The 56,121-nt window shown below is 48.2% G+C and carries 58 protein-coding genes and 1 tRNA gene (1 of these 59 only partly in view); 27 read left to right on the top strand and 32 right to left on the bottom strand.

What is annotated here, in order from left to right; translation table 11 throughout:
• Positions 1 to 1,839, top strand: partial view of a hybrid sensor histidine kinase/response regulator gene (locus C4S60_RS15705; RefSeq protein ID WP_103881306.1) — the 3' portion only. Its footprint begins 1,590 nt before the window's first position; 1,839 of the gene's 3,429 nt are visible here — the last part of the coding sequence; its start codon lies beyond the left edge, outside the window; it ends in the stop codon at positions 1,837 to 1,839.
• Positions 1,840 to 2,316: 477 nt separating this feature from the next.
• Positions 2,317 to 2,655, top strand: a complete 339-nt coding sequence (locus C4S60_RS15700; RefSeq protein WP_103881305.1) for a DUF3316 domain-containing protein — start codon at positions 2,317 to 2,319, stop codon at positions 2,653 to 2,655.
• A 67-nt stretch (positions 2,656 to 2,722) separates the two neighbouring features.
• On the opposite strand, the gene C4S60_RS15695 is transcribed toward C4S60_RS15700, so the two are convergent.
• The 7 genes from C4S60_RS15695 to aspA all read right to left on the bottom strand — a co-directional run bounded on the left by C4S60_RS15695 (position 2,723) and on the right by aspA (position 11,237).
• On the bottom strand, positions 2,723 to 4,426 hold the full coding sequence (locus C4S60_RS15695) for a sodium:solute symporter family protein (RefSeq protein ID WP_103881304.1): 1,704 nt from the start codon (positions 4,424 to 4,426) through the stop codon (positions 2,723 to 2,725).
• A gap of 12 nt (positions 4,427 to 4,438) precedes the next feature.
• On the bottom strand, positions 4,439 to 4,705 hold the full coding sequence (locus C4S60_RS15690) for a DUF4212 domain-containing protein (protein ID WP_103881303.1): 267 nt from the start codon (positions 4,703 to 4,705) through the stop codon (positions 4,439 to 4,441).
• Between the two features lie 203 nt (positions 4,706 to 4,908).
• Positions 4,909 to 5,532 (bottom strand): MarC family protein, encoded by a 624-nt coding sequence (locus C4S60_RS15685; RefSeq protein WP_103881302.1) that lies wholly within the window; start codon positions 5,530 to 5,532, stop codon positions 4,909 to 4,911.
• Between the two features lie 121 nt (positions 5,533 to 5,653).
• The gene (locus C4S60_RS15680) at positions 5,654 to 6,289 is read right to left on the bottom strand and encodes a response regulator transcription factor (RefSeq protein ID WP_103881301.1); all 636 of its coding nucleotides are present in this window, start codon (positions 6,287 to 6,289) and stop codon (positions 5,654 to 5,656) included.
• A gap of 100 nt (positions 6,290 to 6,389) precedes the next feature.
• Positions 6,390 to 8,186, bottom strand: a complete 1,797-nt coding sequence (locus tag C4S60_RS15675) for a protein-disulfide reductase DsbD (RefSeq protein ID WP_103881300.1) — start codon at positions 8,184 to 8,186, stop codon at positions 6,390 to 6,392.
• 139 nt (positions 8,187 to 8,325) lie between these two features.
• Positions 8,326 to 9,636 (bottom strand): anaerobic C4-dicarboxylate transporter, encoded by a 1,311-nt coding sequence (locus C4S60_RS15670; RefSeq protein WP_103881299.1) that lies wholly within the window; start codon positions 9,634 to 9,636, stop codon positions 8,326 to 8,328.
• A gap of 149 nt (positions 9,637 to 9,785) precedes the next feature.
• Entirely contained in the window at positions 9,786 to 11,237 is a 1,452-nt protein-coding gene (aspA, locus tag C4S60_RS15665; protein WP_103881298.1) for an aspartate ammonia-lyase, read from the bottom strand.
• 352 nt (positions 11,238 to 11,589) lie between these two features.
• Between aspA and C4S60_RS15660 the strand changes: the two genes are divergently transcribed.
• From C4S60_RS15660 to mutM, 3 genes are read left to right on the top strand one after another with little or no spacing between them, the layout of a single operon-like run.
• A complete protein-coding gene (locus C4S60_RS15660; RefSeq protein ID WP_103881297.1) occupies positions 11,590 to 12,093 on the top strand; it encodes an FxsA family protein in 504 nt (167 codons plus the stop codon).
• A gap of 5 nt (positions 12,094 to 12,098) precedes the next feature.
• Positions 12,099 to 12,596, top strand: a complete 498-nt coding sequence (locus tag C4S60_RS15655; protein ID WP_103881296.1) for a hypothetical protein — start codon at positions 12,099 to 12,101, stop codon at positions 12,594 to 12,596.
• 10 nt (positions 12,597 to 12,606) lie between these two features.
• A complete protein-coding gene (gene mutM, locus C4S60_RS15650; RefSeq protein ID WP_103881295.1) occupies positions 12,607 to 13,416 on the top strand; it encodes a bifunctional DNA-formamidopyrimidine glycosylase/DNA-(apurinic or apyrimidinic site) lyase in 810 nt (269 codons plus the stop codon).
• Between the two features lie 44 nt (positions 13,417 to 13,460).
• On the opposite strand, the gene lpxM is transcribed toward mutM, so the two are convergent.
• From lpxM to coaBC, 4 genes are all read right to left on the bottom strand, one after another.
• Complete coding sequence (lpxM, locus tag C4S60_RS15645) at positions 13,461 to 14,417, bottom strand: lauroyl-Kdo(2)-lipid IV(A) myristoyltransferase (protein ID WP_103881294.1); 957 nt, start codon at positions 14,415 to 14,417, stop codon at positions 13,461 to 13,463.
• 15 nt (positions 14,418 to 14,432) lie between these two features.
• Positions 14,433 to 15,374 carry an LpxL/LpxP family Kdo(2)-lipid IV(A) lauroyl/palmitoleoyl acyltransferase gene (lpxL, locus tag C4S60_RS15640; protein WP_103881293.1) on the bottom strand — a complete coding sequence of 314 codons (942 nt, stop codon included), beginning with the start codon at positions 15,372 to 15,374 and terminating at the stop codon, positions 14,433 to 14,435.
• A gap of 7 nt (positions 15,375 to 15,381) precedes the next feature.
• Complete coding sequence (slmA, locus tag C4S60_RS15635; protein WP_103881292.1) at positions 15,382 to 15,972, bottom strand: nucleoid occlusion factor SlmA; 591 nt, start codon at positions 15,970 to 15,972, stop codon at positions 15,382 to 15,384.
• A 218-nt stretch (positions 15,973 to 16,190) separates the two neighbouring features.
• Positions 16,191 to 17,399, bottom strand: coding sequence for a bifunctional phosphopantothenoylcysteine decarboxylase/phosphopantothenate--cysteine ligase CoaBC (coaBC, locus tag C4S60_RS15630; protein WP_103881291.1), 1,209 nt, complete (start codon positions 17,397 to 17,399; stop codon positions 16,191 to 16,193).
• 209 nt (positions 17,400 to 17,608) lie between these two features.
• Here coaBC and radC point away from each other — a divergent pair, with 209 nt between their 5' ends.
• The 3 genes from radC (at position 17,609) to rpmG (ending at position 19,000) form a co-directional block, all read left to right on the top strand.
• The gene (gene radC / locus C4S60_RS15625) at positions 17,609 to 18,283 is read left to right on the top strand and encodes a RadC family protein (protein WP_103881290.1); all 675 of its coding nucleotides are present in this window, start codon (positions 17,609 to 17,611) and stop codon (positions 18,281 to 18,283) included.
• 299 nt (positions 18,284 to 18,582) lie between these two features.
• Positions 18,583 to 18,819, top strand: coding sequence for a 50S ribosomal protein L28 (rpmB, locus tag C4S60_RS15620; protein ID WP_004728407.1), 237 nt, complete (start codon positions 18,583 to 18,585; stop codon positions 18,817 to 18,819).
• Positions 18,820 to 18,832: 13 nt separating this feature from the next.
• A complete protein-coding gene (gene rpmG, locus C4S60_RS15615) occupies positions 18,833 to 19,000 on the top strand; it encodes a 50S ribosomal protein L33 (protein ID WP_002535344.1) in 168 nt (55 codons plus the stop codon).
• Positions 19,001 to 19,113: 113 nt separating this feature from the next.
• Here the strand turns inward: rpmG and trmL are convergent, their stop codons facing one another.
• From trmL to C4S60_RS15595, 4 genes are all read right to left on the bottom strand, one after another.
• The gene (gene trmL, locus C4S60_RS15610; RefSeq protein WP_103881289.1) at positions 19,114 to 19,590 is read right to left on the bottom strand and encodes a tRNA (uridine(34)/cytosine(34)/5-carboxymethylaminomethyluridine(34)-2'-O)-methyltransferase TrmL; all 477 of its coding nucleotides are present in this window, start codon (positions 19,588 to 19,590) and stop codon (positions 19,114 to 19,116) included.
• A 127-nt stretch (positions 19,591 to 19,717) separates the two neighbouring features.
• Positions 19,718 to 20,842, bottom strand: a complete 1,125-nt coding sequence (locus C4S60_RS15605; protein ID WP_103881288.1) for a M14 family metallopeptidase — start codon at positions 20,840 to 20,842, stop codon at positions 19,718 to 19,720.
• Positions 20,843 to 20,921: 79 nt separating this feature from the next.
• A complete protein-coding gene (cpxA, locus tag C4S60_RS15600) occupies positions 20,922 to 22,310 on the bottom strand; it encodes an envelope stress sensor histidine kinase CpxA (RefSeq protein ID WP_103881287.1) in 1,389 nt (462 codons plus the stop codon).
• A gap of 2 nt (positions 22,311 to 22,312) precedes the next feature.
• Positions 22,313 to 22,996, bottom strand: a complete 684-nt coding sequence (locus tag C4S60_RS15595) for a response regulator (RefSeq protein WP_103881286.1) — start codon at positions 22,994 to 22,996, stop codon at positions 22,313 to 22,315.
• A gap of 171 nt (positions 22,997 to 23,167) precedes the next feature.
• On the opposite strand from C4S60_RS15595, the gene C4S60_RS15590 reads away from it, so the two are divergent.
• The 3 genes from C4S60_RS15590 (at position 23,168) to pfkA (ending at position 26,099) form a co-directional block, all read left to right on the top strand.
• Positions 23,168 to 23,689: a CpxP family protein gene (locus tag C4S60_RS15590; protein ID WP_103881285.1), complete on the top strand. Its 522-nt coding sequence runs from the start codon at positions 23,168 to 23,170 to the stop codon at positions 23,687 to 23,689.
• Positions 23,690 to 23,942: 253 nt separating this feature from the next.
• Entirely contained in the window at positions 23,943 to 24,854 is a 912-nt protein-coding gene (gene fieF, locus C4S60_RS15585) for a CDF family cation-efflux transporter FieF (RefSeq protein ID WP_103881284.1), read from the top strand.
• 282 nt (positions 24,855 to 25,136) lie between these two features.
• A complete protein-coding gene (pfkA, locus tag C4S60_RS15580) occupies positions 25,137 to 26,099 on the top strand; it encodes a 6-phosphofructokinase (RefSeq protein ID WP_103881283.1) in 963 nt (320 codons plus the stop codon).
• 123 nt (positions 26,100 to 26,222) lie between these two features.
• Here the strand turns inward: pfkA and tpiA are convergent, their stop codons facing one another.
• A complete protein-coding gene (tpiA, locus tag C4S60_RS15575; protein WP_006075481.1) occupies positions 26,223 to 26,996 on the bottom strand; it encodes a triose-phosphate isomerase in 774 nt (257 codons plus the stop codon).
• Positions 26,997 to 27,249: 253 nt separating this feature from the next.
• Here tpiA and C4S60_RS15570 point away from each other — a divergent pair, with 253 nt between their 5' ends.
• Entirely contained in the window at positions 27,250 to 27,597 is a 348-nt protein-coding gene (locus tag C4S60_RS15570) for a 5-carboxymethyl-2-hydroxymuconate Delta-isomerase (RefSeq protein WP_103881282.1), read from the top strand.
• 14 nt (positions 27,598 to 27,611) lie between these two features.
• Entirely contained in the window at positions 27,612 to 28,037 is a 426-nt protein-coding gene (locus C4S60_RS15565) for a DUF805 domain-containing protein (RefSeq protein ID WP_103881281.1), read from the top strand.
• A 46-nt stretch (positions 28,038 to 28,083) separates the two neighbouring features.
• Here the strand turns inward: C4S60_RS15565 and C4S60_RS15560 are convergent, their stop codons facing one another.
• The 3 genes from C4S60_RS15560 to glpX all read right to left on the bottom strand — a co-directional run bounded on the left by C4S60_RS15560 (position 28,084) and on the right by glpX (position 30,299).
• The gene (locus tag C4S60_RS15560; protein ID WP_103881280.1) at positions 28,084 to 28,413 is read right to left on the bottom strand and encodes a DUF3135 domain-containing protein; all 330 of its coding nucleotides are present in this window, start codon (positions 28,411 to 28,413) and stop codon (positions 28,084 to 28,086) included.
• Positions 28,414 to 28,527: 114 nt separating this feature from the next.
• Positions 28,528 to 29,145 carry a helix-turn-helix transcriptional regulator gene (locus C4S60_RS15555; protein ID WP_103881279.1) on the bottom strand — a complete coding sequence of 206 codons (618 nt, stop codon included), beginning with the start codon at positions 29,143 to 29,145 and terminating at the stop codon, positions 28,528 to 28,530.
• A 146-nt stretch (positions 29,146 to 29,291) separates the two neighbouring features.
• Positions 29,292 to 30,299: a class II fructose-bisphosphatase gene (gene glpX / locus C4S60_RS15550; RefSeq protein WP_103881278.1), complete on the bottom strand. Its 1,008-nt coding sequence runs from the start codon at positions 30,297 to 30,299 to the stop codon at positions 29,292 to 29,294.
• 321 nt (positions 30,300 to 30,620) lie between these two features.
• Here glpX and zapB point away from each other — a divergent pair, with 321 nt between their 5' ends.
• The 3 genes from zapB (at position 30,621) to C4S60_RS15535 (ending at position 32,855) form a co-directional block, all read left to right on the top strand.
• Positions 30,621 to 30,863, top strand: coding sequence for a cell division protein ZapB (gene zapB, locus C4S60_RS15545; protein WP_103881277.1), 243 nt, complete (start codon positions 30,621 to 30,623; stop codon positions 30,861 to 30,863).
• Between the two features lie 196 nt (positions 30,864 to 31,059).
• The gene (locus C4S60_RS15540) at positions 31,060 to 31,701 is read left to right on the top strand and encodes a TetR/AcrR family transcriptional regulator (RefSeq protein WP_103881276.1); all 642 of its coding nucleotides are present in this window, start codon (positions 31,060 to 31,062) and stop codon (positions 31,699 to 31,701) included.
• Between the two features lie 170 nt (positions 31,702 to 31,871).
• Positions 31,872 to 32,855, top strand: a complete 984-nt coding sequence (locus C4S60_RS15535) for an acetyltransferase (protein ID WP_103881351.1) — start codon at positions 31,872 to 31,874, stop codon at positions 32,853 to 32,855.
• Positions 32,856 to 32,888: 33 nt separating this feature from the next.
• On the opposite strand, the gene C4S60_RS15530 is transcribed toward C4S60_RS15535, so the two are convergent.
• Positions 32,889 to 34,031, bottom strand: a complete 1,143-nt coding sequence (locus C4S60_RS15530) for a murein hydrolase activator EnvC family protein (RefSeq protein ID WP_425275139.1) — start codon at positions 34,029 to 34,031, stop codon at positions 32,889 to 32,891.
• 159 nt (positions 34,032 to 34,190) lie between these two features.
• Positions 34,191 to 35,723, bottom strand: a complete 1,533-nt coding sequence (gene gpmM / locus C4S60_RS15525; RefSeq protein WP_103881275.1) for a 2,3-bisphosphoglycerate-independent phosphoglycerate mutase — start codon at positions 35,721 to 35,723, stop codon at positions 34,191 to 34,193.
• Positions 35,724 to 36,106: 383 nt separating this feature from the next.
• Between gpmM and C4S60_RS15520 the strand changes: the two genes are divergently transcribed.
• The 4 genes from C4S60_RS15520 to cysE all read left to right on the top strand — a co-directional run bounded on the left by C4S60_RS15520 (position 36,107) and on the right by cysE (position 39,256).
• Positions 36,107 to 36,541: a rhodanese-like domain-containing protein gene (locus C4S60_RS15520; RefSeq protein ID WP_103881274.1), complete on the top strand. Its 435-nt coding sequence runs from the start codon at positions 36,107 to 36,109 to the stop codon at positions 36,539 to 36,541.
• Between the two features lie 158 nt (positions 36,542 to 36,699).
• Positions 36,700 to 37,167 carry a protein-export chaperone SecB gene (secB, locus tag C4S60_RS15515; RefSeq protein WP_103881273.1) on the top strand — a complete coding sequence of 156 codons (468 nt, stop codon included), beginning with the start codon at positions 36,700 to 36,702 and terminating at the stop codon, positions 37,165 to 37,167.
• Positions 37,168 to 37,373: 206 nt separating this feature from the next.
• Positions 37,374 to 38,396, top strand: a complete 1,023-nt coding sequence (gene gpsA, locus C4S60_RS15510; protein WP_103881272.1) for an NAD(P)H-dependent glycerol-3-phosphate dehydrogenase — start codon at positions 37,374 to 37,376, stop codon at positions 38,394 to 38,396.
• A 38-nt stretch (positions 38,397 to 38,434) separates the two neighbouring features.
• Positions 38,435 to 39,256: a serine O-acetyltransferase gene (cysE, locus tag C4S60_RS15505; RefSeq protein ID WP_103881271.1), complete on the top strand. Its 822-nt coding sequence runs from the start codon at positions 38,435 to 38,437 to the stop codon at positions 39,254 to 39,256.
• 62 nt (positions 39,257 to 39,318) lie between these two features.
• Here the strand turns inward: cysE and C4S60_RS15500 are convergent, their stop codons facing one another.
• Complete coding sequence (locus C4S60_RS15500; protein ID WP_103881270.1) at positions 39,319 to 40,665, bottom strand: MATE family efflux transporter; 1,347 nt, start codon at positions 40,663 to 40,665, stop codon at positions 39,319 to 39,321.
• 232 nt (positions 40,666 to 40,897) lie between these two features.
• Between C4S60_RS15500 and C4S60_RS15495 the strand changes: the two genes are divergently transcribed.
• From C4S60_RS15495 to C4S60_RS15485, 3 genes are all read left to right on the top strand, one after another.
• The gene (locus C4S60_RS15495; protein WP_031493033.1) at positions 40,898 to 41,188 is read left to right on the top strand and encodes a co-chaperone GroES; all 291 of its coding nucleotides are present in this window, start codon (positions 40,898 to 40,900) and stop codon (positions 41,186 to 41,188) included.
• A gap of 68 nt (positions 41,189 to 41,256) precedes the next feature.
• Complete coding sequence (groL, locus tag C4S60_RS15490) at positions 41,257 to 42,894, top strand: chaperonin GroEL (RefSeq protein ID WP_103881269.1); 1,638 nt, start codon at positions 41,257 to 41,259, stop codon at positions 42,892 to 42,894.
• Positions 42,895 to 43,086: 192 nt separating this feature from the next.
• The gene (locus C4S60_RS15485; RefSeq protein WP_103881268.1) at positions 43,087 to 43,650 is read left to right on the top strand and encodes a VC2662 family protein; all 564 of its coding nucleotides are present in this window, start codon (positions 43,087 to 43,089) and stop codon (positions 43,648 to 43,650) included.
• A 44-nt stretch (positions 43,651 to 43,694) separates the two neighbouring features.
• Here C4S60_RS15485 and C4S60_RS15480 read toward each other — a convergent pair whose 3' ends face one another.
• Positions 43,695 to 44,153 (bottom strand): MgtC/SapB family protein, encoded by a 459-nt coding sequence (locus C4S60_RS15480; protein WP_103881349.1) that lies wholly within the window; start codon positions 44,151 to 44,153, stop codon positions 43,695 to 43,697.
• 101 nt (positions 44,154 to 44,254) lie between these two features.
• Positions 44,255 to 45,277: an EF-P beta-lysylation protein EpmB gene (gene epmB, locus C4S60_RS15475; RefSeq protein ID WP_103881267.1), complete on the bottom strand. Its 1,023-nt coding sequence runs from the start codon at positions 45,275 to 45,277 to the stop codon at positions 44,255 to 44,257.
• 34 nt (positions 45,278 to 45,311) lie between these two features.
• Here epmB and efp point away from each other — a divergent pair, with 34 nt between their 5' ends.
• Positions 45,312 to 45,878: an elongation factor P gene (gene efp / locus C4S60_RS15470; RefSeq protein WP_103881266.1), complete on the top strand. Its 567-nt coding sequence runs from the start codon at positions 45,312 to 45,314 to the stop codon at positions 45,876 to 45,878.
• A gap of 70 nt (positions 45,879 to 45,948) precedes the next feature.
• On the opposite strand, the gene frdD is transcribed toward efp, so the two are convergent.
• The 4 genes from frdD to frdA are packed head-to-tail and all read right to left on the bottom strand — an operon-like array spanning position 45,949 to position 49,270.
• Entirely contained in the window at positions 45,949 to 46,311 is a 363-nt protein-coding gene (frdD, locus tag C4S60_RS15465; RefSeq protein ID WP_103881265.1) for a fumarate reductase subunit FrdD, read from the bottom strand.
• A 10-nt stretch (positions 46,312 to 46,321) separates the two neighbouring features.
• Positions 46,322 to 46,705: a fumarate reductase subunit FrdC gene (gene frdC, locus C4S60_RS15460; RefSeq protein ID WP_042478867.1), complete on the bottom strand. Its 384-nt coding sequence runs from the start codon at positions 46,703 to 46,705 to the stop codon at positions 46,322 to 46,324.
• A 1-nt stretch (position 46,706) separates the two neighbouring features.
• The gene (locus tag C4S60_RS15455; RefSeq protein WP_103881264.1) at positions 46,707 to 47,447 is read right to left on the bottom strand and encodes a succinate dehydrogenase/fumarate reductase iron-sulfur subunit; all 741 of its coding nucleotides are present in this window, start codon (positions 47,445 to 47,447) and stop codon (positions 46,707 to 46,709) included.
• Positions 47,447 to 49,270, bottom strand: a complete 1,824-nt coding sequence (gene frdA, locus C4S60_RS15450) for a fumarate reductase (quinol) flavoprotein subunit (RefSeq protein ID WP_103881263.1) — start codon at positions 49,268 to 49,270, stop codon at positions 47,447 to 47,449. The genes C4S60_RS15455 and frdA overlap by 1 nt, the downstream gene beginning before the upstream one ends.
• A 250-nt stretch (positions 49,271 to 49,520) precedes the next feature.
• On the opposite strand from frdA, the gene epmA reads away from it, so the two are divergent.
• Positions 49,521 to 50,495 carry an elongation factor P--(R)-beta-lysine ligase gene (gene epmA, locus C4S60_RS15445; RefSeq protein ID WP_425275141.1) on the top strand — a complete coding sequence of 325 codons (975 nt, stop codon included), beginning with the start codon at positions 49,521 to 49,523 and terminating at the stop codon, positions 50,493 to 50,495.
• On the opposite strand, the gene C4S60_RS15440 is transcribed toward epmA, so the two are convergent.
• From C4S60_RS15440 to rsgA, 4 genes are all read right to left on the bottom strand, one after another.
• The gene (locus tag C4S60_RS15440; protein WP_103881262.1) at positions 50,492 to 51,388 is read right to left on the bottom strand and encodes a DMT family transporter; all 897 of its coding nucleotides are present in this window, start codon (positions 51,386 to 51,388) and stop codon (positions 50,492 to 50,494) included. The two genes, epmA and C4S60_RS15440, sit on opposite strands and share 4 nt — an antisense overlap.
• Before the next feature lie 108 nt (positions 51,389 to 51,496).
• Positions 51,497 to 52,912, bottom strand: a complete 1,416-nt coding sequence (locus tag C4S60_RS15435) for an SLC13 family permease (protein WP_103881261.1) — start codon at positions 52,910 to 52,912, stop codon at positions 51,497 to 51,499.
• Positions 52,913 to 53,134: 222 nt separating this feature from the next.
• The gene (gene asd, locus C4S60_RS15430; protein WP_103881260.1) at positions 53,135 to 54,022 is read right to left on the bottom strand and encodes an archaetidylserine decarboxylase; all 888 of its coding nucleotides are present in this window, start codon (positions 54,020 to 54,022) and stop codon (positions 53,135 to 53,137) included.
• 130 nt (positions 54,023 to 54,152) lie between these two features.
• Entirely contained in the window at positions 54,153 to 55,208 is a 1,056-nt protein-coding gene (gene rsgA, locus C4S60_RS15425) for a small ribosomal subunit biogenesis GTPase RsgA (RefSeq protein ID WP_103881259.1), read from the bottom strand.
• 99 nt (positions 55,209 to 55,307) lie between these two features.
• On the opposite strand from rsgA, the gene orn reads away from it, so the two are divergent.
• Both orn and C4S60_RS15415 read left to right on the top strand, forming a co-directional pair.
• Positions 55,308 to 55,853 (top strand): oligoribonuclease, encoded by a 546-nt coding sequence (gene orn / locus C4S60_RS15420; RefSeq protein ID WP_103881258.1) that lies wholly within the window; start codon positions 55,308 to 55,310, stop codon positions 55,851 to 55,853.
• Positions 55,854 to 56,028: 175 nt separating this feature from the next.
• Positions 56,029 to 56,104: transfer RNA gene (locus tag C4S60_RS15415), tRNA-Gly, on the top strand.
• Positions 56,105 to 56,121: the final 17 nt, after the last annotated feature.

Below are 56,121 nucleotides of genomic sequence, written 5' to 3'. Positions count from 1 at the left end.
CAGAGCCGGGTGACGGTTGCGGAACTGGAAATGTTGGCGTCTCGCTTTGTTGGGCGGACTCGAGTAAGAAGTGCTTTTCGTCAATACTGGAAACAGCAGGAGCGCCAGCTGCTGCCTAATCAGCAGGCCTCTGCCGAACTGATTAGGCATACGGAACGGGTTCTCGCCGGGGTGTTTGGTGCGTCCTCTGCCAAGCTGGTACTGACCTCGGCATTGCAAGGTCGAAACATGCAGCTGGAAGAGGTGGCGACCATTGTCGACGAAGCGTCGGAGCTGTACCACTTCAGTCGGGGCTTGTTGCAAGGTGCAATTGAACATATTGGCCAGGGAATTGCTGTGGTCGACAAACAGCTTCGGCTGGTGGCGTGGAACCGACGCTATCTGGAACTGTTTAGCTTCCCTGCAGGCCTCATACAGGTAGGCAGGCCTATTGCGGATGTGATTCGCCACAATGCAGAGCAGGGATTGTGTGGTCCGGGGGATCCCAATGAGCATGTGCGTAAACGCATTTATTATCTGGAGCAAGGCTCGCCGCATCGTTCCTCTCGCGTGAGGCAGGACGGCAGTGTGATTGAAGTGCAGGGCAATCCGATGCCGGGGGGAGGGTTTGTTATGAGCTTTACCGATATTACGGTATTCCGCGAAGCGGAGAGTGCTCTTCTCGATGCTAATGAACGTTTGGAAGAGCGCGTGATCGAACGCACGAAAGAGCTGGAGCAGCTTAATCAACGTCTGGTACTTGCGACCCGAAAATCAGAATCTGAATCTCAGTCAAAAATGCGCTTCTTGGCCGCAGTCAGTCACGATTTGATGCAGCCACTCAACGCCGCGCGCCTGTTTGCTTCTTCGTTGTCGGAAGCGAGTAAAGACGATGAGACCCGACAGCTCTCTTCTCATATTGAGAGCGCGCTGGGCGCTGCGGAAGAGCTGATTGGTGATCTGCTGGATATTTCCCGATTGGAATCGGGCAAACTACAGACCAATGTGAGAGGTTTTCCGCTGTCAGAAGTCTTTAATAACCTTGAGGCCGAGTTCAGTGCTATCTCGAAAGGTCAGCATATCCGCTTCTCTGTGGTTACCAGTTCTCTGATCGTCAAGTCTGACCCTAAGCTGTTGCGGCGTGTACTGCAAAACTTTCTCACCAATGCGTTTCGTTACAATCCGGAAGGTAAGGTGTTACTCGGCGCAAGGCGTGTAAATGGCAGGGTGAGAATAGATGTCTGGGATGATGGTATCGGCATAGCGGAAGATAAACAAAAAGAGATCTTCAATGAGTTTACCCGGGTCGATCAGGCCAGAGCGGATCAGGGATTAGGCTTAGGTCTGGCAATATCGCGTGGTATCGCCCGAGTGCTCAATCATCAGATTTCGATGCGTTCATGGCCCGATCGTGGCAGTGTCTTTTCTATTACCCTGGATACCGCCAGTGAAGCGGCACCTGCACCAAGCAAAGCAAAGCCTGCTCAGGACTCCGGTCTTAGCCACCTGAAAGTGCTTTGTGTGGACAACGAACCCGATATTTTGGTGGGAATGGAGACGTTGTTGAAACGTTGGGGGTGTGATGTGCGCACCGCTGTGGATTTGGTAGCCAGTCTGAAACACTTAGATGAGGGATGGGCTCCGGATGTGATCCTTTCTGACTATCGTCTGGATAACGGTCGCACTGGTCTGGAGGTGTTACAGCAGTTCCGTTTACGTATGGGGGATGCCTTTAATGGAGTCATTATTAGTGCCGACAGAACGGAGTCTATGCTGGAAGGAATCAAGTCAAATGGATTTGGCTTTATAGCCAAGCCTGTTAAGCCGTTGAAATTAAGGGCGATATTAAACCGTTCTTAGTTTTTGTCATTTTATCTTTTGTAGGGTGTACACAAGAAATGTGCACCCGAGGCTCATCTTTACCCAGCACTGCAGTAAATTTACCTTTCTTGACAGACGCTTTACTTTCACTGAGCTATTCTTAATAACAAGCAATAAATAAGTTTCATAGAGATTTCATCTTAGCGTGATTTGAATCATGAATTTAACAGGATTTATTGTCTTTATTAACAGTTGGTTACATGTTTTCAGGTCAATTTGATAGTTTTATTGAAATTTTTGAGATCTGGATCAGGTCATCTTTAGGACAGTTTTTAGCAGAAATGGGGCTTTGAATGTTAAGAAATCGAAGCAATTTTCTTTCTTGGCGTGATTTCTGTTTTTAATACTTTTTAGGTAAGCCTTCGTCGTAACGGAGGATTTGGCTGGGCGTTAGGTCGTTGAACGTTCACCCAATGTCGGTATGCCCTACGGGCTATGGCTTTATGAGGTGTCATCATGAAAAAATTATTATCTCTTGCAGCAATTCTCGCCGTTGTTCCTGCTGTGTCTTATGCGCAGTATGACAATATTTACGGTAATGGCGGTGTTCACACTGCTATGTACGCATCAGAGGCTGAGGCGGTTGCGGAAGGCAATCAAATTATGGAGCAGCTTAATGCAAAACAGTCTCATGAGTTAGTGTTCGACTTAAGAACGCCACACAAAAAGCTTGTGCATGACAGCGTGAAAATCTACGACTCTGAGGTGGAAGTAAATCAGGTTGAGGATACCAGCGGTAACATGATGTATCAGGGTTTTGTGAATGTTGAGTATCGTTTCTCACGTTTTGATTAAACGGTAGTTTCGTTAGTACAAAAAAAGCCACCGCAATGTGCGGTGGCTTTGTTTTTTGTTTCAAAGGTTAGTGGTTGTGCGCAGCACCCGCACCTTTCGGATAGCGAATAGACTCAACCATGTCTTGAACGTCTTGCGGTACTTCAGCAGTAAATTTGTTAACCACAATCGAGACGGTGAAGTTTAGACACATACCTAGAGTACCGATACCCTCTGGGCTGATGCCGAATAGCCAGTTGTCTGGTGTATTTGCTGCTGGGTTTACAAACTTGAAGTAAATGATGTAAGCCGCAGTAAACAAGATACCCGAAAGCATACCTGCGATAGCACCCTCTTTGTTCATCTTCTTATAGAAGATGCCCAGAATAATGGCAGGGAAGAAGGATGCAGCTGCCAGACCGAACGCGAAGGCGACAACCTGAGCCACGAAGCCTGGTGGGTTAATACCTAGGTAACCCGCACCGATAACCGCTGCTGCCGCGCCTATCCGTGCATACATGAGCTCCTGTTTGTCGGTCATATCGGGTTTAAAGCCTTTCTTGAGTAAGTCATGAGAGACTGCCGTCGAAATAACCAGTAGTAGACCCGCTGCCGTTGATAGTGCCGCTGCCAGACCACCTGCTGCTAGTAGTGCGACAACCCAGTTTGGTAGTTGAGCCAGTTCTGGAGAAGCCAGTACGATGATATCGCGGTTGATCTTCATCTCGTTGCGCTCATCACCTGAGTAGAACATACGGCCATCGCCGTTCTTATCTTCCCAACCCACAAGGCCTGTGCTTTCCCAGTTTTTATACCAGCTTGGTGCTTCTTCTGCTTGAACGCCTTTCATATCCGGACCATTAATGGTGTCGATCATGTTAACGCGAGCAAATGCGGCTACCGCAGGGGCCGTTGTGTAAAGTAGTGATATGAATACTAGAGCCCAACCTGCTGAGATACGTGCATCTTTTACGCGTGGAACGGTAAAGAAGCGGATGATTACGTGCGGTAGACCCGCTGTGCCCACCATCAGTGCTGCACAGATGAAGAAGACGTCAACCATACTCTTGGAACCATCGGTATAGGCGGTGAAGCCCAGTTCCTGAGTCAGTCCGTCGAGTTTATCGAGCAGATAGGTCTCCGAACCTGTAATGGTCGAGCCAAAGCCGACTTGTGGGAATACCGAGCCTGTCATCATCAATGAGGTAAAGACAGCTGGCACCAGGAAGGCGAAGATAAGCACACAGTACTGCGCAACCTGAGTATAAGTAATCCCTTTCATGCCACCCATTACCGCATAGAAGAATACGATGGCCATACCGATGACGATACCTAGGTTAATGTCGACTTCGAGGAAACGGGAGAATACCACGCCCACACCGCGCATCTGACCGGCCACATAAGTGAACGAGACGAAGATGGCACAGAATACCGCAACCATACGTGCAGTTTTCGAGTAGTAGCGATCGCCGATGAAATCTGGCACGGTGAACTTGCCGAACTTACGTAAATAAGGGGCTAAGCAAAGGGCAAGGAGTACGTAACCGCCAGTCCAACCCATAAGGTATACCGCACCATCATAACCGATAAATGAGATGATACCTGCCATTGAAATGAAAGATGCCGCTGACATCCAGTCAGCTGCTGTCGCCATACCGTTTGCGACAGGGTGAACACCACCACCAGCAACATAAAACTCACTGGTTGAGCCTGCACGTGCCCAAATCGCGATCCCGATATAGAGCGCGAAGGTGATGCCAACAAGAATAAACGTCCAAGTTTGAATATCCATGATTACTGCCTCTTAATCTTCGTGTACGTTGTATTTCTTGTCGAGAGCGTTCATACGAGCGACATAGACAAATATCAGGGCAACGAAGGTGTAGATTGACCCCTGTTGTGCAAACCAGAAGCCTAACTTGAAGCCACCAAATTGAATTGCATTAAGTGCGTCGACAAACAGGATTCCTGCGCCGTAAGACACGATAAACCAAATGGCTAGTAGGGAACCCATGATCCCTAGATTTTCCTTCCAATAGGCTTGAGCTTGTTCTGATGATTCGAACGCCATGGCCTTCTCCTTTATAGTGTGGTGTTAACGTATTGTTACGTTTAATAAGGTAGCAGGCTGTTGGCAAGAACTCAGTGCAACTTTAGTCGACTGTGTTTATAGAGAAAGCGCCTAAAATACAGGCGCTTATGTGGAATGTGCTAGGAAAGTGTGATGTTAACCCAATGTTAAATTAGCCAAAGGTCTAACGTTTATCGACAAATCTAGATATAAAAGTCTTTGATGCCTTGCAATAAATTGCTTACAGCAACGGCGGCAAGAATGAGTCCCATGACTCTGCTGATAATGGCTGCACCAACATTCCCTATCCATTTTTGAATTGTAGTCGCGCCCAGCAAAAGCAGCAGAGTGATGATCAGAACCGCGAGCATAACCAAAGCGGTCACTCCCTGATCCCAGAGCGATTGCCGGTGATTATCGGTGAGGAGCACAATGGCCATCATTGCCCCTGGGGACGCAATGGAAGGGATAGCTAACGGGTAGACCGCCAGATCTGCCAACTGAGTTTTATTCACTTCCTGGCTCAGCTTAGTCTCTTCTTCGGGTTTGCTCTCACCAAAAATCATGGTGAGTGCGAACAGGAGCAGCACTAGCCCACCTGCAGCCTGAAAAGCGGGAAGGGGGATCTGCATTGCCTCCAGCAGCAGTTGACCGGCGATCAGAAAAAACAGCAGGACACCTGCGGCGATCGCCACGGCCTTAATGGCGACGATTCTGCGGTGTTGAGCATCGAGATGTTGGGTCTGAGAAAGGTAAACTGGAACGGAGCCTATAGGATCGATCACGGCCCATAGCACGACGAATTGAGTAATCAGAATACTGAGCAAAGTAGCCTCCCATAGTTCAGTGAAACAGCGAGATAGAAGTTAAGGGAACACATGAGTATTTAGCGTATCCCAGATAGAATTCAAATCCAAGTCATTGAATTTTAGGTAGCTTAATTGAGCGCTAACCTTCTGATTCCATTTGCTGCAGCAAAATGACAGCCTGAGTACGGTTTTTTACGCCAAGCTTACGGAATATTGCTGTCATGTGAGCTTTGATTGTTGCCTCAGAAACATTCAGATCATAGGCAATTTGCTTGTTTAGGAGCCCATCGGATAGCATGCCTAACACCTTGTATTGCTGAGGTGTCAGTGTGGCCAGTCTCTCTTCCAGATCGCTATTGGCGCTACTGTCGATCAGCAACTCCGCCGGGAAATGGGGTTCGCCATTTAGTACCTGATTGAGAGCGTTAATCAGCTCTCGCATATCACTGGATTTAGGAATGAAACCAAATGCACCGTGCATTTTTACTTGAGAAACGATACTGGGCTCTTCACTTGCTGAGATCACGACGATAGGGATGTCCGGGTAGTCGGCGCGCAGGTGAATTAAGCCAGACATACCGTTGGCGCCAGGCATTTTTAAATCTAGTAAGATCAGATCTGGTTCTTCATTTTTTGACAACAGCGTTAGCAGAGACTCCAGTGAATCCGCTTCCAAAAGATTGGCACCGCTTATCGCCATATGCACTGACTGAAATAGGGCATTTCTAAACAGAGGGTGGTCATCCGCGATAATGATGGTATAGCTCGGTTCCATGACAGCTCAACTTATTAATAAAGTGTTAATTTCTATTATTGATTCACTCGGGCCTGTGAACAAACAAATCAATGCAAAACTCTGATGAAAATCGAATTTTTTAGTCAATCAGCTGGTTAGTTTTAAGATGTTGCAAAAAAGTCTCAGCAGGGACAAACCCGGTCAGGCGAGCATGTGAAACCGGTTCTCCTGAACGATTCCAGAATTCGATGGTTGGCAGTCCCAACACATCCATGGCTTTCAGTAGTTCGATATCCTCTGGTTGATTTCGGGTGACGTCTGCTTGCAGCAACACAAACTGGCTTAGCATCGGCTCTACCGAGGTATCATGGAAAGTGTATTTCTCAAACTCTTTACATGCCACACACCAGTCTGCATAAAAGTCCAACATGACAGGTTTACCGGCCAGTCTGGCTTGCTCAAGTTCAACATTCAGCTCAGCCAGAGTAGTGACTCGGGTAAAATGGATTGTCTGTTCACTGCTGGCCACGGAGGAAGGTGCACCAAGCCAGTGGTTGAGTAAGGGCTGAGCTGAGGCAAAAAGGCCAAGAATGGCAATGATACCCACACAGCTTTGCTTCCAACCGCCGAATGGCAACGTGTTTTTCTGATGGTATAACCAACTAAACGCGGTAACACCCAGCATCGACCACAATACACTGCTCCAGAATTCTGGCAGCAGACGTTCGAGTAGGAAAATAGGGGCGGCTAACAACACAAAACCGAAAAGCACCTTGATGCGTTCCATCCAGTTGCCTGCTTTCGGTAACAGCCTGTTACCAAAAACAGCGGCGGCGATAAGGGGGATACCCATCCCCAGCGCCAATGCGTACAGAGCGATGCCACCGGTGAGCAGATCGCCACTCTGCGCAACGTACAGCAAAGCGCCAGATAAAGGCGCGGTCGTGCACGGGGAGCAGACGAGTCCAGATATGGCACCCATACTAAAGACACCGATTAGGTTACCGCCTTTTTGTTTGTTGCTGAGGTTGTTTAGCCAGGTTTGCATTCCACTAGGTAATTGCAGCGTGTAGAGCCCAAACATTGAAAGAGCGAGCGTAACGAAGAGGATACTCAGACCAATTAGCACGTAAGGGTGTTGCATCGCGGCCTGAAATTGCATACCCGCAGATGCTACTACCAGTCCGAGCAGGGTATAGGTGAGCGCCATGCCTTGAACGTATACCAGAGATAATCCCAGTGCCTGCTTATGACTGCGTTTTCCTCCTCCCAACACGATGCTGGTAAGAATTGGATACATAGGAAGAACACATGGGGTAAAGGCCAGACCAATGCCAAGCAGTAAAAACAGAGCCGGTGTCCACCAGTTTTGTGCCAGTCTGTCAGTCAGTTCGCTGTCTCTGGTGACGGGAGCGGTGGAAGAAGGTTGATTGTTGCTGCGAACAGCACTATCTGTGCCCAGGGCAACGGCGTCTTCAAAGCTGAAGGGGGTAATGTCAATTATCCGGGTTTCAGGTGGGTAGCAGAAGCCTGCTTTGGCACACCCTTGATACTGAACCAGAAGACGGGCACCTTCCTGATAGTTGCTAAGTGGTACTTCGACGAACAGTGGTTGAGTGTAGATGTTCACGTCGCCAAAGAACTCATCGTGATAGGGTTCACCGTCGATCATTTCAATATCGCCAACAGTGACGTTCTCTCCGCTGATGGTGATGCGATCCTGATACAGGTAATACTGGTCTTTTACCTGCCAGTCAATAAACACACGATTACCCTGCTGGTAGGCGTTCATTGGAAACGCCTCGTCTACGGCCACAAAGCTATTGGCAGCGCTAGGGTTAAAAGCAGGTTTGGTGTCGGCATTGCCAAAAATCGCCCAACTTGGCGTCGAGAGAATAACGAGCAATAGCAGAAGAATTCGGTTAAAGAGTCTCATCATAAAAATCTGGCAACGGAAACGGCAATATATTGAGGTTATATTAACTTAAGACAGGAAAACAGGCAGATTTGTTTCATTGATATAAAAAAAGAGCCACGAAGTCCGTGGCTCTCAAGTTCGACGAGTAAAGTACTACTTAGCTGATCAGTATGCCACCGAACACAAAACCAAGAGTCACTGAAGTGGCAATGGTCACAACACCCGGAATAAAGAATGGGTGGTTGAACACATAGTTGCCAATGCGGGTTGAGCCAGTATCATCCATTTCTACTGCGGCCAACAAAGTCGGGTATGTAGGAAGGACAAACAGTGCGCTCACCGCGGCAAATGACGCGACAGCAGTGAGGGGCGCGACACCGATGGCCAGCGCTGCTGGCATGAGTGCAACGGTGGTCGCACCTTGAGAGTAGAGCAACATAGAGGCAAAGAACAGAACCAAGGCCAGCATCCATGGATAGTCTTCCAGCAGCGCACCCGCCAGTTCTTTGATGCCATCAACGTGTGCGTTGACAAACGTTGAACCAAGCCAGGCCACGCCAAGTACACAGACACAGGCGGTCATACCTGAACGGAAAGTCGCCGCTGACGGGATCTGATCCGCTTCAATTTTGGTGACAACTGTAATGAGTGCTGCAGCAGCCAACATGACCGTCATAATGGCTTCATTTCGGCCAAGTGCAGGGTCTTCAATCAGTCCGATAGAGCCCGAGATAGCAGCGGCATAACAGACAACAAACGCGATGGCACCAAGGAAGATGAACGTCGCTGTCTTTGCGGTCGGCAGGATCTCGCGTTTCTGGGCGGTATTCAACTTGATCAGACCATGAGCCAGACGCTCTTGATAGACAGGATCATCTTTCAGTTCGCTGCCCATAAAGTTAGCAACAAACGCGCCAACCATGCAGGCGATGAATGTGGTTGGAATGCATACAGCAAGGAGTGTCAGGTAATCCACACCCATAGGCGCCAGCATTGCGGCAAAGGCAACTACGGCGGCTGAAATCGGCGATGCCGTGATGGCGATTTGAGAAGCGACAACTGCAATAGAAAGTGGACGTGAAGGGCGGACACCCTGACCTTTCGCTACTTCGGCGATAACAGGCAGTGTAGAGAATGCGGTGTGACCAGTACCCGCCATCAGGGTCATCAAGAAAGTGACAATGGGAGCGTAAAAGGTGATTCTTTCCGGATGTTTACGCAGAAAGTCTTCTGCAATTTGGACCAGCCAGTCCATGCCCCCTGCAACCTGCATGGCCGCGATGGCAGTGATGACTGACATGATGATCAAGATGACGTCGACAGGAATATAGGCCTGACTTGTAGGCACACCTAAAACCAGGGACAGCATAATCACACCAGCACCACCGGCCAAACCAATTCCAATACCGCCAATACGTGCGCCTAAATAAATAAACAGCAGTACGACGGCGAGTTCAATAGCAACCATAGTAAATCCTCGTTTAAAGCTCTTATCCTGATAGTGATGTAATAAAGATAGAGAGCATGTTTAAATCGTGTTGTTTGTATTTTATAAAATCTTTAAAGGGGAAAAGTGACCACTAAAAAGGCTCCCCAAAAGGGAGCCTTTGAATGCAATTACTCGTAGCGCTTGGCTTTATACTGAGGTTTCATCAGGTTGTCTACCGAGAAGATGTCATCCAGCTCTTCTTCCGTTAGGAGGCCGCGTTCGAGTACCACTTCTTTGACACTCTTACCGGTTTCCGCACAGATTTTTCCGACGACATCACCTTCATGATGACCAATGTATGGGTTGAGATAAGTGACGATACCAATGGAGTTGTATACGTAGCCTTCGCATACTTCTTTATTGACCGTGATACCGTCTATGCATTTGTCGCGCAGGTTAATGCACGCGTTTTTCAGGATGTCGAGTGATTCGAACATGCTTTGTGCAATGACGGGTTCCATCACATTGAGTTGCAACTGGCCACCTTCGGCAGCAAACGAAATGGTGTTGTCGTTGCCTAAGACTTTGAAACAAACCTGGTTAACCACTTCTGGTACTACCGGGTTAACTTTGGCTGGCATGATGGATGAGCCCGCCTGCAGTTCCGGCAGGTTCAACTCGTTAAGGCCAGTACGTGGGCCGGAAGAAAGCAGACGCAGATCATTACAGATTTTCGACAGTTTTACCGCCAGGCGTTTCAGTGCGCCGTGCGTCATGACGTAGGCGCCACAGTCAGAGGTCGCTTCGATAAGATCTTCTGCAGGTACACATTCCAGTCCTGTCACCCGTGCCAGATGTTTCACAGCCAGTTCCTGGTAACCCTCTGCGGCATTAAGGCCGGTGCCGATCGCCGTTGCTCCCAGGTTGACTTCCAGAAGGAGTTTAGAGGTGTAATCGAGATTACGAATTTCTTCATTCAGCGTGACCGCCCATGCGTGGAATTCTTGCCCAACGGTCATAGGCACCGCATCCTGAAGCTGAGTACGGCCCATCTTCAGAATGGTTGAGAATTCTTGGCTCTTGTCCTCGAAGGCGCCTTTCAGATACTCGATGGCATCAATCAGTTTGCGCACACTGTTAAACACGGCAATGCGGAAGCCCGTCGGATAGGCACAGTTGGTGGATTGGCTCTTGTTGACATGATCATTCGGGTTGATGAATTCATATTGCCCTTTCTCTTTCCCCATCAACTCCAGCGCCACGTTAGCGATGACTTCATTGGTGTTCATATTTACCGATGTGCCTGCTCCTCCCTGGAACACATCCGACGGGAACTGATCCATGCATTTGCCTGTTTCAAGAATAACGTCACACGCCTGAATGATGTATTGGGCGATATCTTTTGGGATTACTCCCAGTTCTTTGTTGGCAAGTGTGGCGGCTTTTTTAGTCATCACCATGCCACGCACAAAATCGGGCACATCAGAAATGGTGACATTAGAGATATTAAAGTTTTCGATAGCGCGCAGCGTGTGAATGCCATAGTAAGCATCCGCCGGGACATGACGTTGGCCTAATAGATCTTCTTCAATACGAGTGGCTTGATTTGCTACAGAAGGAGCGATAGTGGTTGTAGCCATATTTTGGATCCTTAGATATTTGTTCTGCGTTAATGACAGTTTCTTGTGCCAAATCTGTTTTAAGAATCCATTCGCCAGAATAATTGGCTATTTGTTACGTCCTGACTTATGAGGTACATATTACTCAAAGTAGCACATAAAAATAGTAGCCAGATCACCTTTTTCACCTAAATTTTGCAGATTGTTTCCTCTGAGGTCAGGGATGCGATTGCCCTCAAATAAATTCATGGATTTAGTGGTGTTTTTACTCTGCTAGACCAGAAATTTGTGCGGTCAGCGGTCGAAACTGAGCAATTTATTTGTGGTTTGGTTCGAGGTAGGCGTAAACTGACATCAAACCAAGGAGGACACTGTGTTTCCGATTCTTTTATTACTGTTTATTTTTGTGCCGATCATCGAGATCGGACTGTTTATTCAAGTCGGTGGCTTTTTAGGCCTTTGGCCGACGATCGGATTAGTCTTGCTAACGGCCTTTGTCGGCGCGTCTTTGGTCAGAAGCCAGGGACTGCAAACCATAATGTCGGTGCAAACCCGGCTGCAACAAGGCGAAATGCCAGCCCAGCAAATCCTGGAAGGTGTGATGCTGGCGGTATCAGGGGTTTTGCTTCTGACACCAGGCTTTATGACCGATGCGCTCGGTATGGTGGTGCTACTTCCAGCGCCAAGAGCGGCGATTGCTCAATACCTAATGAGTAAAATGGTGGTGAAAACCGTGTCTGGTGGATTCCATCAAGGTGGTTTCCATGGCAATGATCCGTTTCAGCGCGGACCGTTTGACAGGCATCAGGATGGGGGGAATACCTTTGAAGGAGAGTTTGAGCGCAAGGATGATGATGACCAGAACAAACTAAACTGATCTCTATGTTGACCCGATTCAGACTCACCCGGCGCCGCTGGAATACAGTTCTTATTGCTGCTATTGCATTGTTTATGATGTTGATGGCCGCCCCCGATTTGATCAAACAGTATCTGATTCAGGCAGAGCCGGTGTCATCGCAGGGGTTTGTGCTTAATCCGGACGCGGATCCTATCGAGATCAATTACGCTGGCATTCAGTTTTATCTCGTTGATGGCGTCTGGCAGGCGATCCCTCAAAAATGGAACCATGAAGCGCACAATGTGGTAGCGCGTTGGATTGGTATTCAGGGCACTCCGATTGATACTGAAACGTATCAAAAGCTCAAGCCTGCTTTCAGAGATCCCATGACGATAGAAGTTTGGTATCAACAACTTGAGGAGCCACAACGAATAACGGCGTATCCGTTTGACCAGTTCTGGCTGCTGAGCACTTATGATGAACAATGGGTTGCAGTCAGCTTTGAAGGCAGTAGTCTAATGCCTACTCACTCCAATAATTAGTTTGCTTATTATGCCAGAATTACCAGAAGTTGAAGTCTCACGCTTAGGAATCAGTCCGCATTTACTGGATCAAACTATTAGTGAGATCGTGGTCCGTCAGCGTCAATTGCGCTGGCTCATCCCAGAAGAAATACATCAACTTCACGGGCAACCGATCACTGCGATCCGCAGGCGCGCTAAGTACCTGTTGATCGAGACTCCTAAGGGTGTTGCCATTGTTCACCTTGGTATGTCTGGCAGTCTCAGGGTTCTGGATGACCCTCCGGCCCCTGATAAACACGATCACGTTGATTTGGTATTGAAGAACGGCAAAGTGATGCGCTACAACGATCCTCGTCGCTTTGGTGCCTGGTTGTGGTGTGCTCCTGGTGAGTCTCATGAGCTTTTAGAACACTGCGGGCCAGAACCTTTAACTGATGCATTTTCAGCTGACTGGATGATGGAACGGGCTCAGAATAAACGTGTCGCCATTAAGACATTTATTATGAATAACGCCAATGTGGTCGGTGTGGGGAACATTTATGCCTGCGAGTCTCTGTTCAGTGCTGCTATTCATCCCACAACACCAGCCTGCAAGATATCAAAACCACAATGGCAGCAACTGGTGACGGATATCAAACAGGTATTGGCACAGGCCATCGCGCAGGGAGGAACGACGCTAAAAGATTTCTCTCAAACCGACGGAAAACCCGGCTATTTTGCTCAGGAATTACAGGTTTATGGTCGGGCTAAGGAAGCTTGTCATGTCTGCGGTGAGCCAATACAGCAGATGAAAATTGGGCAAAGAAATACCTTTTTCTGCGCCCATTGTCAGCGCTAAAAAAACGCCTGCCGAAGCAAGCGTTTTAGCTATTCCGTCAACGGTTAAATGTTGTCGTAGATACGAACACCATCACGCTGGGTTTCGAGAAGGTATAAGTTCCACATGTACTGTTCTGGTTTATCTCGTAGCAAATCTTCAATCGCTTTATTCATCGCACGTGCATCTTGCTCTTCATCCCCGGTTGGGAAATTGTCGATAGCAGGCAGAATATGCACTTCATATTTGCTGGTTTTGTCGTTATAGGCCGGCAACACTGGCACCACTTTCGCCCGCGACAAACGAGACATTTTGCCAAAGCCTTTTAACGTGGCTTTTTCTGTGGCAAAGAAAGGCACAAAAACCGAGTTTTGTGGGCCATGGTCCTCGTCCGGTAGCCAATATCCGATGTAGCCATCTTTGATGGAGCGTACGAATGGTTTCACCCCGGCACTACGAGCAAAAATACGGCCACCGTATTGCATACGTTGTACATGCATCAGCCAGTCGCCAATCGGGTTGTTTTGTGGTTTCATAATGGTCGCCACTTTGTAACCTTGAGCGGCGAGCATGACCGCCGGATAGTCTACCGCCCATGCGTGAGGAGCCAGGATGATGACGTTCTCACCTGCATCCAGCAGTGGCATCAGGTTCTCCTCGCCAATCATGACGCCACGTTGTTGATTGTGTTTAGTGGAACGAATCAAAAACTCTGAATATCCCAACAAGTATTGACCCGCTTTGGCGAAGGTCTCTTCAACAATCTGTTGGATCTCTTGCTCGGACTTTTCTGGAAAACACTTCTGCAGGTTAAGGCGTGTGCGCCTTACTACACGACCGTTTTTATTGACGATGATGCCAGAGATAGAGCGAGCGAACTTGTCTCTTAGCCGGGGTGGCACAAATGCCAAAAAGACCGCCAATAGGATGCCAAGCCAGGTGCCCCAATGCTTCGGATGTAAGAACGCCCACTGAAAGCGAGGGTTATAGAGATTTTTGTCGATATGGTCTTGATTACTCATTCATAACCTTTGAGCTTAGTGATACCTTGAGTCAGTGAGGGTTTTATCAGGAAGCGACTTAAAACGCTTGTGCATCCATAACCATTGTTCCGGTGCCAGCAGTATGGTTTGCTCCACAAAGCGATTCATATAAGCCGCTGCGGCCACTTCATCTTTCTTAGGATATTCATCTTCAATGGATTGGTTGGCGATGATTTCATACCTGCCGTCCAGGTTGCGGAATCCAGAACCCGGGACGATAGCACATTTGCTAGTGTAGGCTAAGATGCTGGTACCTGTAGTCGTACAGGCTTCTTCGACCGCAAAAAACGGTACAAACACCGACTTGTTGTGACCATAGTCCTGATCGGGCAGGTAGAACAGACGGTGACCCTGACGCATTACGCGAATCATGGTTTTTAGATCGGTTCGGTAAATCAGTTTATTGCCGTTTCGTGTACGACCTCGATACTGAATGAACTCATAAGCGGGGTTACTGTGTGGTCGGTATGCTCCGTATCCGGGAAGCCCCAGTACCGCGTAGGCGCGGGCGGTGACCTCCAGGTTGAGGGCGTGCACACAACACAGTAGCACCCCTTTGCCATCCGCTTGATGTTTTTTCAGGGCACTGAGATCTTTGGCAATCAAAATGCGTTTGAAGCGCCAGGTTGGCCAGAACCAGGTGATCCCGGTTTCAATCAGGGCCATACCCGAGTTCTTAAAATTCTCTTCAACGAAGGCGTCGAGTTCCTGCTCGGTTTTATCTGGAAAGGCGAGTTCCAGGTTGCGGCGAGCCACCCCAGCTCGTTTCTGTCCGAAGCGCATACCAAACTTGCCTAGTCCCCGCCCCATTTTATAGAGCAGCGGATAAGGGAGCAGGTTGACTAGCAGTGCGAGAAAACCAAAACCCATCCAGACACCCCAGTATTTGGGGTGCAGCAGGGATAGGGTGAAAGCCGGCTTTTTATCAATTTTCATTAGACTTTTATTGTAACTGTAGTTTCAACAACGACCAGTACTCATCAAAGGTGGACGTTGGTGTGTATTTAAAATCAGAGCGAACGAAGCGGTTCAGACTGCCTTCGACTTGACCTAATAATTGCGCAGCAAGGATTTTCTCGTCAACCGGAAAACTCTTTCCTTCGCGAATTTTGCGCTCACGCAGAATTTGACGTAAAGATGTCTCAATTCTTTCATAAAGCTGATTAATTCGCTCACGTAATCGTTCATTCTCAAACATCAGAGCGTGGCCTGACAAGATACGACTGAGTCCTGGATTTCGTTCTGAGAAAACCAGGATGAGTTGGAGCACAAGACGAATGCGAGTGAGGGTATCTTTCTCTTCATCAAGGATACGATTGATTCGTGACATGAGAGACTCTTCAATGAACTCGATAAGTCCTTCAAACATTCTCGCTTTGCTGGGAAAATGACGATAGAGCGCTGCTTCGGACACACCCACTTGCTTAGCCAGCTTTGCGGTGGTGATGCGAGAGGTGCCTTCGTTGGATTCCAGCATCTGTGCGAGAGCCTGCAGGATCTCCTCTTTTCTATTCGACTTTTTCGTAGCGGACATAAATCCTCTTCCTTTTGATTACTGCATGCCAAATTGAGCACGACAACGCCCATGAGTAGATCTGTTAGTGTACCTAAGCACTTTTTATCTACACAGTTCAACGTGCTAAATGATTGAACTGTGTAACAATCTATCCACTGTGAGCGAAAGTATACAAGCATCGGCCTGATGGCAGGCCTGAGCAAGTGGTGACGATACCGCAGGTATTACGGTGACGTCTATGCTTGCGTAAGGTGCTCTGAAATGCTTAGTAGGATTTCACGACCTAAGTCCGTTTTCGTTGCACTGCCAAGCGGTTTCTGACCGCCTTTCCAGTAAACGGTAATCGCATTTGAGTCACTGTTAAAGCCCTGTCCCTCAACTGAAACATCATTTGCACAAATCATATCCAGATTCTTACGTTGCAGTTTGTCCAGAGCGTAAGCCTCGACCTCTTGCGTTTCCGCAGCGAAGCCAACGGTAAATGGGCGCGATTCAGTCAGCGTTGCCACGGATGCTATGATATCTGGATTTTTAATCATCGATATCTGCATGTCGTCATTGTCGGTGGTCTTTTTGATTTTTTGATCAGCCACGCTGAGCGGGCGATAATCGGCAACGGCCGCGCAACCAATGAAGACGTCGTGGGTGACCGCGTGCTCCAGAGCAGCATCGTACATTTGCTGGGCGCTGATAACGTCGACTCTCTTCACGCCTTGTGGGGCGGTCAGAGCAACCGGACCGGCGATTAGTGTGACGTCGGCGCCCAATTGACGAGCGGCTAATGCAAGCGCAAATCCCATTTTCCCGGAACTGTGATTGGAAATGTAGCGCACTGGATCAATGGCTTCTCGGGTGGGGCCGGCTGTGATTACGACCGATTTGCCGATTAGCGGCTTGGGGGCAAAGAACGCCTCACACTTCTCCACTAACTGCATGGGTTCAAGCATTCGACCCGGGCCAATGTCTCCGCAGGCCTGCTCTCCAGCGGCAGGCCCCCATATCATCATGCCGCGACGTGATAGGGTTGCGATGTTTTCTTGTGTAGCGACATTGAGATACATCTGCTGGTTCATTGCAGGGGAGACCGCGATAGGCGCATCGCTAGCCAAGACCAGTGTTGTCAGCAGATCATTGCCCATGCCAGCAGACATGCGGGCAATCAAATCGGCGGTAGCCGGAGCCAGAAGCACCAAATCGGCCCACTTAGCTAACTCAATGTGGCTCATTGAAGCTTCCGCGGCCGGATCGAGCAAACTATCAGAGACCGGTCTTCCAGAGACCGCCTGCATAGTCAGTGGCGTGATAAATTCTTTTGCTGCTTTAGTCATGACGACCTGAACTTCAGCGCCACGTTCGATTAGTCGCCTAGTGAGTTCTGCGCATTTATAGGCGGCAATGCCACCGCTGATACCCAGAAGGATTTTTTTCCCCACCAATGTTTGCATAACCCGCTCCTTAACTTTTGCTGCGGCTAAGATATCAAATGCGCACCTTCCTCGCCAGTTTCAAGGGGACATGGGGGCTAGACACTGACAAACAACCAAGTTACTGCGTTAAACCACCTGGCTCTCACTCTCGGGCCTTGTCACTGTATCTTTTGTCATAATATAGGTAATAAAGCAGACAATGTATTTGCAGCGAGTCAGGCTGAGTGATGGTGTTAAAACATCTACCGGCAGAATCACTACCCCGTGAGAAGCTAATAAATAGAGGCAGTCAGGCGCTTAGTGATGCCGAGTTGCTGGCAATTTTTCTGCGCACAGGCACAAAAGGTATGAATGTACTGCAACTGGCGGACCGTCTGCTCGCTGAGTTTGGCTCTTTACGAGCATTATTTTCGGCGTCCCAGCATGAGTTTTGTCAACATAAGGGGCTGGGGTTGGCCAAATATGTGCAGCTTCAGGCCGTTTTGGAGATGAGTCAGCGCTATTTGTCGGAGCGACTGCAGCGAGGTGATGGTCTGAACAGTCCACAACATACCCGTCATTACCTGCTGGCGATGCTACGCGACAGGCACAGAGAAGCTTTCTATGTTTTGTTTCTGGACAATCAGAATCGGGTCATTGCGGACGAGATAATGTTTGAAGGCACTATTGATGCCGCATCGGTTTATCCCAGAGAAGTCGTCAAGCGAGCGCTGCAGCATAATGCCGCATCGGTTATTCTCGCTCACAACCACCCCTCAGGAATCGCTGAGCCCAGTCAGGCTGACCGAAGGATCACGCGACGATTGGCTGATGCGCTGTCGCTGGTGGATATCCGCATTCTTGACCATTTTGTTGTGGGTGACGGGGAGGTGGTGTCGTTTGCCGAAAGAGGGTGGATTTAGCATCTTTGGCAGGAGAATGTATTTTTTATTGTAATAACTGTGATACAGAGCTTTTGTTTTGGTGATTTTCTGCTATGATTCGCGCACTAAATTATCAACCAACATCAGCTCAAAGTGAAAAAGATCAGCAAATCCTTAAAAAAGGATCTGTTCGGGTCTTGAGCAATGCATGTCAAGTTAGTATAATGCGCGACCTTTGATAGCCTTGTATGGGTACTCCATAATGGTTATGGCCTCTTATAATTGAGGTTCGGCCACCAAGGTTGATATCGAGCTGAAACGATTTGGAGAAGACATTCATGTCCCGAGTATGCCAAGTAACTGGTAAGCGTCCTGTAACGGGTAACAACCGTTCACACGCACGAAATGCTACCAAGCGTCGTTTTCTGCCGAACCTACAAACTCATCGTTTCTGGGTAGAAAGCGAAAAACGCTTTGTTAAACTACGTCTGACCGCTAAGGGTATGCGTATTATTGATAAGAAAGGCATCGATGCTGTTCTTGTTGATATCCGTGCTCGTGGCGAGAACGTATAAGAGGAATTAAGCAATGGCTAAAGGCATTCGTGAGAAAATTCGTCTAGTATCTTCTGCAGGTACTGGTCACTTCTACACAACTGACAAGAACAAGCGTAACATGCCAGGCAAATTTGAGATCAAAAAGTTTGATCCAGTTGTTCGCCAACACGTTATGTACAAAGAAGCTAAAATCAAGTAATTGATAAGTTTCTTCTTGTTACGTATTGAAAACCCAGCCTAGTGCTGGGTTTTTTATTGCCTGTTATTTAAGCCTTTAGTTAATAAAGGCGGTTTGTTATTGGCAAACAGGGCTTAGATTGCCCCGTCAAATCCGAATTGGCGCCACGCTTCATACGCTATGATGGCGACAGCATTCGACAGGTTGAGACTGCGGGCATCCGGCATCATCGGAATGCGAATGCGCTGCTCCATCGGTAGACTTTCGATGATCTCTGCAGGCAGGCCGCGAGTTTCTGGGCCAAATAACAGCACATCACCTTGCTGATATTGTGCATCCGTGTGGTGTCCAGTGGTTTTTGTGGTGCAGGCAAACAAACGATAGTCCGGGTTATTTTCCTTCAGGTAAGCAAGAAAGGCGGTGTAATTTTTATGGCGCTTTACTCGGGCAAGATCATGGTAGTCGAGTCCCGCTCGGCGTACTTTTTTCTCTTCCAAGTCAAATCCAAGTGGCTCAATTAGGTGCAAGTTAGCCCCACAATTGGCACAAAGTCGGATTATATTACCGGTATTGGGTGCAATTTCTGGCTCGTACAGAGCAATATCAAACATAGCGTCGTTCTAATAAATTTGAGTCATGCCTTAGTATACCCGAACTGCCATTGAAAGTGAGCCAAGGGTAGCGATCTGACACCGCAAAAAAAAGCGCACATCAGGCGTGCGCTCGGGTTTGGCTGCTTTAGAGTTTGTTCGTCACAACCAGGGTAGCGGCGAGCATGTCGTGGCCAAACTTGATGCTGCGCTCTGGAGACCAGCCATAAAGCGGATCTGGATAATTGTTGTTGTCTTTAAACGGCATTTCGATGGTATAGGACAGGCAGCGGAACTGCTCTGCTACCCAGTTTGAGCCGACGGTCAAATTGGCTTTACCCGCTTCATCTTTGTCATAACCATAATCATCCTGGAATTCGGGGGTCACGGTCAGCAGCGCCTGCTTGAATGTGCTTTCAAGGTCGGCGTGACGTTTATCGTAAGAAGGAATGCCCTCGGAGCCTGCGGCAAAATTGTAGGGGATGGCCTCATCACCGTGAATATCCAAAAACATGTCGACACCAGTTTGCAGCATGCGTTCACGTACTAGATAGACCTCTGGGCTTTTCTCCATCGAAGGTGACTGCCACTCTCGATTGAGGTTGACTCCGATGGCGTTGGTTCTCAAATGACCTCGAATGCTACCATCTGGGTTCATATTCGGTACCACATAGAGTACGGCCTGTTCGAGTAGCGCCTGCGCGGTGGTGTCGGTGTCATCAACCAGTCGCTGGATCATGCCTTCCATGAACCATTCTGCCATGGTCTCTCCTGGGTGCTGGCGTGCGATAATCCAAATGTTCTTCTTACCGGGTTCAGGTTCACCGAATGTCAGTAATGACATATCGTGACCATCGAGAGTGTGCCCCAATGTCTCCAGCGTACAGTGATGTTCATTTTGCGCCATATGGAGCAAGTCCTGATGGCGGTCATAACTGTAGGGGGCGAAGTAAGCGAAGTACATCGAACCGCGTTCGGGCAGAACGTGGAAAGTCAGGACGTCACCGTCAAACTCGGAAGGAATGCGGAACCATTCTTCACGATCATAAGAAGCAACGACGTCATACCCCTTCCATCCTTCAGGGTAGGCCGATTTCGCTAGCTCGAGCAGTTTGATGGTGTGTGCCATTTCCGCCTGTGTTTCCAGACGGAAATGGAACCATTGGTAAAATTCGGACTGATTGTCACTGACAATGCGAACTTGAATGTCGTCTGGGCTGTCCGCTTTGACGACCTGAATATTGCCGCTTTCGAAATTACTGAAAATCTTCATCTGGTGGATTCTCTATCGTGTATGTTGAGCTAAGGTGCCGATATTACCACAATGAGTGTAGACCAGTTTGACGTCCAGACTACAACGGCAGCTCAACATGCATTTTTAATCCCCCTAGCGGACTTCTGGAGGCTTCAATCTTGCCACTGTGCTGCAAGATGGCGGTCTGGGTGATCGCGAGCCCGAGGCCGGTACCGCCGGAGTCTCGATCGCGCGCGGTTGAGACGCGGTAAAACGGCCTGAAGATGTCCTGAAGTTCTTCATCTGGGACACCTGAGCCGTCATCTTCCACATCAATGAGCAGCTTATCTTTAGTTGTGGTCAGTTGGATTTCAATGCGGGACTGGCCATAACGAATGGCATTACGCACAATGTTTTCAATTGCACTCATTAATAGCTTTGGATTACCCGCGACATGTACGTCTGGAATTGAAGTAAATTGCAGGCGTTTTCCAAGTTGTTCGGCTTCGAATTGAGCATCGTTGAAAATCTCCTCCCAAAGGCTGCTGGCCGGTTGTACCTCGCGTGCGACATGGTTGTCGGTATTCATTCGTGACAGTTCCAGCAACTCACCAATCATCTGCTCAAGCCTTTGGGCTTCGGTATCGATGCGCAGTAACTCGGGACTGTCCCCTTGTTTACGTGTCGCCAGAGCTGTAGCCATTCTGAGCCGGGTGAGGGGGGAACGTAATTCATGAGAAATATCAGACAACAGGCGTTGTTGACCGGAAATCATTTGATTGACCGCGAGGACCATTTGGTTGAAGCTGCTGCCAGCTTGCCTGAACTCGGAGGTGCCTTTTTCAAGATCGGGATCCGGCTTGAACTCACCATTCGCCACGCGTTTCGCCGCCCGCTCCAGGCGTCGGGCGGGTTGACTCAAAGCCCAGGCCAGCCACAACAATAGCGGGGTGCTGACCGCCATCACCGCGAACAACAACTGAAACGGCCTATCGAACATGCGTAACAAAAAAGGTGGCGGTTGATTCCAGCGCAGGCCAACATACAGATAGAGTTCTTGATTAGCCAGTTCAATCGGCAGAGGACCGGCTAACATATACCGGCCATACAGCTTTTGCATTGGCGTTTCAGGATTATCTACGGATGTAATAAAGTTTTTGAGTGCCTTGACCTTAAAGTCTTCATGCTTACGGGTACTGAGAATGTTGCCTTCCTTGTCGGCAAGAAACAGTCTGGGTGTCTGCGGCTTTCTGTTCATGTGAGTACGTTCCGCGTCAGCGCTATCTAGCTGATAAATGATCCGACTCAAATGGGTTTGATTTGAAAAGCGCTGTTCGACACGATCTCTTAGAGACAGTATCTGCTGCAAGGGCTCGCCTGAGATCTCTTTCGCGATGCGCGGATCCAAATGTGGCAAAGAAAGTACCGCAATGAGAACCAGTAGCATGGTAAACCAGAAGATAGCGAATATTCGCCCGTAGAGACTGGTGATCTTCGGCAGCTTCATGACTACTCCTTCACCAATAAGTAGCCACGGCCACGCAGTGTCTTGATGCGTGGTTTGGCGTCAGGCCTTTCCGGCAGTTTTTTACGCAGGTTCGAAACATGCATGTCCACAGCACGATCAAACGCTGAGAGTCGTTTGCCCAGCACATCTAAACTTAAAGATTCTTTAGTCAGAGTTTCTCCAGGATGCTGAATAAAGTAGTGCAGTAGAGCGAATTCCGTCGTGGTCAGGTCGAGCAGTTGTCCCTGACACAGAGCCTCTTGCTTACCGGGAAACACCTCAATATCATCGAAATTAAGGCTATCGGAGTGATGTTTGTCGGGCTTTGTCTGAGTTCTGCGCAGAATCGCCTTAATGCGAGCTAGTAGCTCCCGATCACTGAACGGTTTCGGCAGGTAGTCATCAGCACCCAGTTCAAGGCCGATAACTCGATCGATTTCTTCGCCTTTTGCCGTGAGCATCAATACCGGAGTTTCCCACGATTCTCGGAGTTTCTTGAGTGTATCCATGCCATTAAGTCGGGGCATCATGACATCCATTAACACCAGATCGATGCCATCGCTCATCGTCTCCAAACCTGCTATGCCATCATTGGCTTCCGAGACCTCAAACCCTTCAAAGCTCAATATGTCTTTTAACAAACTGGTCAGTTCTGTGTCGTCATCAATGATAAGAATGTGTGCCATAGGTTGCCTCTTAAATGCGCGTTGCCTTGTAATAATAAAGCTTTCACTACCAGAAAAAGCTATCTTTACGATTATTTACGCTCACTGTACGTTCCTTTACTCATCAGTCCCTATTCTATACTCAAGCGCTGCAGAGGCAGCCATGGTATGAATCACATAAAGGTAAAGATTATGAAATTTTCTAAGAAACTGGTTATCGCTGCAACGGTTCTTCCTCTCGCTCTGGGTTCAGCAAGTGCACTGGCGTATGGTGGTGGCAAGGGTGGTCATCATGGCAAAGGTGGTGAAGGTATGTGTGGTGGATTTGACGGTAAGCGCATATTCCGCGACCTGGATTTGACTGACGCACAAAAAGAGCAAATGAAACAGCTTCGCCAACAAAGTCGCGATGATATGCGTGGCCAGTTTGCCGGGGATTTCGCGACTAAGAAAGCAGAAATGCAGGCGCGTCACCAAAAGATGCAATCACTGGTATTAGCTGATAGTTTTAACGCCGACGCTGCCAATGCTTTAGCGGCCGAAATGGTTCAACAGCAAACCGAACGCCGAGTTAAGATATTGGAGAAACAACATGAGATGTTAAATATTCTTACTCCAGAGCAAAAAGAGAAGTTTAAGCAGTTGCAGCAAGAGCGTATGGAGAACTGCTTGGCAAAAATAGAATCACGCGCGGAGAAACGCTCTGCCCAGTAACACAGCGCGCCAGGCAGAATAAATCCCTAAAGACCACGAACTGGTATTATGTTCGTGGTTTTTTATTTTGAACAATAAAAATAATGGGGCCATTTCGCTAAAATCCCAACGCTTCACTTGTTGTGTGTTCGAGTTGGAGTAAGCTTTTGTCACCATTTCCTCAGTTATTCACGCGGCTTTTTTCTATTCATGTCACTATTTATCAGTATACTTGCAGAGTATTTTGAAATGACGTCAAGGAACGAGCGCAAGCATGACCAAGGACAATTACGCTAAGTTAGTGACGACAGCTGCATGGGCAGCGACGACCGTTGCTACCATTCTTCTTATTGCCAAAGTGATCACTTGGTGGGTGACAGGATCAGTGAGTTTACTGGCCTCATTGATCGACTCTCTGCTGGATATTGCCGCCTCCTTTGTCAATCTTCTGGTGGTGCGTTATTCCCTGCAACCGGCTGACAAAGAACATACCTTTGGTCATGGTAAAGCCGAATCGCTGGCCGCACTGGCTCAGGCGATGTTTATTTCTGGTTCTGCCTGTTTCCTGATTCTGAACGGGGTGGATCGCTTTTTCAGACCTCATGAACTGAACTCACCCGAATTAGGGATTTATGTCAGTTTATTTGCATTGATTGCCACCTCGGGTCTTGTGGCGTTTCAAAAACATGTCGTGCGCAAAACGGGCAGTCAGGCTATCGCAGCAGATTCATTGCATTATCAGACAGACCTCTATATGAATGCAGCCATTATGGTTGCGCTGGGGCTGAGCTGGTATGGAATTGGTCAGGCGGACTCGGTATTCGCTGTTGCAATTGGTGTCTTTATTCTGATCAGTGCTATCAAGATGGCGTATCAGGCAATACAGTCGTTATTGGATCGCCAGTTACCTGAAGAGGAGTTGGTAACCATCCGACGTCTGTGCACTGAGGTGGAAGGGGTGCTCGGTGTCCATCAATTGCGTACACGCATGTCAGGACCAGTGCGTTTTATTCAGTTACATCTGGAGTTGGACGATCATTTGCCTTTGATTGAAGCTCATAAGATCGCCGACCAGGCTGAAGCCAGGGTTATGCAGGCTTTTCCCGAGGCTGACGTTATTATTCATCAAGATCCTTACTCTGTTGTACTTTCAGAAGAAAAACAACAAAAAGAGCAAGACTGGTGAGAAGGGGCCCGGTTGAAGGCGTATTAGGGCAGTGAGCATTGATGGCAATGTTAAAAGCGATTGTCTATTATCAAGGCTCGTGATAAAAAAGTGCGATTCTGATGTGAATCAACGCAATTGATCTTATAAACTGTAATACTCTTACATAAGTAATAAAGTTACGTCAGTGATGTTTTGGGGAACACACTGAAGATCGTAGCGACAACAACAAGAATTCCGTATGTCGCAAAATATGCGCCATACTCAAATTTGAAATTTAGATTGCCAAAATCGAGGGTGAGCATGATTAAGAAAATCGGTGTTTTGACAAGTGGTGGTGATGCACCAGGTATGAATGCTGCGGTACGTGGCGTAGTTCGTACCGCTTTGTCAGCGGATTTAGAAGTATACGGTGTATACGACGGTTATCTGGGTCTTTACGAAGACCGTATCCAAAAGCTAGATCGTTCAAGCGTTTCTGACGTGATCAACCGTGGCGGTACTTTCTTAGGTTCTGCACGCTTCCCTGAATTTAAAGAAGTGGAAGTGCGTGAAAAAGCGATCGAGAACCTGAAGAAGCACGGTATCGATGCTCTTGTTGTTATCGGTGGTGACGGTTCTTACATGGGTGCTAAGAAGCTGACAGAGATGGGTTACCCATGTATCGGTCTTCCGGGTACTATCGATAACGATATCGCTGGTACAGATTACACGATTGGTTATCTGACCGCTCTAAACACAGTTATCGATGCAATCGACCGTCTACGTGACACTTCTTCATCTCACCAGCGTATCTCTATTGTTGAGATCATGGGCCGCCACTGCGGTGACCTAACACTGATGTCTGCAATCGCTGGTGGCTGTGAGTACATCATTACGCCTGAAACGGGTCTAAATAAAGATCAGTTAATTGCTAACATTCAGGACGGCATCGCGAAAGGTAAGAAGCACGCCATCATCGCGCTTACTGAGCTTATGATGGATGCAAACGAACTGGCTAAAGAGATCGAAACTGCAACGGGTCGTGAAACTCGTGCGACGGTTCTTGGTCACATCCAACGTGGTGGTCGTCCAACCGCGTTTGACCGCGTACTAGCGTCTCGTATGGGTAACTATGCAGTACACCTTCTAATGGAAGGTCAGGGTGGTCGTTGTGTTGGTATCCAGAAAGAACAGCTGGTACACCATGACATCATCGACGCGATCGAGAACATGAAGCGTCCGGTGCGCGATGACCTGTTTAAGGTTGCAGAAGAGTTGTTCTAAACCGAATTGACTTTAGAGACAATAAACCGCGGCCTGAGTCGCGGTTTTTTTATGTCTCCATTTCGTGAAGGCATAAAAAAAACAGGCTCGAATGAGCCTGTTTTTTAGTAATGCGATAAGCGATTACTTAGCTTTTGCCGCCGCCGCTGCTTTAGCGATTGCTGCGAAGCTCTTAGCATCAAGAGATGCACCACCAACTAGAGCACCGTCGATGTCTGGTTGTGAGAAGTATGCTTCAGCGTTTTCTGGCTTAACAGAACCACCGTACTGGATGATAACTTGCTCAGCAACTGCTGCGTCTTTCTCTGCGATTAGCGCACGGATAGAAGCGTGGATGCGTTGTGCATCTTCAGCTGTCGCTGCTTTACCAGTACCGATAGCCCAGATTGGCTCGTATGCGATGATAGCGTCGTTTAGTGCTTCAACACCGTACGCGTCGATCACTGCATTGATTTGACGTGCACAAACTGCTTCAGTTTCGCCCGCTTCGTTTTGAGCTTCAGATTCACCGATACAGAAAACTGGCTTCAGGCCGTTCTCTTTTAGGAATGCAAATTTCTTAGCGATGAACTCGTCAGATTCGTTGTGGTATTCACGACGCTCTGAGTGACCGATAATGATGTGAGAAGCACCAAAGTCTTTAAGCATTTCTGGAGACATGTCGCCAGTGAATGCACCGCTGTTGTTTAGGTCTGTGTTTTGTGCACCAAGGATGATCTTGTTGCCGCCTTCAGCGATTACGCGCTCTGCCAGGTCGATGTATAGCGCAGGTGGAGCTACCGCCACGTCTACACCAGTTACGCCTTCAAGTTCAGCGTTTAGGCCAGTTAGCAGCTCAGTTACCATTGCTTTGCTGCCGTTGAGTTTCCAGTTACCCATAACTACAGGTTGACGCATGAGATTTTCTCCAAAATCAGTGTTTGTAAAAAACGAATGTAAAAAATAAACGTGATTACGAAAGAATATAACAGATTAATTCATGTAGATCATGATTGGGGTCATTTCTTTATCGCTTTCATATCTCATCCGAGCAATCAAGCGCAAAGGGTGACGTCAGTGATCCAGTAAACAGAATAATAGATTACTTCTCGGAATTTGCCTCCCGGCTTGCTATATCTTGTCGCCCAAAGGTCAGAAATAGGGAAGTAACATGCCGAACCTTGTATTGGAATACTCGAATACCGCCGACGAAAGACTGAATGTGCAGGGATTACTGGAGGATCTGCACCGAGTCACGCTAAACTGTGGGTTATTCGAGAAAGATTCTGTCAAATCCCGCTCCCTGCGTTGCCACAACTGGTTGATTGGTGAGCATGGTGACCGAGAAGACTTTGTACATATTAGCTTTGAATTGTTATCGGGTCGAAGCGAGGAGCAGAAGCGAGACCTGTCAAGGAAGCTAATGGAAGTGCTCAGAGAGCAAGCCAGCCACATTAAGAGCTTGACGATTAACGTTCGTGATATGGATAAGGCCTGCTTTCAGAAAATTATTAATTAGTAAGAGATGAAGTGATGTCGTTTAAATCGTTACTGTTTTCGTTTCAGGGTCGGGTAGGGCGCAAGACGTTCTGGATGTGGAATGTTTGCTACTACATGGCAATCATGTTGTTTGCGCAAGGGATCAATATTTTGTTTCCTGGGCTAGTTCACATATTGCTACCGCTGTTTTTGATCGTTATTTTGATCCCCGATTTAGCCATCACGGCAAAACGCTGGCATGACCGTAACAAATCCAATTGGTGGTTACTGTTGAATATTCCGCTGGTATTTGGTCGCATGAGCCTGCCAACACTGGATCCGGCAACGGCCGCTCAGCCATCTCAGGTGCAGGGGCTGATTTCATTTGCCGCATTAGGTTGCGGCTTGTGGATCCTGATTGAGTGTGGATTCATGAAGGGAACACCCGGCAATAACCGATACGGCAGTGAGCCACAATAAACTAAAACAGGAAGCGTGAGCTTCCTGTTTTAGTTTTGCTACTTGCTCAGCGCCAGTGGGAATGACGGTTAAAGGGAATGATATCCGCAGTGCGTAGGGAGCGATCATTTTCGCCGTTGAGTGCTTGAGAGAATTTCACTATTTGCTTGTGCAGCTCTTGTCTAAGCAGCACATTGGCATGTATAGGGTTGCTGGCTCGTTCCAGAAGACGTTCGATATGAGATTGCTGTGCCTGTAATCGAGGCTGCATATCACTGGAGCAGGAAGCGATATAGCGCTCGCACAACTCATGTCTGAGTTGACTCAGCTGCTCGGGGTGCTCCTTCGCCATTGCCATCAGTTCTTCGAACGATGGAAGTGTGATTGGGTCCGCCATTGTCTCTCCTCTCGCTGTGATTTCTCCTCGCCCATATATTGAGCCTAGAAGTTAATGAGAAAAGACAAAATGAAATTGTTCTCTGTCTCATGGCTGAGACGAATGAGTGCTAGGCTACTTTGCCGTGAACTTATAAACGCAGCGCCTTGCGCCTTTGACGATATGCTCCTGTCGTTGTACCTCAACATCGTCTCCCACCAGAGCCCGAAACACGTTGAGTTCGGACTGACAGAGAGTTTCGCAGCGTGAGGCCGCCTTGCAGATAGGGCAGTGGTTCTCAATCAGATGATACCCGTCTTCAGCCGTGATGAGCTCAGCCATGTACCCGTCCTGTTCCCGTAATTCGGTCAACTTCGTCACTTTACTCAGAAGGTCGGGTAGCATGTCAAAATGGGGGCGGTAGCTTGTCAGCGTATTCTGTTCCCGTTCTTTTGATACCTTACTGAGGCCTTCGTTTCCAAAGACTTGCTCTATGGCATCAATAAACTGAATAGTGAGGTCACTGTGTCGGTCGGAAAAACGGGCATGCCCTTTACTGGTCAATGACCAGTGACGATTCGGGCGGCCAACCTTGACTTTGACATCTTCAAAACGTAACAGCCCTTCTTCTTCCAGGCTCTGTAAGTGTTGTCTGGCACCCATCGTAGTGATGCTTAAACGCTGGGCGATTTGTTTTGCCGTCACCGCGCCTTCTCGTTTGATGATGTCTATGATCTGGTCTGTGGCTTTCATTAGTACGTCCGTTTCTTAATTCAGCCTATTGGTAAGTCGAGTTGAGATATTATGGCGGATAAGGTTAATAAAGCAAATCATTTACTATTCTATCGCAGTTAAAAAAAGCGCCGGTCACAACCGGCGCTTGATTAGCATTGGACGGATTACAGGATAATATCGCGGATTTCTGGATCTTTGCGCTCCAGATAATGCGTAGACTTAATGCGACGAATTGTACGGCAGCGGCCGCGAATAAGCAGCGTTTCAGTTGTCGCGATATTACCTTGGCGAGCGATCCCTTCAAGCAGATCACCTTTGGTAATTCCCGTCGCGCTGAAGACCACATTATCACTGCGCGCCATGTCTTCCATTTTCAGAACGATATTGGCTTCGACGCCCATTTCATGGCAGCGTGCCAGTTCCAGTTCACCCGCCTTGCGGTTCTCTTCATTATCCCCTTTCACTTCGTGACGAGGCAGCAGACGGCCATTCATGTCGCCATCCAGCGCACGAATAACGGCAGCGGATACGACGCCTTCAGGTGCACCACCAATGCAGTACATCACATCCACTTCGCTGTCTGGCATACAGGTCAGGATAGACGCCGCCACGTCGCCGTCTGGCACGGCAAAAACGCGCACGCCCATTGTTTGCATTTCGGCAATGACGTCATCATGGCGAGGTTTTGCTAGTGTGGTCACAACCAGAGTATCCAGAGGCTTGCCCAGTGCTGCCGCGATGCTTTTCAGGTTCTCTGCCAGTGGCTTGTTGAGGTCAATAACCCCCTTAGCGCCTGGGCCAACAACCAATTTTTCCATGTACATATCCGGAGCTTTCAAGAAGCTTCCTTTTTCTCCTGCCGCCAATACGGCCAGCGCATTGGACTGCCCCATTGCGGTCATTCGGGTGCCCTCTATCGGGTCAACCGCGATATCTACCGCATCACCGCCGATGCCGACCTGTTCACCGATATACAGCATAGGAGCATCATCAATCTCTCCTTCACCGATCACGATTTCGCCATCAATGTCGGTTTTGTTCAGTAAGCTGCGCATGACCTCCACAGCTGCACCATCAGCTGCATTCTTGTCGCCTCGGCCTAGCCATTTATAGCCTGCTAGGGCGGCACCTTCGGTAACTCGTGAAAAAGCCATTGCTAAATCGCGCTTCATACTGACTCCAATTAAATGAAAAATGACAAAAGGATTTGTGGCGCGAATTCTAGCATATCAGAAAGGAAACGTTTGCTTTTTTGTCGGTTTGGTCGCTAACTTGCCGCTAACTTTTTATTAAGTAGTGATAAAAAGCATCGGACTGTGAGCCTGCAACCCAGAGCTGGAGAACGCTGAGCAAGCTTTAAGTAAGGCTTTTGTCATTTTGCGATGCTTTTTTGACCGAATGGTGAAAATTCTGCAATATAGGACGTGTCTATCTTCTCTATGCTGAGTAGAATGGGGCAACATAACACAGGATTAAACTAAGGGTAGGCCGAGATGTCTTTTGAAGTACTGGAACAACTAGAAGCAAAAATTCAAACTGCAGTCGACACAATCGCTCTTCTTCAAATGGAAGTGGAAGAGTTGAAAGAAGAGAAAGCGCAACTAGCAACTCAAGCTGAAGAGCTACGTAGCAGTCGTGAAGAGTTGGTTCAAAAGTCTGAACAGATGCAACGTGAACATAGCCAGTGGCAAGAGCGCATTCGCAGCCTGCTAGGCAAGATGGACGAAGTGGAGTAACACACTGTCGTCAAAAGCTTTTAAAAAGCACTTCGGGTGAAGTGCTTTTTTTATACCCTTTAAACCCAGTGCTTAAGGGATGCCTGGTCACTCAGGTATATCATTTTGGTCTAACCAGTATAACTCACCGTCTCTTGACTTTTCGAGCACAAGTTGAGCACGTATACTAACTCTAACTAGGGAAAGGAAAGTTAGAATGAAAACACGCGACAAAATAGTGTATGCCGCCCTCGATTTGTTTAATTCGGATGGTGAGCGCAACGTGACGACCAACCATATCGCTGCCCACATTGAGATCAGTCCAGGTAATCTCTATTACCATTTCCGTAATAAACAAGAGATTGTGCGAGAGATCTTTGCACTCTATTCTCATGAGCTCATAGAGCGTTTTACCCCTATTCAGGGGCAGCAGGAAAGTTTGGGTTTACTTAAACACTATCTCGATTCTATCTTTAACCTGATGTGGAAGTACCGTTTTTTCTACGCCAACCTACCCGAGATTTTGCAGCGTGACGACAAGTTACATGAAGAGTACATCGAGGTTCAGGAGCGATTACAGGGAAACTTGGTCAATATCCTCAAAGCATTTGTAGAGCTGGAACTTTTGGCGATTGATGACAACGAGCTAAAGTCACTGGTCACGACGCTACATATGATGGCTGTCGGCTGGCTCAGTTATCAGTCGGCTATGTCACCTAAGACCAAAATCACCGAAGAAGTCATCCAGCAGGGCATGCTGCATATGATCAATGTGGTGAAGCCACTATCGACCTCCAAAGGAAGAGAGCAGCTCTCTCTGCTGGAAGACGGAGTGAAAATGATGAGTAGTTCTCTGTGATCAGTTGCTTGTTCCGGCTGGAAGTTATCTAGGGCTGCTCTATTTAAGGCAGTCCCACTGTAGGCATTCCCACCTAAAGATATGATATATAGCCAATTCGTATTGTCATCAACCCTGCTATCTTAGTAGGGTTGATGCTTTAGGGGGGGCGAAATAGGATGGTTGATAAAGTGCATTATGATGTGTTCAATGGCGATGCCGATGGCATTCTCGCTTTGCTGCAGTTGCGGTTGGCAGAGCCCAAAACGTCGGTATTAATATCGGGAATTAAGCGCGATATTGCTTTACTCAAGCAAGTCCCTGTCGTTCAGGCCAGTTCGGTGACCGTACTGGATGTGTCTATGGACAAAAACCAGACTGCACTCGATCAGCTTTTGGATCATCATGTTCCGGTTACTTATATCGATCACCATAAAGCTTCCAGTATTCCTGATGTTGACGGGCTTTCCGCTCACATCGACCTAGATGCGAATACCTGCAGTGCTTTAATCGTGGATCGGCTGCTCGAGGGGCAGTATCGTACTTGGGCGATTGCCGCAGCCTATGGCGATAATATGTTCGACAGTGCTGAGCGTCTGGCTAAAGAGCTAGGGTTAAATCTGCAACAGAGAGAGTTCCTGAAACAGCTCGGCACACTAGTGAATTACAACGGTTATGGTGAGAGCCTGGAAGATTTACACTTTAATCCGGTTGAATTGTTCCAGATACTCTTGGCATACCCTGATCCTTTTCTTTGTCAGCAAGACCCTGACTCTCCGTATTATGTTCTGAGAGAGGCCTTTGAACAGGATGAAGCTGCCGTCAGTGATGCTGAGGTTGTGTTTGAGTCCGAGGTACTCAAAGTCATACAACTTCCAGCGATCGCGGCTGCAAGGCGTATGTCAGGGACACTGATAAATCGTCTGGCTAATGAGGCACCAACGCAAGCGCATATTTCACTGGTGGCGAGAACCCAGGAAGGGCCGAGTGACGAGCCGTACTACACCGTCTCTGTCAGAGCACCACTTGTCAACAAGCAAGGCGCAGGGGATATTTGTGCACAGTTCGTCAGTGGTGGAGGGCGAGCGGCTGCGGGTGGTATCAACGAGTTACCGGAACATCAGATTCCCAAACTTATCGACACCGCTCTGGCGTATTATTCTTCCAGAACCTAGAACCTAGAACCTAGAACCTAGAACCTAGTTTTATTATCTCAGCCAGCTCTTTGGATTCTGCACTTTACTGTTGCGGCGGATTTCGAAGTACAAAGAAGACGATGCCTGTCCCCCGGTGTCACCGGCCAGAGCGATAGTTTCACCTGCCGCCACTTTATCTCCCTCTTTTTTCAGTAGGGTTTGGTTGTAGCCGTACAGGGTCATATCACCTTTACCATGATCCAATAGAACAACCAAACCGTACCCTCTCAGGTAATCAGCAAAGACGACCGTGCCCGAGTAGACAGACTTGATGGACTCGCCGTATTTGGCCTGGATCACCATCCCTTTCCAGTTAACCTGACCAGTCTGTTTAGTACCAAAGCTGTGCAGGATGCTGCCTTTGACGGGCCAGGGGAGTTTACCTTTCTGTCTCGCTAAACCATCCATTGGCACTTGATTGCGTTTTGCGGCTTTGGCTATCTCTGCTTTCAGGCGGGTTTCATTACGCTGAAGTTCAGCGAGGTAGGTTTTATCGCTGGAAATGCTCTTTCTGATCTTGGAAACGGTGCTCTTTCGGCTGGATTGGTTTTTGGCTAACGCATTACGTTTTTGCTGTTGTTTCTCGAGCAACTGAGCGATCTGGTTGCGTTCTAGCTCTAGTGCTCGTTCATTCTCGGCCAGCTCCAGTTCGGTTTGTGCCAGCAGTTCCAGTGTTTCTGCTCTGGCTTTGGCCAGATGTTGATAATACTGACTGATACGGTCTTCATCCGGATTGGTACTAAGGATGCTGGAGCCGGAGTTATTCTGCTTAGTGACGTAATAGGTTTGCACTAACTCAGCCAGTATACTTTGTTGCGTTTGCTTCTGTTCTGTCAGAGCCGCTATCTGTTTCTGGAATTCATCCAGATTACGATTCGCCTGAGTCAGCTGAGTGCTGGTTGCTTTGATCTCTTTTTCAATATTCGAGATCCCAACTTCTTGCTCTCGTAATGCTTTTTGCAGCTTGTCGAGCTCTTTCTGCTGTGCCGAGAGCTCCTTCTTCTGACGATTGATTTCGCTTTTCACCCCAGAAAGCTCATTCTGGCTGGCGACAGCATGACTCGCTGGGAGAGTGAGCCCCAGGCAGGTGATTCCAAGACACATCAGCAGTGCCGTCATTCGTTGGGTAAAAACTATGTGCTTGTTAGATTTCATGCTAGTTCCGCTCAGAGCATCGACGCTGCTTGTCGTGACCAAGTGTTTCATTAGAAAGCCATTATATCCACAGATAGGCCTGGCGGTGCAAGCATACAAAAACGCCGATGCGGGTGCATCGGCGTTTTATTAACTGTGTGTCATGATTTCGCTAACGGATTACTTAACCAGGATGTCGCCAGACATTTCTGCCGGGATTTCCATATCTGTCATCGCCAGCATGGTAGGTGCAAGATCAGACAGTTTACCGCCTTCCTTGAACTCAACTGCTTTCTCACCGATGTAGATCAGAGGTACAGGTAGGTTAGTGTGAGCAGTGTGCGTACCGCCAGTCACTGGGTCTACCATCATCTCTGCGTTACCGTGGTCAGCCGTGATCAACATTTGACCGCCCACTTCTTTAATAGCGTCTACAACTTTACCTACGCTCGCATCCAGCGCTTCGATAGCTTGCTCAGCCGCTTCGTAAACACCTGTGTGACCAACCATATCTGCGTTTGGATAGTTACAGATGATGGTGTCGTACTTGCCAGACTTGATAGCCGCAACCATTTTTTCAGTCAGTTCTTCAGAACTCATTTCTGGTTGTAGGTCGTATGTCGCTACTTTTGGAGAAGCAACAAGCTGACGCTCTTCGCCATCAAATTCGTTTTCAACACCACCGTTGAAGAAGAAAGTCACGTGCGCGTATTTCTCTGTTTCAGAGATACGTAGCTGAGTTTTACCCGCTTTAGATAGCCACTCACCGTATGTGTTCTCAAGAGACGCTGGTGGGAAAGCGATAGATAGTGGGATGTCAGCAGCGTATTGCGTCAGCATTACGAAGTCGATAGCCGGGAATACTGCGCGCTCAAAGCCGTCAAACACAGGTACGAAAGTACGAGTGATTTGACGCGCACGGTCAGCACGGTAGTTCATGAAGATAACTGCGTCGCCATCTTGAATTGCAGCGTCTTCTTGATCCGCTGTTTTGATCGCTGTTGCTTTCACGAACTCATCGTTTTCTTCACGAGCGTAGGCAGCTTCAAGACCCGCAACTGCGCTGTCGTAAGTGAATTCTGCTTTACCTTGAGTCAATAGGTCGTAAGCAACTTGAACGCGGTCCCAGTTGTTGTCACGATCCATTGCGTAGTAACGACCGATTAGCGATGCTACGCGGCCTTTACCAAGCTCAGCAAAAAGCTCATCAAAACGCTTTAGTGAACCTTCAGCGCTACGTGGTGGCGTATCACGGCCGTCCAGGAAGCAGTGTAGGTAGATTTTCTCTGCGCCACGCTCAGCCGCCATTTTAACCGCTGCGTAGATGTGGTCTTCGTGAGAGTGTACGCCACCTGGAGACATCAGACCCATCAGGTGTACTGCTTTACCAGCTGCCACTGCTTTGTCGATAGCCGCTACCAGAGCTTCGTTCTGAGAGAACTCACCGTCAGCGATCGATTTAGTGATACGAGTAAGGTCTTGGTATACGACACGACCCGCACCGATGTTGGTGTGACCCACTTCTGAGTTACCCATTTGACCGTCTGGAAGACCTACGTCCATGCCAGATGCAGAAATTAGAGTACGTGGGTTGTTTGCCCACAAGCCGTCCATTACTGGAGTCTTTGCGTTGTTGATTGCGTTGCTTGCGTTGTCTTCACGGTAACCCCAACCGTCAAGAATCACTAGAGCCATTGGCTTCTTAGCTGACATAGTTATAACCTCGTCAAATCGATAGTAACTTTACAGAAAACAAATTAGCGTAATTTTACTACACTTTTTAACCAAAACTGTAGTGGCAGATCAAATAATGTTTGTGATTGCCGTTACTTGTTTTCAGTTTTGGCCAGAAGAATGCGCCATTTGAATTCAGTGTGAGGTAATCATAGTCGTTATTTTTAGATGATTCCTCGGCTTTGTATCTATTATTACTCGTGTTCCAGTGACTTTGACTAATCGGTTTTTTCTATCTTTGCGATAGTAAAGGAGAAGGATCCCAATTCTTTCCTCGAAACATTTTCCCCTCTCGCCACAACGAGACTAAGCCGCTATACTCCTCGACTGATTTAATGTTCAACTATCAAAGAGCGCAAGCTATGCAAGAGTATTTAGAATTTTTTCAACAAAACATGATCATGTCGCTAGTGTGGGTTGCACTATTTGTTGCTCTGATCGCCAACATCGTCAAATCAGCGAATGCGGCATATAAAGAAGTATCTGCGGCACAAGTGACTCAGATGATGAACCGTGAAAATGGCGTCGTAGTGGATATCCGCTCGAAAGATGAGTTCAAACGCGGTCACATCACGGATGCGGTTAACGTTCTTCCGTCTGAAATCAAATCAGGTTCTATTCCAAGCCTTGAAAACCATAAATCAGACCCAATCATTGTAGTATGTAAGACTGGACAAACGGCGCAAGAGAGCGCGAACCTACTTGCTAAAGCGGGTTTTGAGAAGGTTTACTTGCTGAAAAATGGTCTGGTGGCATGGGGTGAAGCAAACCTACCACTGATCAAAGGCAAAAAGTAACCAAGAATTTGAGTGATTTCGCGGCAGTTATGACTAAGGGATGTGATAAGTGCCACGGAATTAACGGCTCGCCTAGTCATAGACCATTGGCTCGGATAGTCTGCAAGACAACTCATAAACGTTTTTGACAATTTTAGACGTATTTAAGGAAAACCATCATGGCTGAAGCAGCTCCACAAGAAGCACAACAAAACTTCGCAATCCAACGTATCTTTCTAAAAGATGTATCTTTTGAGGCTCCGAACTCTCCAGATATGTTCCAGAAAGACTGGAACCCAGATGTTAAGCTGGATCTTGACACTCAAAGCCGTGAACTAGGTCAGGGCATCTATGAAGTGGTTCTTCGCCTAACGGTAACAGTGAAAAACGCAGAAGAGACGGCGTTCCTATGTGAAGTACAACAAGGTGGTATCTTCACAGCTGAGCAAATGGAAGCCGGTCAGCTTGCACACTGTCTGGGTGCGTTCTGCCCGAACATTCTATTCCCATACGCTCGTGAGACTATCTCAAGCCTGACTATGAAAGGTACGTTCCCACAACTGAACCTTGCACCAGTAAACTTTGATGCATTGTTCATGAACTACCTGCAGCAGCAAGCTCAACAAGAAGGTCAAGCAGAAGCTTAATCTCTGTTCGCAGATCAAACCTCTGCGCGAATGAGCATACTGAACCAAAATGCACAGCGCACTGCGATGTGCATTTTTTATTTATTGGCACAGACTTAAAATAGTGATGTTGAGTGTTATAGCCAAGTCATCCCGAGTGACAGGTGTATCTGGGTCACTTGGCTATAAAAACGAAACACAGTCATAACGACAAATTGGGTGATGTTATGAATAACGCATATGGAAAAGAAATCGCAATGACCGTTATCGGTGCGGGCTCTTACGGCACATCTTTAGCGATCTCTCTTGCAAGAAATGGTGCGAACGTCGTGATTTGGGGACATGAACCAGCGCATATGGCGAAGCTAGAAGCTGATCGTGCTAATCATGAATTCTTACCTGGAATTGAATTTCCTGAGTCGCTGATTGTTGAATCCGATCTTAACAAAGCGGTTCAGGCGAGTCGTGATCTGCTGGTCGTAGTGCCAAGCCATGTATTTGGCATTGTATTGAACAGCATCAAACCGCACCTGCGCGACGACAGCCGTATTTGCTGGGCAACCAAAGGATTGGAGCCTGAAACGGGGCGTCTGCTGAAAGATGTGGCGCACGACATTATCGGTGAAGATTACCCGCTAGCGGTGCTCTCAGGCCCGACGTTTGCCAAAGAACTGGCGGCAGGGCTTCCAACCGCAATCGCAGTGGCTTCACCCGATGCGCAGTTTGTGGCGGATCTGCAAGAGAAAATCCATTGCAGCAAAACCTTCCGTGTTTACGCAAATGACGACTTTACCGGTATGCAGCTTGGCGGTGCGGTGAAAAACGTGATTGCCATTGGTGCCGGGATGTCGGATGGCATTGGTTTTGGCGCCAATGCGCGTACGGCATTGATTACCCGAGGTCTGGCGGAAATGTGTCGCTTGGGAGCGGCTTTAGGGGCAAAACCAGATACCTTTATGGGGATGGCAGGATTGGGTGATTTGGTCCTAACCTGTACTGATAACCAGTCGCGCAACCGCCGCTTTGGCCTGGCGTTAGGTCAGGGGAAAGATGTGGACACGGCACAGACTGAAATTGGTCAGGTGGTAGAAGGTTACCGCAACACCAAAGAGGTGTGGTTACTGTCTCAGCGTATGGGTGTTGAAATGCCAATTGTTGACCAAATCTATCAAGTATTGTATCAAGGAAAAGATGCACATCTTGCGGCGCAAGATCTGCTCGCCAGAGACAAAAAAGCAGAACAGCAATAATGTCTGCTTGTGATTGAGTACCAATCGTAGGACGAACCATGAAACACTGTGAAAAGAAAAATGTCTGGGAGTGCATTGTCAGGGAAGCGCGAGAGCAAGCGGAACAAGAGCCGATGCTGGCGAGCTTCTACCATGCCACCATTATTAACCATGAAAGCTTCGGTGCGGCGCTGAGTTATATTCTGGCTAACAAACTGAAGACGGCCTCAATGCCAGCGATGGCAGTACGTGAAGTGGTTGAGCAAGCATTTGATGCCGATCCGACCATTACGGATGCCGCAGCTTGTGACATTTGTGCGACGGTGAATCGAGATCCTGCGGTGTCAATGTATTCAATGCCATTACTCTACCTTAAGGGCTATCATGCGCTTCAGGGCTATCGGGTAGCGAATTGGTTATGGAATCAGGGACGTAACGCTCTGGCCACGTATCTGCAAAACCAGATTTCGGTGGCGTGCCAGGTGGACATTCACCCGGCAGCCCGTATCGGTAAAGGCATCATGCTTGACCATGCTACCGGTATTGTCATCGGTGAAACCGCAGTGGTAGAGAACGATGTTTCAATCCTGCAAAACGTGACACTGGGCGGTACAGGTAAAGAGTCTGGCGATCGACATCCGAAGATCCGTGAAGGTGTGATGATTGGAGCGGGTGCTAAGATTCTGGGTAATATCGAAGTGGGTAAAGGTGCCAAGATTGGTTCTTGTTCCGTGGTACTTCAGCCTGTTCCGCCGCATACCACGGCGGCGGGTGTTCCTGCGAAGATTGTCGGTAAGCCGAAAACCGATATGCCATCTTTGGATATGGATCAGCAATTCAATGGCAAATCACAGACCTTTATGGGTGGTGATGGCATCTAAGTCAGCTGACTGAATATAGAACACGAAAAAGCCAAGGCATTGCCTTGGCTTTTCTTTTGGGTCTATTTTGACATCGAAGGTAGATGCTTTCGTCTTACCGATAGCGCATACAGGTAGGCGAGAACGCCGCCAATCACATTGCCTAGGGCAACGCCAATAAACATCCCTTCCACCCCATACAAAACGCTACCAAGCGCGGCGGCAGGTAATGTAAAGGCAAACAGGCGTAACGCGCTCCACATAAAGGCCTTATTGGGCTCATGCAGGGCGTTCAGGCCACTTCCCAACATCATAATGATGCCCTGAAAGCCGTAACTGAATGGCACCACAAGCAGGTAGTGCCAGAGAATATCGCGAACGGCTTGTTCCTGAGAAAACAGGGCGGAGATAGGGATACTGAGTGGCACCATCATGACAAATATCAGCAGTTGGAACATCAGTGAAAATCGAATGCTGAGGAACAGGCCTGCGAAACTGCGTGCCGGCTGTTTGGCGCCGAAATTTTGCGACATAAAGGGTGTGAGTGCCGAACTGAGTGATATCAACACCAGTATCAGTATCGATTCCACCCGTTGCGCTGCACCGTAGGCGGCCACGGCAGCCGTCCCATGCACTGACAGCATCTTCATCAAAATGGCCCCGGAGATCGGTGACATAGCGGTAGACAGTCCTGACGGCGTGCCGATGCGCAGTATTGCTAACCAGTCCTGCCAAAGCTTTGCAGGGCGCAGCTGTCCCAACAGTTTCTCACGCTTGGTCAGCACATACAGCGACCCGCACAGCGCACCAAACCAAGCGATGCCGCTGGCGATGGCCGCTCCCCGAATACCCAGCTCCGGGAAGGGACCTATTCCAAAGATCAGTAGCGGATCGAGTAATCCGTTGATGAAGCCCGATAGCATCATGATTTTGGCTGGAGTTTTGGTATCACCGGTGGCACGAATGGCGCTGTTTCCTGCCATCGGGATCACCAACAGTGGTACCGTAAAGTACCAAATCACCATGTATTCATGGATAAGAGGCAGAATATCATCGCTGGCACCGAGCAGCTTGAATAATGGGTCTATGGTGAGTAAACCAAAGGTGGAAGCCAGAGTGACCAATACCACGGCGAGAATCAAGCCGTGGGTAGAGAAGCGGGCGGCGTTATCAGTATTACCCTGGCCCAATTGGCGCCCGATGTGGGTCGACAGGCCCATACCGATGCCCATGGTAATGCAGTTCACTCCAAACGTGACCGGAAAGGTGAAACTGATGGCCGCCAGCGCCTTAGTGCCGAGCAGCGAAATGAAAAAAGTGTCGACCAGATTGAACGCCAGTATGGCAACCATGCCAAATACCATAGGAACGGTCATGTTTCTAAGGACGGTGGATATTGGTGCAGAAAGTAGGCCGTGTTTATCTTGCATGGCATTCGGTGCTGATGAAACAGGCGCTTAGGATACAGCAATTGACTGGCGGGCGCGAGAAAGGGATGGGTTGTGCGGGGCAATCCGGCGACAAAGCTCATTTTCGTTATTTTTGTCACAAATTTTTGCCACTCTGCCCTTGGGATTAGCAAAAACGTCCCCAACATATTCAACACAAGGCCTTGAAGGCAATCTAATAAGCTAAATGGAAAATAATCAGGAGAATCGACCGATGAATATCCGTCCTCTACACGACCGAGTTATCGTTGAGCGCCAAGAAGTTGAATCTAAATCTGCTGGCGGCATCGTGCTAACTGGTTCTGCTGCAGAAAAATCAACACGTGGTACTGTTCTGGCTGTAGGCAAAGGCCGCATCCTGGAAAATGGCACTGTGCAGCCATTGGATGTGAAAGTAGGTGATACGGTGATCTTTGCTGAAGGCTACGGCACGAAAACAGAAAAGATCGACGGTAAAGAAGTTCTGATCATGTCTGAAAATGACATCATGGCTATCGTTGAATAATTAAGTAGACGTTGAGTAATTTTTTACTCTAAACAAGCTATCCACTGAATTTAGATAAGGAAATAACAATGGCTGCTAAAGACGTTAAGTTTGGTAACGACGCACGAATCAAAATGCTAGAAGGTGTAAACGTTCTGGCTGACGCTGTAAAAGTAACATTGGGCCCTAAAGGTCGTAACGTAGTTCTAGATAAATCTTTTGGTGCACCAACCATCACTAAAGATGGTGTTTCTGTAGCGCGCGAAATTGAGCTGGAAGACAAGTTCCAGAACATGGGCGCACAGATGGTGAAAGAAGTTGCTTCTCAAGCAAACGATGCGGCGGGTGACGGTACAACAACTGCGACAGTACTGGCTCAATCTATCATTTCTGAGGGCCTGAAAGCAGTCGCTGCTGGCATGAACCCAATGGATCTGAAGCGCGGTATCGACAAAGCCGTTGCCGCTGCGGTTGAAGAGCTAAAAGCCCTGTCTGTTGAGTGTAAAGATACTAAAGCGATCGCTCAGGTTGGTACTATCTCTGCAAACTCTGACTCTACTGTGGGTAACATCATTGCGGAAGCAATGGAAAAAGTAGGTCGTGATGGCGTTATTACAGTTGAAGAAGGTCAGGCTCTACATGATGAGCTAGACGTAGTGGAAGGTATGCAGTTCGATCGCGGTTACCTATCGCCTTACTTCATTAACAACCAGGAAGCAGGTAGCGTTGATCTAGAGAGCCCATTCATTCTTCTTATCGACAAGAAAGTTTCGAACATCCGCGAGCTTCTACCAACACTAGAAGCAGTAGCGAAAGCATCTCGTCCACTGCTTATCATCGCAGAAGACGTAGAAGGTGAAGCGCTAGCGACACTTGTTGTGAACAACATGCGTGGTATCGTGAAAGTGGCAGCTGTTAAAGCACCAGGTTTCGGTGACCGTCGTAAGTCTATGCTACAAGACATCGCTATCCTAACTGGCGGTACGGTTATTTCTGAAGAAATCGGTCTGGATCTTGAGAAAGTAACGCTAGAAGACCTAGGTCAGGCTAAGCGTGTAACCATCACTAAAGAAAACTCAACCATCATCGATGGCGCGGGTGAAGAAGCGATGATTCAAGGTCGTGTGGCACAAATTCGTCAACAAATCGAAGAAGCAACGTCTGACTACGATAAAGAGAAACTTCAGGAGCGTGTAGCGAAACTGGCTGGCGGTGTTGCAGTAATCAAAGTTGGTGCAGCGACTGAAGTTGAAATGAAAGAGAAGAAAGACCGCGTTGAAGACGCACTTCACGCCACTCGAGCTGCGGTAGAAGAAGGCGTAGTTGCTGGTGGTGGTGTCGCACTTATCCGCGCAGCATCTAAAGTAGCGGGTCTGGAAGGCGACAACGAAGAGCAATCAGTGGGTATCCGCGTTGCACTTCGTGCAATGGAAGCGCCAATTCGCCAAATCACGGCGAACGCAGGTGATGAAGAGTCTGTGGTTGCAAACAACGTGAAAGCGGGCGAAGGTAGCTACGGCTATAACGCAGCAACGGGTGAGTACGGCGATATGATTGAGATGGGCATCCTAGACCCGACGAAAGTAACGCGCTCGGCACTTCAATTTGCAGCTTCAGTTGCCGGTCTGATGATCACAACAGAAGCTATGGTCACTGACGCACCACAGAAAGACGCACCAGCAATGCCTGATATGGGCGGTATGGGCGGCATGCCTGGCATGATGTAATCACATCAGAAAGCACTGACAAAGCCGAAGGGAAACCTTCGGCTTTTTTTGTGTCTGCTGTAATGTTCATCATGTATTCTGCCAATCTGTTGCAGAATATGACACTGAACTGACATTTTTTATGGTTGTCCTTCTTAGCATCGTCTAGACTTATGTTTTGACAACAAAAAAATGTCAGTGGAGACAAACAAAATGAAAAAAATGATTTCAGCCCTAGCAGTGGCAGCCGCAGTGGCATCCCCAATGGCGCTTGCAGACAGCTCACCAGTGATGTTCTCAACGCTAAACGGTTTTAACGCACCAGATGCCAATGCAGTGGGTGGTGTTCGCCTTGCCGTGCTTCACGGTCAAGTAAATGAAGTAAAAGGTGTCGACTTCTCTGTTCTGGGTATGTCTGAGACTCAACGTACCACGGGTGTAAACTTCGGTCTGTTCTTTGGTGCGTCTAAAGTAACGCAAGAAATGAAAGGTGCGTCTTTAGGTATCTTTAACTGGAACACTGGTAAAACGACAGGCGTGAACCTGGCAGCAGTGAACGTGACCAACGACGTTAAAGGTCTTAACTGGAGTGCTGTGAACTACTCAGAAGGCTACACAATGGCCGATATTGGTCTGGCAAGCTTCTCTAACAAGTCTAATTTCCAGTTCGGCTTCTTCAACAAGACTAAAACTATTGATGGTGTACAGATTGGTCTGATCAACTGTGCAGACAATGGTTTCTTCAAGTGTTTCCCAATCATCAACTTTGCTAAGTAATTTGATGTTTTGATTAAAAGCCCTGAGAATGACTCAGGGCTTTTTTATTTCCTCATCCGGTTACGTTTTTGAATGGTCTGATGTACACCACGACGTAAGCTTTTAAAACTACTTTCAATCTTGTCTACTCCCAGTAACACCGTCAGTGCTAACAGCGTAAGTATGACGGATTCTTTATGATGACCAAGTCCTATCATCATCCCTAAGCCCGCTAACACCCAAATTACCGCTGCGGATGTGACCCCATGAATCTTGCCATCCTGCGACATCATGACCCCAGCCCCTAAGAAGCCTACGCCGGTAATAATCTGTCCCAGCACTCGGGCCTGATCCAACGTGTTCGGTGACAGTGAGACGGCCATCGACATAAATAGGTACGTACCTGAGATGATCAGTATCGCCGTTCTGATGCCCACAGGTTTGCCTCTGGTTTGGCGTTCCAGTCCGACAAGTGCGCCATTGAGCATACAAGCGCCAAGTGCCTGCCAGGAGAAAGGTCCCATATCGAGTAGTTGTGTCAGTTCCACATTGCCTCCTAAAAAGCGCAGTATCTGACTATTAGACCGTCTGATCGAACAAAAATATTTTGTCGAGACGAAAAAGGTTACTCGAGATGTAAATCCAGTGGTGTCTTGCTGGCTCTACCGCCTTCTTCTCGCGTCAGTTTAGGGACTAAATACCCAGACACTCGTTTAATTAGTCCTTGAATGATGGCTTTGGCATCGTCATCGCTAATAAAGAAGTGTGCCGCACCTTGAACCTTATCCAACACGTGGAGGTAATAAGGCAATATGCCCGCAGAAAACAGCGCATGACTGAGGGCGATTTGCACCTCTACCGTGTCATTGACACCTTTTAACAGAACCCCTTGATTGAGCAAGGTAGTGCCGGCCGTTTTCAACTGCTGCATCGCGAAGCGAAACTCGTCATTGATCTCATTGGCGTGATTGATGTGGGTGACCAGAATCGTGTTCAGGCGGGTGGTCGCCAGCAGTTCGCACAACTCGGTGGTGATACGTTGCGGTATCACCACCGGAAGACGACTGTGAATTCGCACGGTTTTCAGATGAGAAATGGCCTGAGCTTTGTCGAGTAGCCATCGCAACTCTGCATCTTTGGCCATCAGCGGATCGCCGCCGGATAAAATGATCTCATCGATTTCAGGGTGGTCAGCGATATAGTCGAGTGCCTTTTGCCAGTTCGCTTTACCGCCTTTGTTGTCCTCATAGGGGAAATGACGCCTGAAGCAGTAGCGGCAATTCACGGCACAGCCTCCTTTGACGATCAACAGGGCACGATTGTGATACTTGTGCAGCAGTCCGGGCACGGCGGCATCCTGCTCTTCAAGCGGATCTTCAGAGTAGCCCTCATGAACCTCAAACTCCTGAGTCAACGGCAGTACCTGACGTAGTAATGGGTCAAACGGGTTGCCTTTTTCCATGCGATCGACAAAGCTTTGTGGAACACGCATAGGAAACAGGCGTCTCGCTTTAAGCCCATTTTCCCATGGGGTCGCATCAATTTGCAGCTGTGCGAGCAGCTCATGAGGGTCTGAGATCGCATTCGATAGCTGTTTGAGCCAGTTTTGCTCAACAGAAACAAGATTTCGGGTTATGATAGGCGACATTAAATTTCAACTCGAAGAACACTAAGAGGATACAATGGCTACTGTTAGCACAAATGAATTTAAAGGCGGTCTTAAGCTAATGCTGGATAGCGAGCCTTGCGTAATTCTAGAAAACGAATACGTCAAGCCAGGTAAGGGTCAGGCATTCAACCGCGTAAAAATTCGTAAGCTTCTGTCTGGTAAAGTTCTAGAGAAAACCTTCAAGTCTGGCGAAACCGTTGAAGTTGCTGACGTGATGGACATCGACCTAGATTACCTGTACACAGATGGTGAATTCTACCACTTTATGAACAGCGAAACATTCGAACAAATCGCTGCAGACGTAAAAGCGGTTGGTGACAACGCGAAGTGGTTGGTAGAAAACAACACTTGTATGATTACTCTTTGGAATGGTAACCCAATTACGGTGACTCCGCCTAACTTTGTTGAGCTTGAAGTTGTTGAAACTGATCCAGGCCTGAAAGGCGACACTCAGGGTACCGGTGGTAAACCTGCAACACTAAACACTGGTGCTGTGGTTCGCGTACCGCTTTTCATCCAGATTGGTGAAGTGATCAAAGTGGACACGCGTACCGGTGAGTACGTAGGTCGTGTGAAGTAAGCACTGTTGCTTCTGAACTAAGAAAGGTCGCCATGGGCGACCTTTTTAGTTTTCGTGTCATTAAAATCGATTAAATCATAAAGATAAAGATGACAGATAGAGCACTAATTAATCCTGCAAAGAAGTAGCAAGCAATTTTACCCGCCACACCTGCGTGAATTTTCAGATCGTGCATACCATGATGTAAACGGTGCATCGCATGCCACATCGGCAGTGCTAGCGTAGCAATAATAAATAGTGCGCCGATAATGCTGGTCGCAAAGTCAGCCACACGTTCATAGCTCATTGCTTCCGGGTTAATGATGCCCATTGGAACTAAGATGCCTAGTACCAGTACAGTCACCGGAGTGATCATGGCAAACCAGGTACCACCAGCACCAAACAGTCCCCACCAAACTGGTTCGTCAGAGCGTTTTGGGTTTTGATTAATCACGATTCACTCCTTATACAATGATGAGAACAACTAGTGAGATAGCCGCAACCGCAGCCCACTGAGCAAGAACGATGGTTTTCTTCTCCACCGGTTTGCCTTTCAGTTTGATCGGCATAACTTGAGGCATCATGCTAAAGAAGGTCTGTGCATGGAACAGGCTACCCGCTAGCGCGACGATGTTGATAGCAATAACAATAGGGTTAGCCATAAAGTCTAACCAACCTTGCCAGGCTTCAGGTCCTTTCACTAGCGAACCTAAACCGAATGTCAGGAAGATAGTGAATAAAATAAGTGGTAGAACCGTGGCTTCACGTAGCATGTAGAAGCGATAAAATGGGTGATCTTTCCACCAAGTTCGCTTCATTTCACGAACGTAAGGTTTTCTGTTACTCATTCTATGCCTCCTGTGGTTTTAGCATTGCAATAACGAAGTCTTGTGAAGACGCCACTTTACCTTGGTTTACCGCAGCTGCTGGGTCAACGCTCTTCGGACATACTTCAGAGCAGTAACCAACAAACGTGCAGCCCCAAGCGCCATTCTCACCATTGATCATCTTCATACGCTCAGCCGCGCCATTGTCGCGGCTATCCAAGTTGTAGCGATGGGCCAGTGTCAGAGCGGCAGGACCGATAAACTCAGGGTTTAAGCCAAATTGAGGACAAGCCGCGTAGCAAAGACCGCAGTTGATACAACCAGCAAACTGCTTGTACTTAGCCATTTGCTCAGGCGTTTGGATGTTAGTGCCATCTTCTGGCTTACGGTCGTTGCCAATGATGTATGGCTTGATAGCTTCAAGGCGCTCGATAAATGGCGTCATATCAACAATCAAATCTTTCTCGATTGGGAAGTTGGCAAGCGGCTCAATCTTCAGACCATTTTGGTTATCACGAAGGAAGCTCTTACATGCCAGTTTCGGCACGCCGTTCACCATAATGCCGCAAGAGCCACAAATTGCCATACGGCAAGACCAGCGATAAGACAGATCTTTGTCTAAGTGATCTTTGATGTAGCCAATGGCGTCGAGCACAGACATGGTCTCATCAAACGGAACCTCGAAGGTTTGGAAATACGGTTCTGCGTCTTTCTCAGGGTCGTAGCGCAGGATTTCCACTTTCTGAATACGGTTTGCTGACATTATGCTTGCTCCTCCGCACTTTGGTCTTTATTAGCTTGTTTTGCGGCTTCTTCAGCGGCTGCTTTCTCTGCCGCTTCACCATATAGGCGCGCTTTTGGCTGCGACTTAGTGATGGTTACATCGCTGTAATCAATGCTCGGTGCATTGTCTTCATTGAAGAAGGCCAGTGAGTGTTTTAAGAAGTTCACGTCATCACGTTCGGTACAGCCTTCGTCCAGGCGTTGGTGTGCACCGCGAGATTCTTTACGTAAGATTGCAGAGTGAACCATGGCTTCAGCCACTTCCAGGCCGTAGCCGACTTCAATCGCATATAGCAGGTCCGTGTTGAATACCTTGCCTTTATCTTTGATACTGATTTTCTTATAACGCTGCTTAAGCTCGGCGATCTTCTCAAGCGTCGCTTGCATCAGGTCTTCTTGACGATAGATACCACAGCCCGCTTCCATGGTGTGACCCATTTCGGTACGGATTTCTGCCCAGTTCTCATCGCCCTCTTGGTTCATTAATGCAGCGATGCGAGCTTCGACTGCTTTCACTTGCTCAGCGATGGCTGCGTCATCCCAACCCTTGAAGGTTTTTGCGCGCTCTACGGCTTGCTCACCCGCTACGCGGCCAAATACCACAAACTCAGCCAGCGAGTTTGAGCCGAGGCGATTGGCACCGTGCAGGCCAACAGAGGCACATTCACCGACAGCAAATAGGCCTTGGATGCGCGTTTCACACTGACCATCGGTCTCAATACCACCCATGGTGTAATGAACTGTCGGACGAATTGGAATAGGCTCTTTCGCCGGATCAACGTTGACGTAGGCTTTCGCAAGTTCACAGATAAACGGCAGGCGCTCTTGCAGATACTCTTCACCGAGGTGACGAAGATCCAGATGAACCACATCACCCAGCGGGTGTTTGATAGTGTTGCCTTTCTGTTGTTCATGCCAGAAAGCTTGAGAAACTTTGTCACGTGGACCCAGTTCCATGTATTTGTTTTTAGGCTGGCCTACTGGTGTCTCAGGACCCATGCCATAATCTTGCAGGTAACGGTAGCCGTTCTTGTTAACGATGATACCACCTTCACCGCGGCAACCCTCGGTCATTAGGATCCCCGTTCCAGGAAGGCCGGTAGGGTGGTACTGGACAAACTCCATGTCACGCAGTGGGACACCATGACGATAAGCCATCGCCATACCATCGCCTGTGACGATACCGCCGTTGGTGTTGCAGTGATAAACACGACCAGCACCACCGGTTGCCAATACCACGGATTTTGCCTTGATGGTGACGAGCTCGCCTTCAGACATATGAATGGCAATCAGACCCTGAACTTCGCCCTCAACCACAAGCAGGTCGACCACAAAGTACTCGTCAAATCGTTTAATTTGCTCGTACTTCATCGACGTCTGGAACAGGGTATGAAGCATATGGAAGCCGGTTTTATCAGCAGCAAACCATGTGCGTTCTACTTTCATACCACCGAAACGACGAACGTTGACTTCGCCATTTTCCTTACGGCTCCATGGGCAACCCCATTGCTCCATTTGGATCATTTCACGAGTGGCATTCTTTACAAAATATTCAACAACGTCCTGTTCACAAAGCCAGTCACCACCACCGACGGTATCGTTAAAGTGGTTGTCTAGGCTATCTTCATCCTTGATTACAGCTGCAGAGCCTCCTTCCGCCGCCACGGTATGTGAGCGCATAGGGTAAACTTTTGAAATCAAAGCAACTTCCATTTCTGGGTTTGCTTCTGCTGCTGCAATGGCAGTACGAAGACCAGCGCCGCCTGCGCCGATGACTGCGATATCTGTGGTAATTGTTTTCACAGTTATCCTCCAGTGTGTGAGAGCGAGTTAAGCTCGCGAGTTATAATTAAACGCTTAAATAAGCTTTTATAAAGTAGGGGTTTATATTAGATAAGCTCCATGGCAAAAAAATTGATTGAGTTAGGTTTTTGCACCGGAAATGCAAAGTGAAGCATAGTATTTATATGATGTGTGACTAAAGTCACGTGATATTGAGTCGTGACGCGCAAAATCGTACAATTATCAATAAACAGAGCTAATGAGTTTAATTATGATTTGCAATGACTGGCAGCCAACAGCCTCTATGGCTTTGCTACGAAAAAGAGCGGAAATTATTCATCAAATTCGGGACTTTTTCCTATCAAGGAATGTAATGGAAGTTGATACCCCTGCAATGAGTCATGCGACCGTGACAGATATCCATTTACATACCTTTCAAACAGAGTTTGTCGGTCCGGGGTACGCCGATGGTCGCAAGTTGTATTTTATGACCAGTCCGGAATTTCACATGAAAAGGCTATTGGCAGCGGGCAGTGGCTCAATCTACCAGATCAATAAAGCGTTTCGTAATGAAGAAAGCGGTCGCTATCATAATCCTGAGTTTACCATGCTGGAGTGGTATCGAGTAAACTTCGATCATCATCAACTGATGGACGAAATGGATGAATTACTCATGATGGTGCTGGAAACCGGTCAAGCTGAGCGTATGACTTATCAGCAGGCCTTTAAAGCGCACTTGAATGTTTGTCCCTTGAGCGCGTCAATGGAGCAACTTCGTGCAGCCGCGCATCCGTTAGGTTTGAGTGATATTGCTGATAAAGAGCAGGATAGGGATACGCTGTTGCAATTGCTGTTTAGTGTCGGAGTTGAGACTAAAATTGGTCAGCAGACACCGGCTTTTGTTTACGACTTTCCGGCTTCCCAGGCGGCGTTAGCCAAAGTGAACCCGGGCGATCCTCGAGTGGCTGATCGTTTTGAAGTCTACTACCAGGGGATCGAGCTTGCTAATGGTTTTCACGAACTGGATAACCCCAAAGAGCAGTTGGCCAGATTTGAGCAAGACAATCAAAAGCGGCGAGAAATGGGCTTGGCACCGCAGCCCATCGATCATCATCTTATTGGCGCTCTGCAAGCAGGATTGCCTAAATGTGCAGGGGTTGCTTTGGGTGTCGACCGATTGATCATGCTGGCGGCAGGTGCCTCCCATATTGATGAAGTCGTGGCTTTCCCGTTTCCAAGAGCTTAGCCAACCAAAATCCCCGTTCCCGTCACGGCAAACAGAGCGCCTAACCAGGCAAATCGGTTAGGTCTCTGTCCGGTGTAGAGCCAGAGCAGAGGCAGCACCATAATCGGTGTTGTGGAGGAGAGCAGGGCGACCATCCCTACATTCCCTGTCTGTAGGGCAAACAGAATCAAGGTCATGCCAACCGCCATGGCCAGAAAACCATTCAAAGCGGTGATGCCGAACACAGGCCAGGTAATCGGGTTCAGGCTTTTGGCATGTCTTGCGCCTGTAAACAAGAATAGGCTGTGGGCAATAAATGCGGTGATCATACGTATGGCCGATGCAGCCACAGGATCAATAGCCGTTTGCATTACCGGCTTAGCAATGATTCCCCCTAGCGCCTGACACAGTGCGGCAGTGATCCCTAATCCGACACTAAACCACACGTTGCCTTTGATCGTTTCCAGTTCGAGGGATTTGCTGTTGGTTTTGCCGCGGCGTCCAAAGAAAATCGCGGTGGCGACGCCGGAGAATACCAGCGCAGAGCCCAGTAACTCAGTGGGAGTCATGGTTTCTGAAAACAGGAAATAACCAAGGACGGCAGAGAATACCGCGTGGCAAGAAAACAGCAGTCCTGCCTGTCGGGGACCCATCCGATTCAGGCAAGCAAACAGCGCTGTATCACCAATAAAAATTCCGATCAGTCCGGAAAACATCATTGGAGTAACGTGACTACTATCGACACTACTCCAGCCGCCTGTTATCGCTGCCATGGACGATAGCATGAGTGCGGTGCAACCCATCCTCCAGCGACTGTAGGAGAAGGACCCCAGATGTTTGGCGGGCTTGACCGAAATAATGCTGGATACCGCCCACAAAAAGGCGGCGATCAGCGCCAGCCATTCGAATCCCATAACTTTCCCTGTTGAAAATTTCCGTTAATTCATCAGGTTTTACTACGGTGCGGAATAAAGTGCAATCAAATCCTCCCTCTTATCGAGGGAGGCATTTGCATCTTGGTGTTATGTGATGATGAGGGCTGCAGAATAGACGATCAACAGGCCAATGACACCGATAATAACCCCCGTTTTCGCCATGTCTTTACTCTCAATAAGGCCAGTCGAATAAGCCAGTGAATTAGGCGGCGTGGATACCGGTAGTATCATGCCCAGTGAAGCAGAGAAGGCGACCACGACCAGAAGCCCTTGCAGTCCCCCTATGCTGGCCAGACTTTCCATTGAGGCACCGATGGCGGCGGCAATGGGCATGAGTAAGTTTGCGGTTGCGGTATTGGACATGAAGTTTGCCATCAGCCAACAGACGATCGATAGGGTGATCACGACGGCGACAGGAGAGAGCGATTCATAATCGATCGCATGGGCCAGAGCTTCTGCAAGACCGGTTTTATCCAAACCAATCCCAATGGCAATTCCCCCTGCCACCAACCAGAGCACGTCCCAGTTGATCAATTTCAGTTCGTCTTTACCCATAATGCCGGTCAGCGTAAACACCGCCAGAGGAATGATCGAGACCACGTAAGTGTTCATACCATGCAGTTTTGTCGTCATCCACAGTAGAATCGTAGTGGCAAAGGTGGCGTACACGACCATTGCACGCCAACTTTTCAGGAATCGTCCTTCTAGTTTAAGCACCATTTTGTCTTCTGAGGAAGGGAACAGCTTCTGTAGTAAGAACCAAGCGATAGTAAGCTGAACGATCACGAAGGGCAGTCCCATCATCATCCATTGCAAGAAGTCGATACTGTTCTCCCCAGTCAGATATTGCAGGGCGATGGCGTTCGGTGGCGTACCAATCGGAGTGGCGATGCCGCCAGTGTTAGCCGCTATCGGGATGCACAATACCAAGGCCTTGATACCTAAGTCGCCCTTCGGTGCCGAGGCGACAATGGGGCCGAGCAAAGCCAGCATCATCACTGTGGTTGCAGTATTAGACATAAACATCGAAAACACGGCTGTAATCAACATCAATCCAAGCATGATGAATTTTGGCTGAGTGCCAAATGGCTTCAAAAGTACCCGGGCAAGGTTATTGTCGAGTTCGTATTTTGATGCGGCAATGGCCAGTGCAAATCCTCCCATGAAAAGAATGATGATAGGGGAGGAAAATGCACTGAAGATATCGGTGTATGACATCAACTCACCAAGATCGTGTCCGGCTGGTGGTGTTCTGAACAAATGCAGACCTTTATCCGATATCATGATGAGTTCCAATGCGATGATCAGAATGGAGGTCGCAAACACCGGTACCGGCTCCAGAACCCAGAGTAAGGCGGCAAGAAGAAAAATGGCCAGCAGGCGATGTTGAATCAGTGTCAGATCGTCAATCGGAATCCAGTCAATAGGCATCATAAGGACACCCAGTGGCACGATAAAGCAGATGATAAGCCTTATCAGAGTGCCAGTATTTATCTTTGGCATAGGCGAGAGTACCGAGGTTAATATTTGGACTGCTACCTAGGTTAAAAGATAATCATAATAGGGTCTTAGACAGGTGTTAAAGTTTTGAAAAATAGAGGGAAGATTTGGGAAGAGTTTTGTTTTGTATCAAACTTAACATCGGCTGGATATTGCTCATCTCACTCAGTCTGGTACTCACAAACAAAAAACGGTGCCGAAGCACCGTTTGGGAATGAGTCGGAGTTACTGGTCCGGCAATTCATTTTCAGTTGACTGAACAGTATGAGCATAAGGTGTGCCCATCACTGTTGGCGCGTTGTTTGCCATGCTGTCATCGAATCGAATGCTGTTCTTGGCAAACAGGTTGATCACGGTAGAGCCTAGCTTGAATCGACCCATCTCGTCGCCTTTTTTCAGCACGACAGATTTCGTCCCTTCTGCAGGGTAGTCCCATGTGTAAACGGTATTACCTCTTGGTGGCGTAACTGTGCCAGCCCAGATAAGCTCAATACTGCCTACGATCGTTGCACCAACGAGTACCTGAGCCATAGGACCAAACTCGGTGTCAAAAATACAGACTACGCGCTCATTTCGGGCAAATAGGTTAGGTACGTTCTCTGCAGTCAGTGGGTTAACGGAGAACAGATCACCAGGTACATAGATCATCTGGCGTAACGTACCGTTACACGGCATATGTACTCGGTGATAATCACGTGGAGACAGGTAAAGTGTTGCGAATTCGCCTTCCGCAAACTCTTGCGCTAACGCCTCATCACCACCCAGTAGTTCTTGCGCTGTGTAATCGTGATTCTTCGCCTGAATAAGCTTTCCATCCTTGATAGGACCAAACTGGCTAACACAAGCATCTGCTGGGTGCGAGATAACCGTTTCCCCCTCAGCAAGTGGACGGGCACCTGGCTTCAGCTCACGCACAAAAAACTCATTAAAGGTTTTGAAGTGGGCTGGATCGGTGTGCAATGCTTCGTCCATGTTGACGTTATATTGCTTAATAAACCAACGAATGATCGCTGTTGTCAGACCGCCGGCTTTCGCTGACGCCAGTTTACCCACAAGACGGGTCAGACCGTGTTGAGGTATCCAGTATTGCAGTCCAACTTTAATCTTATCCATTGTCTAATATTCCAACGTTAATTGAGTGTTATTAATTCAGGGCGCGAGATACTAAATTAAATCTCGCTAAATGTCAGCAAATTGTGACGACGGCACTGGCAGAGTGTTAATCCGGTCCAGTCGTGCAATATTACAGATCCGCTTTCTTGTTTCTGGAGTACTGACGATTGGCTTTGCCTTCAGCCATGCTGTCGATAATACGGTGATAGTTTTCAAAACGAACCGGGTCTATTTTTCCGTCTTCTACCGCTTCACGTAAAATGCAACCGGGGTCATCAAGGTGCTTACAGTCGCGGAATTTACACCCTCCGAGATAAGGCTTGAATTCCACGAAAGCTTCTGTCACTTCGTTAGGCTCTAAATGCCAAAGACCAAATTCTCGAACGCCAGGGGAATCAATCAAATCGCCACCTGACGGGAAGTGGTACAATCTGGCTGCTGTCGTGGTGTGTTGACCTAGTCCCGAGGTGCTGGAGATTTCTCCTTCCTCAACATCTAGCTCAGGCATTAACGCATTGACCAGGCTGGATTTACCGACACCTGATTGGCCGACAAAGATATTGATCTTACCTTGCAGGTGAGACTCCAGCTCCTTGATCCCTTCACCAGACTCCTTACTGACCAGTAGCACTTTGTAGCCAATTTTTTGGTAAACATTCAGGAGTTGATAAAACTCATCACGGCTTTCTTCTGGTAGCAGATCTATTTTGTTTAAGACCACAAGGGGCGCTATCTGTAGGGTTTCTGAAGCGATCAGGTACCGGTCGATAATGTTCAGTGACAATTCAGGCACAACGGCAGAGACAATGACCATTTGATCTACGTTCGCCGCAACGGGCTTCAGACCATCGTAATAATCTGGTCGCGTAAGTATTGACGTTCTTGGCTCGACCGCTTCCACGACACCGGAAATACCGTGCATCGACTCCAGGCCGACGCGCCATTTAACCCGATCTCCGGAGACCAGGGACTCTATCCCCCGTCGCAGGTTACAGCGATGGATTTCCTTGCTGTCGAGATCTTCAATATCAGCGTGTTGCCCAAATCGGGTGATGACTAATCCCTGCTTCACAGCACCAAGCATGGTCTCATCCCACTGGACGGTCTCTTCTTTTGCCAGTTTCTTTTTTTGGTTGCTGCGTACTCGACGCACTTGACCTTTTGTCAGTTTTTTCTTTTTCGCCACGATATTTCAATGATGCCAATTGCATCAAACCATTTGGGTTACTGAGTTTAATTTGGGTATAGTACCTCTTTTAGCAGAAAACAAATAGACGAGGGCGTTATGTCTTTCAGCGATGACAATCTGATTTGGGTTGATTTGGAAATGACAGGACTGGATCCTGAGGCTCACAAGATCATCGAGATCGCGAGTATTGTGACGGACAGTCAATTGAACATTCTGGCGGAAGGGCCTGTCATCGCGATTCATCAACCTGATGAGGAACTTGCTAAAATGGACGACTGGTGCACTAATACACACACAGCAAGTGGCTTGGTAGACCGTGTTAAAGCGAGTCAACATAGCGAGCTGAGTGCGATCAAAGAAACGATCGCGTTTCTTGAGCAGTGGGTGCCAAAAGGGAAATCGCCTATCTGTGGTAACAGTATTGGTCAGGACAGAAGGTTTTTGTACAAACACATGCCTGAACTGGAGCAGTACTTTCACTATCGGTATGTAGATGTCAGTACCATCAAAGAGTTAACCCGCCGCTGGAAACCTGAGGTGTTGGATGGGTTCTCTAAGCAGGGGACGCATTTGGCATTGGATGACATTCGTGAGTCGATCGCTGAGCTCAAGTACTATCGTGAAAACATTTTTACTATTTGATCTTTAAATCGTTGTTAAAAAGAGTACCTTAGGGCTGTCCCTGCTGGAAAAATGGCGCAAATCTGTGTGCTTTTTCATCAAACGAAAAAAAAGATCGTTTTTTTGCGGATAAGGACTTGCATCACAAAAAAATGCTCTTATAATTCGCAGCCCTGAACGACGAAAGACGTTCCATGCGACACTAGCTCAGTTGGTAGAGCGCAACCTTGCCAAGGTTGAGGTCACGAGTTCGAACCTCGTGTGTCGCTCCAGTTTGAAAGTTCTCACG

The organism is Vibrio hangzhouensis (assembly GCF_900107935.1).
GTDB classification, from domain to species: domain Bacteria; phylum Pseudomonadota; class Gammaproteobacteria; order Enterobacterales; family Vibrionaceae; genus Vibrio; species Vibrio hangzhouensis.
The sequence above is the reverse complement of the archived record's forward strand: the minus strand, read 5'-3'. Positions and strand labels throughout refer to the sequence as shown.

What these genes read in the sequence shown, in the direction of transcription:
- C4S60_RS15655 (WP_103881296.1), top strand. Translation starts at nt 12,099, where the DNA reads ATGTTGACCCGATTCAGACTCACCCGGCGCCGCTGGAATACAGTTCTT.
- C4S60_RS15500 (WP_103881270.1), bottom strand. Translation starts at nt 40,665, where the DNA reads ATGCAAGATAAACACGGCCTACTTTCTGCACCAATATCCACCGTCCTT.
- C4S60_RS15700 (WP_103881305.1), top strand. Translation starts at nt 2,317, where the DNA reads ATGAAAAAATTATTATCTCTTGCAGCAATTCTCGCCGTTGTTCCTGCT.
- C4S60_RS15495 (WP_031493033.1), top strand. Translation starts at nt 40,898, where the DNA reads ATGAATATCCGTCCTCTACACGACCGAGTTATCGTTGAGCGCCAAGAA.
- epmA (WP_425275141.1), top strand. Translation starts at nt 49,521, where the DNA reads ATGATTTGCAATGACTGGCAGCCAACAGCCTCTATGGCTTTGCTACGA.
- C4S60_RS15590 (WP_103881285.1), top strand. Translation starts at nt 23,168, where the DNA reads ATGAAATTTTCTAAGAAACTGGTTATCGCTGCAACGGTTCTTCCTCTC.
- fieF (WP_103881284.1), top strand. Translation starts at nt 23,943, where the DNA reads ATGACCAAGGACAATTACGCTAAGTTAGTGACGACAGCTGCATGGGCA.
- aspA (WP_103881298.1), bottom strand. Translation starts at nt 11,237, where the DNA reads ATGGCTACAACCACTATCGCTCCTTCTGTAGCAAATCAAGCCACTCGT.
- glpX (WP_103881278.1), bottom strand. Translation starts at nt 30,299, where the DNA reads ATGAAGCGCGATTTAGCAATGGCTTTTTCACGAGTTACCGAAGGTGCC.
- tpiA (WP_006075481.1), bottom strand. Translation starts at nt 26,996, where the DNA reads ATGCGTCAACCTGTAGTTATGGGTAACTGGAAACTCAACGGCAGCAAA.
- C4S60_RS15530 (WP_425275139.1), bottom strand. Translation starts at nt 34,031, where the DNA reads ATGAAATCTAACAAGCACATAGTTTTTACCCAACGAATGACGGCACTG.
- rpmB (WP_004728407.1), top strand. Translation starts at nt 18,583, where the DNA reads ATGTCCCGAGTATGCCAAGTAACTGGTAAGCGTCCTGTAACGGGTAAC.
- C4S60_RS15570 (WP_103881282.1), top strand. Translation starts at nt 27,250, where the DNA reads ATGCCGAACCTTGTATTGGAATACTCGAATACCGCCGACGAAAGACTG.
- C4S60_RS15480 (WP_103881349.1), bottom strand. Translation starts at nt 44,153, where the DNA reads ATGGGACCTTTCTCCTGGCAGGCACTTGGCGCTTGTATGCTCAATGGC.
- epmB (WP_103881267.1), bottom strand. Translation starts at nt 45,277, where the DNA reads ATGTCGCCTATCATAACCCGAAATCTTGTTTCTGTTGAGCAAAACTGG.
- pfkA (WP_103881283.1), top strand. Translation starts at nt 25,137, where the DNA reads ATGATTAAGAAAATCGGTGTTTTGACAAGTGGTGGTGATGCACCAGGT.
- C4S60_RS15595 (WP_103881286.1), bottom strand. Translation starts at nt 22,996, where the DNA reads ATGGCACACATTCTTATCATTGATGACGACACAGAACTGACCAGTTTG.
- C4S60_RS15605 (WP_103881288.1), bottom strand. Translation starts at nt 20,842, where the DNA reads ATGAAGATTTTCAGTAATTTCGAAAGCGGCAATATTCAGGTCGTCAAA.
- radC (WP_103881290.1), top strand. Translation starts at nt 17,609, where the DNA reads ATGGTGTTAAAACATCTACCGGCAGAATCACTACCCCGTGAGAAGCTA.
- C4S60_RS15565 (WP_103881281.1), top strand. Translation starts at nt 27,612, where the DNA reads ATGTCGTTTAAATCGTTACTGTTTTCGTTTCAGGGTCGGGTAGGGCGC.
- gpmM (WP_103881275.1), bottom strand. Translation starts at nt 35,723, where the DNA reads ATGTCAGCTAAGAAGCCAATGGCTCTAGTGATTCTTGACGGTTGGGGT.
- C4S60_RS15695 (WP_103881304.1), bottom strand. Translation starts at nt 4,426, where the DNA reads ATGGATATTCAAACTTGGACGTTTATTCTTGTTGGCATCACCTTCGCG.
- C4S60_RS15555 (WP_103881279.1), bottom strand. Translation starts at nt 29,145, where the DNA reads ATGAAAGCCACAGACCAGATCATAGACATCATCAAACGAGAAGGCGCG.
- cpxA (WP_103881287.1), bottom strand. Translation starts at nt 22,310, where the DNA reads ATGAAGCTGCCGAAGATCACCAGTCTCTACGGGCGAATATTCGCTATC.
- C4S60_RS15680 (WP_103881301.1), bottom strand. Translation starts at nt 6,289, where the DNA reads ATGGAACCGAGCTATACCATCATTATCGCGGATGACCACCCTCTGTTT.
- C4S60_RS15670 (WP_103881299.1), bottom strand. Translation starts at nt 9,636, where the DNA reads ATGGTTGCTATTGAACTCGCCGTCGTACTGCTGTTTATTTATTTAGGC.
- lpxM (WP_103881294.1), bottom strand. Translation starts at nt 14,417, where the DNA reads ATGAGTAATCAAGACCATATCGACAAAAATCTCTATAACCCTCGCTTT.
- C4S60_RS15520 (WP_103881274.1), top strand. Translation starts at nt 36,107, where the DNA reads ATGCAAGAGTATTTAGAATTTTTTCAACAAAACATGATCATGTCGCTA.
- C4S60_RS15485 (WP_103881268.1), top strand. Translation starts at nt 43,087, where the DNA reads ATGAAAAAAATGATTTCAGCCCTAGCAGTGGCAGCCGCAGTGGCATCC.
- zapB (WP_103881277.1), top strand. Translation starts at nt 30,621, where the DNA reads ATGTCTTTTGAAGTACTGGAACAACTAGAAGCAAAAATTCAAACTGCA.
- C4S60_RS15440 (WP_103881262.1), bottom strand. Translation starts at nt 51,388, where the DNA reads ATGGGATTCGAATGGCTGGCGCTGATCGCCGCCTTTTTGTGGGCGGTA.
- frdC (WP_042478867.1), bottom strand. Translation starts at nt 46,705, where the DNA reads ATGAGTAACAGAAAACCTTACGTTCGTGAAATGAAGCGAACTTGGTGG.
- C4S60_RS15690 (WP_103881303.1), bottom strand. Translation starts at nt 4,705, where the DNA reads ATGGCGTTCGAATCATCAGAACAAGCTCAAGCCTATTGGAAGGAAAAT.
- C4S60_RS15455 (WP_103881264.1), bottom strand. Translation starts at nt 47,447, where the DNA reads ATGTCAGCAAACCGTATTCAGAAAGTGGAAATCCTGCGCTACGACCCT.
- efp (WP_103881266.1), top strand. Translation starts at nt 45,312, where the DNA reads ATGGCTACTGTTAGCACAAATGAATTTAAAGGCGGTCTTAAGCTAATG.
- C4S60_RS15560 (WP_103881280.1), bottom strand. Translation starts at nt 28,413, where the DNA reads ATGGCGGACCCAATCACACTTCCATCGTTCGAAGAACTGATGGCAATG.
- orn (WP_103881258.1), top strand. Translation starts at nt 55,308, where the DNA reads ATGTCTTTCAGCGATGACAATCTGATTTGGGTTGATTTGGAAATGACA.
- cysE (WP_103881271.1), top strand. Translation starts at nt 38,435, where the DNA reads ATGAAACACTGTGAAAAGAAAAATGTCTGGGAGTGCATTGTCAGGGAA.
- slmA (WP_103881292.1), bottom strand. Translation starts at nt 15,972, where the DNA reads ATGTCCGCTACGAAAAAGTCGAATAGAAAAGAGGAGATCCTGCAGGCT.
- C4S60_RS15675 (WP_103881300.1), bottom strand. Translation starts at nt 8,186, where the DNA reads ATGAGACTCTTTAACCGAATTCTTCTGCTATTGCTCGTTATTCTCTCG.
- secB (WP_103881273.1), top strand. Translation starts at nt 36,700, where the DNA reads ATGGCTGAAGCAGCTCCACAAGAAGCACAACAAAACTTCGCAATCCAA.
- lpxL (WP_103881293.1), bottom strand. Translation starts at nt 15,374, where the DNA reads ATGAAAATTGATAAAAAGCCGGCTTTCACCCTATCCCTGCTGCACCCC.
- C4S60_RS15540 (WP_103881276.1), top strand. Translation starts at nt 31,060, where the DNA reads ATGAAAACACGCGACAAAATAGTGTATGCCGCCCTCGATTTGTTTAAT.
- trmL (WP_103881289.1), bottom strand. Translation starts at nt 19,590, where the DNA reads ATGTTTGATATTGCTCTGTACGAGCCAGAAATTGCACCCAATACCGGT.
- asd (WP_103881260.1), bottom strand. Translation starts at nt 54,022, where the DNA reads ATGGATAAGATTAAAGTTGGACTGCAATACTGGATACCTCAACACGGT.
- C4S60_RS15435 (WP_103881261.1), bottom strand. Translation starts at nt 52,912, where the DNA reads ATGCCAAAGATAAATACTGGCACTCTGATAAGGCTTATCATCTGCTTT.
- mutM (WP_103881295.1), top strand. Translation starts at nt 12,607, where the DNA reads ATGCCAGAATTACCAGAAGTTGAAGTCTCACGCTTAGGAATCAGTCCG.
- groL (WP_103881269.1), top strand. Translation starts at nt 41,257, where the DNA reads ATGGCTGCTAAAGACGTTAAGTTTGGTAACGACGCACGAATCAAAATG.
- coaBC (WP_103881291.1), bottom strand. Translation starts at nt 17,399, where the DNA reads ATGCAAACATTGGTGGGGAAAAAAATCCTTCTGGGTATCAGCGGTGGC.
- gpsA (WP_103881272.1), top strand. Translation starts at nt 37,374, where the DNA reads ATGAATAACGCATATGGAAAAGAAATCGCAATGACCGTTATCGGTGCG.
- rpmG (WP_002535344.1), top strand. Translation starts at nt 18,833, where the DNA reads ATGGCTAAAGGCATTCGTGAGAAAATTCGTCTAGTATCTTCTGCAGGT.